Source organism: Streptomyces sp. NPDC058985, from assembly GCF_042740985.1.
Classification (GTDB): Bacteria; Actinomycetota; Actinomycetes; order Streptomycetales; family Streptomycetaceae; genus Streptomyces.
In genome coordinates, this window is sequence record NZ_JBHYJX010000005.1 from 171856 (window position 1) to 229394 (window position 57539).

A 57539-nucleotide genomic window follows, 5' to 3' on the forward strand; every position below is an offset into this window, starting at 1 on the left:
CCGGACTCCCGGTGCGCCGCGTCCTCATCCTCGTGTACGTGGCCTGCGCCCTGCTCGCGGCCGTCGCGGGCGTCCTGGCGACCGCCCGGCTCCAGGCGAGCGACCCCACGTCGCTCGGCAACCTGATGGAACTCTCGGCCATCACCGCGGTCGTGGTCGGCGGCACGCCCCTGACCGGCGGCCGGGTCAACATCGCCGGTACCGTGGCGGGCGCCGTCCTGATCCAGCTGCTCACCGCCACGCTGATCAAGCACGATCTGCCGCCCTCGTGGACCCAGATCGCCCAGGCCATAGTGATCGTGTGCGCCGTCTACGCGGCACGAGGACGGGGGAAGCGATGAGCGCGACGAAGACGGACGCGCCCGTGGTCACCGCGAGCAACGAACCGACGGACGCCACCGAGCCGGCCGGCTCAGCGCGCTCCGAGCGGCTGAGCGCCCTGGTCCAGCAGCACGGTGCCCTGGCCGTCCTGGTGATCGTCTCCCTGGTGGCGTCGTTCTCCTTCGACTCCTTCGCCACGGGCGACAACATCAGCAACATGGCGACCAGTTCGGCATTCCTGGCCATCGTCGCCCTCGGCATGACCTTCGTCATCATCACCGGCGGCATCGACCTCTCCGTCGGCTCCCTGTTCGCCCTCGGGGGAGTCCTCGCCGCCTGGGGATCACGCCACGGAACCCTCGTGGCCCTACTGCTCCCGCTCGCGGTCTGCGGACTGATCGGCGTCGTCAACGGACTGCTCGTGGCGCGCTCCCGCCTCGCCCCCTTCATCGTCACCCTGGCCGCCATGCTGGGCGCCCGCGGCCTCATGCTGGCCATCACCGACGAAGGCGCGAACACGTACCTCATCGCCAAGGGATCCTTCCTCGCCGAACTCGGCCAGGGCAGCACGCTGGGCCTCGGCAACCCGGTGTGGATCACGCTCGCCCTGTTCGGCGGGGGCGCCGTGGTACTGCGCCGCACCCGCTTCGGCCAGCACGTGTACGCGGTCGGCGGCAACGAGGACGCGGCCGCCCTGATGGGGGCGCCGGTCGCCCGGACCAAGATCCTCGTCTACACCCTGTCCGGGCTGCTGGCCGGACTGGCCGGCGCCCTGAACGCCGCCTGGCTCGCCTCCGGCGTGACCATCCTCGGCAACGGCATGGAACTGGACGCCATCTCCGCCGTCGTCATCGGCGGCACCCTGCTCACCGGCGGCCTCGGCTATGTCAGCGGCTCACTCGTCGGCGTCCTGCTGCTCAAGGTCATCCAGAACGTCATCAACCAGATCGGCTCCCTCGACTCCTCCTACCAACTCGTCGTCAGCGGAGCCTTCCTGGCCCTCGTCGTCATCGCCCAGACCTGGCTGGGGCGCAGACGCCGGCTGATGTGACAGAGCCCCGGACGCGGCAGCCGGGCCTCACTCGCCCCGGCTGCCGCGTCCGGCTTCCACGGCCGGTGCCACGTACACCCGCCGGCCGGTGCCCCCCCACCACCGACCGACAGGAGACGCCCAGCCATGACCACCGTCAAAGCGACCGGGCTCGTCGCCAAGTCCTGCGCATTGTTACTCTCCGCCGGACTGATCGCGATGCTCTCGCCCTCCGCCGCCGTCGCCGCACCCGAGTACTCGACCTCCGAGGCCGGCAACCCCTTCGTCGACGGCTGGTACGCCGACCCCGACACCGCCCGCTACGACGGGCGGTACTGGGTCTTCCCGACGACCTCCAAGAGCTACGCCGAGCAGACCTACCTCGACGCGTTCTCCTCCACGGACCTGGTCCACTGGACCAAGCACAGCGAGGTCCTGAAGACGGCCGACGTCTCCTGGGCGAAGTACGCGCTCTGGGCGCCGGCGCCGATCGAGCGCGACGGCAAGTACTACCTGTACTTCGCCGCCAACGACATCCAGAACGACTCCCAGACCGGCGGCATCGGAGTGGCCGTCGCGGACCGTCCCGAGGGACCGTACAAGGACGCCATTGGCAGCCCGCTCGTCTCCCGCTTCCACAACGGCGCCCAGCCCATCGACCAGGACGTCTTCATCGACGACGACGGGCAGGCCTACATGTACTACGGCGGCTGGGGACACGCCAACGTCGTCAAGCTCAACCGGGACATGACCAGCCTCGGCACCTTCGCCGACGGGTCCACGTACAAGGAGATCACCCCGGCGGACTACGTCGAGGGGCCCCAGATGTTCAAACGGGGCGGCAAGTACTACCTGATGTGGTCAGAGGGCGGCTGGACCGGCCCGGACTACTCGGTCTCCTACGCGATCTCCGACTCACCGACCGGCCCCTTCGAGAAGATCGACAGGGTGCTCGCCCAGGACCCCGCGGTCGCCAAGGGATCGGGGCACAACTCCGTGATCAACGTGCCGGGCACCGACATCTGGTACATCGTCTACCACCGCCGCCCGCTCAGCGAGACCGACGGAAACCACCGCCAACTCGCCTATGACCGAATGCACTTCAACGGCGATGGCACCATCCGTCGCATCCAGATGGGGGTGCGGGACAACTTCGCCGACGGCAACGCCCTCGGCTGGCGCACCTACGGCGGTTCCTGGTCGGCCGACGGCGGACGCTACCGGGCGGGCCACTCCCTGGGCGGCAAGACACTGCTCGACACCGACTTCGCCGACTTCACCTACGACGCCGACGTACGCCTCGGCGCGGGCAACGGGGACGCGGGCCTGACCTTCCGGGTGACCCGGCCGTCGGTCGGCGTGGACGCCTACACCGGGTACTACGCGGGAATCCGCCGGGACGGCGGGGTCGTGCTCGGCCGGGTCGCCGACTCCTGGACACCGCTGGCGACCGCGGACACGTCCCTCGACCCCGGGTCCACCCACCGGGTGAGGGTCACGGCCGTCGGCCCCTCCATCAAGGTGTACGTGGACGACATGACGACCCCGAGGATCTCCGTCACCGACGGCACGTACCGCAGCGGTGCCAACGGCGTCCGGGTCTTCGACACCGGTGCCTCCTTCGACAACGTGGCGGTCGGCCCGGCCCGCTGAGAACATCCGGCGGGAAGCGGGGCGAACCCGCTTCCCGCCGGGACCTCGGAGCGCCTGGAACCTACGGCTTCTCCTCGGTGTACAGAGCCCTCACCTCCTCGGCGGTGAGGGCCTTGTCGTAGGCGTGGACCTGGTCGACCGCCCCGTTCCAGAAGTCCGTCGGGTTGCCGTCCCACTGGGCGCGGCCCACGGTCAGCGGGCCGGTGCTCGGGTAGGCCGGTCCGGCGGCCGCCGTGGCGGCCGGCTCACCGTCGACGTACAGGCCGATCTGGTCGTCCGCGCCGTCACGTACACCGACGAGGTGGTACCAGCGGCCCGTCTCCGCGGTGGTCTCCATCCGGGCCCGCTGCTCGCCGGGCGTGCTGAAGGCGAAGGCGCCCTGACCGTACTGGAGGTAGAACGGGCTGGCCTGGCGCCGCGTGTCCTGGCTGACCGCGGTGGCGTAGTTGCCGGGCAGCGCGTCGAGCCGTACCCAGGCGGACACCGAGTAGCTGCCCGTGGTGTCGAGCACCGGCCCGTTCGTCTGCGCGGACTGGCCCTGACCGTCGAACTTCAGCGCGCTGCCGCTGACGCCCGGGGTCCAGGCCGTGCCCGCGGCGAGCGTCAGGTCCCGGCCGCCTGGCCCGCCGTCAGCGGCGGTGGTGCCGGAGCCCTCGTCGAGGGACCAGCTGCCGCCGCCCGTCAGCGGCTCCTGGTCGCCCGCGGCCGCGCCGGCCGCGATGACCTTGCGGTTGACCTCGCGGACCCGGTCCGGATCGACCTTGATCTCCCGGCGGTCGTAGGTGTACAGGCCGTTGAGCTCGTTCTCCAGGTCGGTGATCTGCGTGTACACCGAGCCCGACAGCTCCGCACCGGCCTGGGCCAGGTAGAACTCCTCCGTGTTCTCCACGTACTTGCGGGTCAGCGCCTCCTTGTCGGCGACACCGCTGTAGATCACGGTCGGCGCTCCCGGCCACATGTGCCCCGGTGTGCGCAGCGTGAAGCCACCGTGCTCGCCGTCCATGGCGGCCCTGGTCCCGTCGGGGAAGGGTGGATCCTCGTTGTTGTAGTCGTGGTGGTCGATGATGTCGCCCTTGCCCGAGTCACCCTTGGAGTTGCAGCAGTTGACACCGCTGTGGGCGTTGACGATCCGGGACGGGTCGGCGGCCTTCACGGACTCGGCGAGACGGCCGGTGGCCTCCCGGTTCCACTCTCCCCAGCCCTCGTTGAAGACGATCCACCCGATGATGGAGGGCGAGTTGTGATGCTGCCGCATCATCTCCGTGCCCTGCTCGACGAACGCCTGCTGCCCGGACTCGTCGGGGAAGTTCCCGGAGACGAAGTCCTGCCACACCAGCAGCCCGAGCCGGTCCGCGTGGTAGAACCAGCGCGGCGACTCCACCTTGATGTGCTTGCGTACGGCGTTGAAGCCCAGCTTCTTGTGGGCCTCGAGGTCGAAGGCGAGAGCGTCGTCGCTCGGTGCCGTGTACAGACCGTCCGGCCAGAAGCCCTGGTCGAGGGTGGCGAGCGAGAAGACGGGCTTCCCGTTCAGCACCAGCTTCGGGAACCCGCCGACCTTCTCGACGCTGATCTTCCGCATGCCGAAGTAGCCGCCGACCCGGTCGGTCGACCTGCCGTCGACGAGCTTCACGTCCAGGTCGTAGAGGTAAGGGTCGTCGGGGCTCCACAGGTGCTGCTTCGCGACCGGCAGCCGCAGCTTCTCGTTGGCCGGCCCGCTGACCCTGCCGACCACCTTGCCGCGCTTGTCACGCGCGACGGCCTCGACCCGCGCCTTGTCGGAGGCGTCACCGGACTCGACGGTCACCGCGAGGCTGCTGGTGTCGATGTCCGGAGTCGTGACTACGTTGTCAACCGACGCGCGGGCGACGGGCTCCATCCACACCGTCTGCCAGATGCCGGACGACTGGGTGTAGAAGATGCCGCCGGGGTTCCGGGACTGCTTGCCCATCGGCTGGTTGGCGCCGCCGGTGTCGGTCACCGCGACGACGACCTCCTGCGGTCCCTTGCCCTTCAGCGCGTCGGTGATGTCGGCACTGAAGGCGTTGTACCCGCCGGTGTGCTCCGCGACCTTCCTGCCGTTGACGAAGACGCGTGCCTGGTAGTCGACGGCGCCGAAGTTCAGCTTCAGGCGGTTGCCGGCCTTGTCGCTCTTGCCGACCTTCCAGCTCTTCGGCACCTCGACGAGCTTGCGGTAGAACATGTGGTCCTCGTGCCGCTCGAGACCGGAGAGCTGCGACTCGACCGGGAACGGCACGATGATCTTCTCGTCGAGGTTCTTGCCGAAGACCGGCTGCTCCCCGGCCTCCGCGGCGCTGAACTGCCACGGCCCGTTGAGGTTCTTCCACTTCGACCGCACCTGCTGGGGCCGCGGGTACTCGGGCAGCGGGTTCTTCTCGTCGAGCCGGTCGCCCCACGGCGTGGTGAGCCGGTGGGCGGACTCGTTCTGCGCGTACCGGACGACCTGGGGCACCTTGTCGCCGCCGTCGGTGAGGCCGCCCTCGCCGTCGTAGGAGAACTTGACCTGCTGGTTCCTCTGGATCGGCTCCGCGAGCGTGATGAGGAGCGCATTGCGGTCGCCGGGCGCCACCCGCACCGACTTGACCGGCATCGGGGTCGTGTCGGCCTCGACCTTCAGATGCTCCGCCAGTCCGGTGACGTCGCCGACCCCGCCCTCGAAGCGGGCCCGCACCTGCCGGCCGTCCTCGCCGACGTTCAGCTCCAGCGGGTAGACCTCGAAGTCGTCCGGCGGGGTGAACGCCGACATCGGCACGATCTGCTTGGCCGTCGTCGGCGTCGACCAGCGCAGGAACATGTTGGCGCCGCCGGTGTCCTGGAACATCTCCAGGCGGAAGTCGTGCTTCTCACCCGCCTTCAGGTGGACCGCGGCGCTCGTCTGCTCGTTGTCCCAGTCCGGCTCCCAGTGGTCGATGACCGGCTCGCCGTCGACGAAGAGCCGGAAGCCGTTGTCGCCGATGGCGTGGAAGGTGTAGTCGCCGGTGGCCGGCGCCGCGATCTGCCCGGTCCAGCGGGCGGTCGTGTGCTCCGTCCTGCCGGTCAGCTCCTGGAAGGTGCTGGTCAGGCCGGAGAAGTTGACCTGCGGGTCGAGCACGGTACCGCCGAGTTCGGCGAAGTCCCTCGCCCCCGGCGCGGACATGCTGAAGTACTCGCCCTTCAGTCCCTGCACCTCGACGGCGGCCGGACCGTCCTTCTCGGCCCGCACCGCGGACGCGCCGGTGGCCGACTCCGCGGCCGTGGCGGAGGCCGTGAGGCCGCTCGTGGGCAGCACCAGGGCCGCCGCTGTCAGGATGGCCCACACTCTGGCTCGTGGGCGGGTGTGTGGTCTCGTCATCGGACCCTTCCTCGGAAGCCCTCTTTGCAACGTTGGAAAGCTTGTGTCAGCGGAATGACAACACGCCCTTCCGCGCCTGTCCAGACCTCGCGCACCACTTCGCTGATCCGCCGTCAACCCAGGCGCGGCAAAAGCTCACTTCCGCCGTGTCACAGGAACTTCCAGAGGTGGTCGGCGGTCCCGTTGTCGTCGAACTGGACGACCTGCGCGCTGTTGCCGGTCGCCATGCCGTCGACGCCCAGGACCTTGCCGCTGTGCCGGTTCCGGATGCGGTACCAGCCGTCCCCGTCGTCCACCAGGGTCCACAGGTGGTCGGCGGTGCCGTTGTCCTCGTACTGGACGACGCGGGCGCTGTCGGCGGTGGACATCCCGTCGACGCCGAGGACCTTGCCGCTGTTGCCGTTACGGATCAGGTACCAGCCCTCACCCCGGTCCACGAGCTGCCAGGCGTGGTCGCTCGTGCCGGAGTTGTCGAACTGCACGACGCGCGCGCTGTTCTCCAGCGACATGCCGTCCACGGCGAGGACCTTGCCGCTGTGCTTGTTCTGGACGCGCCGGAACGGGGGTTCGGGCGTCCAGGCCCTGCCGTCCGGCGTGGCCGTGGGGAAGGAGGTGATGCGCAGCCTCGCGGCGCCCATGGGGACGAGCGTGACCGTCTCGACGGGGGAGTCGCTGCGCGCCGGCCCGGCCTGCAGGGGAGCGACCACGTTCTCGTCGTCCGCGATCCACTCCTCGACGCGACGGGCCTCGGCGCTGATGCGGACCGGGACCGTCTCGTGGGTGAAGGGATTGTCGGGCACGGGTCCGCGCGCCGGGGTGAACTCCAGGCGGGGCGACGCGACGAGACCGTAGTTCCACGGCGAGGTGGCGTGCACCGCGTACTCGGGGAAGGTGGCGTCGCCCCCGTACCGCTCGTACCGCTCGCCGATCCTCAGGGAGTAGGTGAGGGGGCCGTGCTGGACGCTGACGGCGTCGTGCCGGCCGGGCCAGTGGCGCAGCGTGGTCCGCTGGGGCAGACGCAGGGACACCGTGTCGCCGCTGCGCCAGGTCCGCCGCACGGTGACCCAGCCGGGCCCCGCCTGCGCGGCGACGGAACGGCCGTTGACGCGGACCTCCGGCCCGTCGCACCAGCCCGGCACCCGCAACCGCAGTGGGAAGGAGACCGGGCGGGGCGTGGACACGGTCAGCGCGACGGTCTCGGTGAAGGGATAGCCGGTTTCCTCGGTGACGGTGACCGTCGTACCCCCGGCGACCTGCGCGCGGACCTCGCTCGGGGCGTACATCGCCGCGGCCAGTCCGCCGTCCGGGGTGGCCAGCCACAGCTCCTCGGTGAAGTAGGGCCAGCCCATGCCGTAGTTGTGCGGACAGCAGCGGTACTGGTCGACGCCGGGCTGGAAGGACTGCATGGCGAAGCCGTTCTGGAACTGCCCCTGTGTCTTCGGCCGGTTGTCCAGGTCGACGCCATTGGCGCTGGTGACGTAGTGGATGGCCCTGCCTTGCGGGTCGAGGGAGGCAGGCAGCATGTTGAAGGCCAGGTCCTCGCACCGGTCGGCCCAGACCGGGTCGCCGGTGATCCTGGTGAGCAGTTCGTGGCTGGCCATGAACTCGACGATCCCGCAGGTCTCGAAGCCCTGCCGCGGGTCGGTGAACCCCGGCCGGTAGTTCTCGTCGCCCGCCATGCCGCCGCCGGGGAACCGCCCGTAGACGTCCATGACCCGGTCGTAGGCCCGGTAGGTGGCCCGGATCAGCTCCGGGTCACCGGCCACCTGCGCGTACTGTGCGGGCTCACGGAAGCCCTGGGCGATGTTGACGTTGTGCCGGGAGGGTGTGGGACCCGTCCAGTCGGCGCCCAGGGTGTGCATCTTGGTGGCCAGGTCGAGCAGGAACGCCTCGCCGGTGCGGCGGTGCAGCCACAGGGCGACGTCGAGGCCGTCGCCCCAGCGGTAGGAGACCCAGCTGGTGTTGAAGGCGCCGGGGCCCTGGGCGTTCATGAAGCGCAGGAACCGGGTCATGAAGGGGACGACGCGCTCGTCCCCCGTGTACTCCTCGTGCGTGCGCAGGGCCTGGAGGAGCGGCAGGAACGGCCAGAAGTCCGGACCGCCGTTCAGTGACGTGCGCAGCACGCGCGGCCCGAAGAAGCCGTCGCTCTGCTGGGTGGCCAGGATCGCCTCGATCCAAGTGCCCGCGCGCGCGAGCGCGTCCCGGTCCCCGGTGGCGACCGCCATGGGCACGTACCCGCGCAGCCAGTACGGCACTTCCTCCCAGGCTCCGCGCTCCGGGTGCACCCAGCCGGTCGCGGAGAAGTCGAGGAAGTGCGACTTGCTCTCGAACCGGCCGCAGAGGCCGTCGAGCTGGAGTCCGAGCTGACCGGCGAGCCAGCCCCGCGCGGTGACGCTGCCGGCGGGCAGCTTGCGGAAGGCGTCCGGCGCGAGCGCGCCGGACGCCCTCGCCGTGGCGGCGGCCGCGGAGGGGACGAGCGGGCCGCCCAGCGCCGCCGTGCCGAGGGCCAGAGCGCCGGTGCCTAGGAGGGCGCGTCTGCTGACGGACATGCGGGTCTCCTGACTGTGAACTCGAATCCTTCAGTGCCGCCGGTCCCGTGAAGGGCCGCACGGGGGCAGGGCTCCGTGCCGACGGGCGTACGAGGCCGCGGAGTTGTACATCGTTGGAAGACGGGAGCGCACTGAGGATCAGAGCACACCCCGTGACGACCGTCCAGGGGTGTGGCCCGCCCGATCCGGCCGGGCGCGCGCTTCCGGCCAAAGGGCCGGCGGCAGCGACTCAGGACCGCCCGGGACGGCCGGAGTCAGGCACGGAGACGGGCCGGAGCACCGTCAGGGGGCCCTCCTGACGAGCCACCATGGCGAAGGCGAACCTGTCGACCTCCAGGCAGAGGCCGACATCATCGGGGTGGTACCCGCTCCGCAGCCCTCCGGCGAGTTCCGCCGCGGCGCGTGAGGTGCGCGCACGGTGGACGTACGGGGCGGCGTCGACACCGCCACCGTCCACGCAACGGCCGATGTACTCGGCACAGGCCAGGTCCTCGTCGGCCCTGCCGTCCTCCCCGGTGACGACGAACGTGACCGGACCGGCCTCCTGGCTCCGCAGGAACCGCGCGGTGGGTCCGGCCACCACGAAGCTCGCGCACAGGACCAGCGGCGCGTCCGCGACGGCCAGCGCGCCCACGGTTCCCGCCGTCGTCTTCTGCACCAGTGTGCGACCGGCGAAATCGGCGGACCTGAGCAGGCCCGGCGAGTTCACCGCGTCGAACCCGGCCGCCGGAGCACCGTCCTTCAGGGCGAGCCAGCCCGGCCGGCTCTCCTTCAACTCGAGCGCCTCACGCTCCGTGGAGGCCAGGACGATCCTCTCCACACCACGTGAGAAGGCCCAGGCGGCCACGGTGAAGGCCCGCATGACGTCGATGACGACCGCGACACGGGGGACGTCGGTCAACTCCGGTATGCCAACGAAGTGATGATCCATCGTGCCATTGTGACGCCCGGTCAGCCATCGGGTGCTTCGGCCGTGGCGCCGTGGCCGACGTAGCACGGGCCGGGCTGCTTCTTGCCGCAACCGCAAGATTGCGTGCCAGGTCAGGGGAGAGCTGGCAAGACTGCGACCCATGACCCCAGCACCACGGCCGATGCGCCACACCTTCTGCCCTTCCGCGCGAACGGTGGCAAGCTTTTTCCTCCCCCTCCTGCTCACCGTCGCCACAGCGGCCTGTTCCGCACCGGCGGCAGAGGACGGCGCCCCCGCGTACGCTGCCGTCACCCGGGACGATCCCCGGTTCGAGAAGAGCTTCCGGCACGAGTTCGCCGACGTCGACGGTGTCCGTATGCACTACGTGAGAGGCGGCAGCGGCTCGCCGGTCGTGCTGATCCACGGTTGGCCGCAGACCTGGTACGGCTGGTGGCCGATCATGCCGGAACTCGCCGAGCACCACACCGTCTACGCCGTCGACCTGCCCGGCCTGGGCGACAGCACCGGGTCCCCCTCCGGCTACGACAAGGCCACGCTGGCGCGGTATATGCACAAGCTGATCGCCGATCGGCTCGGGGTGGACGACGCCCGTGTCATCGGGCACGACCTCGGTGCCGCGGTGGCCTTCCAGTACGCGAGTCAGTTCCCCGGCGACACCGCGCGCCTCGGCTACCTGGACCTGCCGCTGCCCGGGCCCGCGATCGACGCGCCCACCTACCGCTCACTGAGCTGGCACATCGCCTTTCACGCCCAGCGGCGCGTCCCCGAGACGGTCGTGGGCGACGACGTCAGGGAGTACCTGGCGCTGTTCTACCCCCAGGTCTCGTACGGTGGCACGGCGTTCGGCGGCACGTCCGACGACTCCCCGTTCACCCGCGCCGAGATCAACGAGTACGCACGTACCTACAGTCGGCCGGGGGCCCTCGCGGGCGGCTTCGAGCTCTACCGCGCCCTTGACCGGGACGTCCGCGACACCGTGGCCGCGGCACCGGTACGCGTCCCGACCCTGCTCATGACCGCGGAAGGACAACTCGACGCGATCCGTGGCACAGTGGTCCCGCGCATGACCAACATCGAGCGGGCGGTGGACGTCCCGCGAGCCGGACACTGGCTCGTCGAGGAGAACCCCCGCTACGTCACCGCCGAGCTCCTGAAGTTCCTCGACGGGTGACCGGGCCGGCTGCGCGAGCCGGCCGCCGTGGTCCAAGGTGAACAGCCTGGACGCGACACGGTCGGTCGCCCTCGCCCCTCTCTCTGTGCCTCGATCCGCCGTGCCGGGGTAGTCGTGGCAGAGGACGGGAACCGGAGCAGGAGGTGCCGACGTGAGCGGATCATCCCTACGGGCAGTGGGCTGGGCAAAGTCGTTGCCGCTCACCAGCGATGTGAGGACGGCACGGGACTGGGCCCGCGGCCACCTGCGGAAGATGCGGTGGACCGCCACGGCTCCGGAGACGGTGGACGCCGTGCTGCTGACCGTCTCGGAGCTTGTCACCAACGCGCAGGTACACGCCCGCAGCAGCGCACAGTTGATGATGATGTGGGACGAGCACTGTCTGCACATCGCCGTGCACGACTCTTCCGGCGATCTCCCCCTGGCCCGGGCGGCGAGCCCCGACCGCCTGGGCGGGCGCGGCATGTTCCTCGTCGAGGCACTGGCGGACGAGTGGGAGGCCCGGCCCTGCCCCGACGGCAAGACCGTGATCGCCTGTTTCCGTCCGCCCGCCGCGACCTCGTAACCCCCTCCGGCCCCTGCGTCGACTCACGTCTGATCGCCCGTCCCCGGGGAAACCTGCCGCTCGAAGAACGTCTCCAGCACGACCGTCGCACTGGTCCCGTTGACGCCGTCGATGGCGTGGATCCGGCGCAGCACGTCCTGCAGTTGCGCGGTGGTCGCGGTCCTGACCTTCACCAGCACCGAGGCGCTGCCGGCGATGACGTGCGCCTCCAGGATCTCGGGCAGCGCGGCGAAGTCCTGTGCGGATTCGCCCATCCACGCCGTCGAGTCGACCATCACGTAGGCGAGGACACCGCACCCGACCGCCGCCGGGTCCACTTCGGCCGTGGTCCGTCGGATGACCCCCCTCTCCCGCAGCTTGCGTACACGCTCGTGAGCAGCCCCGGCGGACAGGCCCACGGCTTGGCCGAGTACGGCGTAGGACTGCGTGGCGTCGTGCTGGAGTCGCGTCAGGAGGGCACGATCAATGTGATCCACAATTCTCCATTCGGCCTGCAGGATCGAGCACCATACGCCATTCTAGAGTAGGCATGCTTTGCCGAAGACTGTTCGGCCGATCTGTGGGAGGGGACCCATGACCGACGAGAGCCCTGCGCTGTACGAGATGCTCGACGACCGGTTCCGTACCGGGCGGTGCATGAACGGCGACGACGGCCTGGAGGTGCTGTACACCGGCTGCCGCTGGGCCGAAGGGCCCGTCTACCTGCCTGCCTGGCGGCAGGTGATCTGGAGCGACATCCCCAATGACCGGATGCTGCGCTGGGACGAGGAGACCGGCGCCGTCAGCGTCTTCCGCCGCGCCGCCGGGCACACCAACGGCAACACGCTCGACCGGCAGGGCCGGCTGATCACCTGCGAGCAGGGCAACCGCCGGGTGACACGGACCGAGCACGACGGCACGGTCACGGTGCTGGCCGACCGCTGGCAGGGCAAGCGCCTGAACAGCCCGAACGACGCTGCGGTGAAGTCGGACGGCTCCGTCTGGTTCTCCGATCCGGACTTCGGCATCACCAGCGACTACGAGGGCTACCGCGCCGAGAGCGAGATCGCGGCCAACAACGTCTACCGGATCGACCCGGACAGCGGTGAGGTGGCCTTGGTCGCCGACTGCTTCGCGGCGCCGAACGGGCTCGTCTTCTCTCCGGACGAGCGTCAGCTCTTCGTCTCCGACACCCGGGCCGGCTGCATCCGGGTCTTCGACGTACGGGACGACGGCACCCTCTCCGACGGCAAGATCTTCGCCGAGGCCGCCCCTCGCAAGAAGGCGCGCTTCGACAACCTCCGATTCGACGCCGACGGCCGGCTCTGGGCGGCCGCGATGGCCGACGGGGTGCACTGCTACGACCCCGACGGCACGCTGATCGGGCGGCTCGACATTCCTGAGACGGTGGCCAACATCTCCTGGGGCGGACCCAAGCGCAACCGCCTCTTCATCACCGCGGAGACCAGCCTCTACTCGGTCGTCATGGGGGTCACGGGCACGCACCCGACCGGCCCGGGGCGGCGGCCCTGGCTGGACCCGGAGCCCAGGTGACCGTGGGGCCGAGGTCCTGGTCGAGGGCGGTCCGGACTTGCGGGTCGCCGTGCGCGCGAGCACGGTGGAGACATGAGTGGTAAGGACGGTCCCACACTCATCTCGTCGGTGCAGCGAGCCTTCCGGCTGATGGAAGCGGTCGGCGCGCACGAGGGCGGCGTCCCGGCCAAGCAGCTGGCACGCGAGACGGGGCTGGCCCTGGCCACCACCTACCACCTCCTGCGCACGATGGTGCACGACGGCTACGTGCGCAAACTCGACGACGGCACGTTCGTCCTCGGTGAGAAGCTGGGCGCGCTGCACGGCGGAAGCCGCGAACAGGCGGCACTCAGCAGGGTCCGTCCGACGCTCGCCGAACTGCGCGACGGCCTGTCGGCCGCGGCCTACCTGACCTTCTACGAAGAGGGCGAGATCCGGGTCGCGGAGATCGTGGACGGCCCGAAAGCCCCCCGCGTCGACCTGTGGGTCGGCTTCGAGGACGCGGGCCACGCCACGGCGCTCGGCAAGTGCGTGCTGCGAGAACTGGACCAGGGGGCGCGCGCCGACTATCTCTCCCGTCACACACTGCACGACCTCACCCCGCGCACCATCACATACCGTCGTGAACTGCTACGACGCCTCGACGCCGCGGCTCAGGGACCCGCCGTGACCGACGTCGAGGAGTACGCCCTCGGCACCGCGTGCGTGGCGGTGCCCGTCCGCCAGGGCGACACCATTGGCGCGCTCGGGATCTCCGTGAACGTCAGCCGTTCCGCCTCGCTCGACGATGCCGTGGCGCGGCTGCTCGGCACCGCGGAACGGGTGTCCCGAGGACTCTCGCTCACCATCTGAAATCCGGGCTCTTGTGAGGGGGTGGCCGCGTCTCGTTTCCTGGATGAGACAGGGCAAATCGGACGCACATGTGAGGGATGGATAAGTGACTGACCAGAGCCTGGCAGGACCGCACGAGTACGGATCGGTCGCCCACCACGTGACGAACGGCTGGACCGTCGTCGGTGCCAGTGGTGAGATCGACATCGCGTTCGCGCCCGTCGTGCGAGCAGCGGTGGTCGAGCTCCTGGACGAGGGCCACCTGCACTTCGTCCTGGACCTGTGCGGTACTCCGTTCCTGGACTCGGCGGGCCTCGGCATGATCGTCGCGGTCACCAAGCGCATCCAGGCACGCCATGGCTCCCTGCGGATCGCCTGCGACGACGAGCGGCTGCTCCGCGTCTTCACCCTCGGCGGGCTGCGTCCCGTCTACTCCTTCCACGACACCGTGGATCAGGCCGTCGCACAGCCCGCGGGTGCCGAGGAACTCGCCGACTGGCCGCACATACGGCACTGACGTACGAGCCGAACGATCGTGGACTCTAGACTCGCCGCCATGAACCGATGGGAACAGCTGACCGGTGGCACGTCAGGTGAGCAGTACGCCGCTCGTTTCGCGGAGCTGGCGGAACACGGACAGGACGTACACGGTGAGGCGCGACTGTGCGCCACGCTGGTGCCCCGCGGGGCACGCGTGCTGGACGCGGGCTGCGGTACCGGCCGAGTCCTGATCCAGCTCGCCCGACTCGGGTACGACGGCGTCGGCGTCGACCGTGACGCCTCCATGCTGGCCGTGGCCCGGAGAAGCGCGCCGGGGCTGACCTGGCTGGAAGCCGACCTGTCGGACTTCGACCCGGCGGCCGCCGGTGTCACCCCCGGCTTCGACCTCGTCGTCGCCGCGGGCAACGTCTTTCCGCTCCTCGCTCCGGGCACCGAGGCGGACGTCGCGGCCGCGCTGGCCCGCGCGCTGCGCCCGGGCGGCCTGCTCGTCGCGGGCTTCGGCCTCGACCGGGACCATCTGCCCGTGGCGCCCAGCCTCACCCTGGAGCAGTACGACGCCCACTGCAGCGGAGCCGGCCTCACCCTCACCGACCGCTTCGCCACCTCGGACGCCGACCCGTATGACGGCGGCGGCTACGCGGTGAGCGTCCACCGCCGCTGACACCGCCCTGCCGTTCTGACCCCGCGGGGTCAGAACGGCATGTGGCCACGGGCCCGGCGACCGGCCGAACCGCTGCGACCGACGGCCTTGGAGCTGCTGCGGAAGGGCTTGCTGAGTGCGCGGCCCAGGATGCCGGGTGCCTTGCCGCCGGCCCGGGAGCCGGCGCCCAGCGTGCGCTGGGTGCCGCGCTGCGGATGATGGGACAGGCGCGGTACGAGGAACGCGAGCACGGCGAGAACGACGCACACGGCGACGATTCCGACGATCATCATGACAAGACTTCCTAACGTGAGTCGTAGCTGTCGGTTGCCCTGTGGACGGGGGCCCATGCGTGCCGGGCGGAGCGGTTCACAGGCCGGTGGACGGCCGAGGCGGCCACCCTCTGGACGCGGGTGGCCGCCTCGTCGCGGCAGCTGTTGAAGCAGGCGACGCGATGCGGGCACTCAGCCGGCTGCGGCGAAGCGGTCGGCCCAGTAGGCGGTGCGGTCGAGATATGCCGTCTGGGCTGCCGCGCCGGTGAGTCCGTAGGCGCCGTCGTAGGTCCGGTACCCAGGGTTCTGCGGCGGAACGGCGGCTGCCGGTTCGATCTGGCTGCCTTCGTGCCACTCGTTGAAGGACGTGACCGACACCCAGGTCGGCAAGGAGCCGATGGCGGGATCGAGGGCGTTGTTCCACTGCCGGTCGTATGCCGCGCCGTTGTTCCGCTCCACGGTGGGCGTCGTGTTGCCGGGCACGGCACGGTCGTCGAGGTAGCCGGGTGCGACGGAGGGAGCCCAGATCAGGTCGTGGGCCCGGGCGTAGTCACCGGCCTGCTTCCAGCCCGGAGCCGTGGCGCCCGCGATCCCGTCGTAGGTGTACATCCCGGAGAAGTGCGCGATCTTGGTGGTGTCGGTGGTCTGGGCGAGCACGCTGCTGGTGCCGGTGACCTGATCGAGCGGGGACCAGTCGGTGATGTCGAGGCTCTGGAAGACGTAGAAGGCGTTCTTGCCGCCGTGCTCGGGGGAGCGGTAGAACGCCGGGTGGCTGCCGTAGGTGTCGTTGATGTACTGGACGTCGGCCACCGTCGACGCGGCGGTTCGGCCCGCGTACGGCTCCAGGTGCCAGGCCACCTTGATGCCCTTCTTCTGGGCGGCGTCGAGGACACCCCGGGTGAGCCGGTCCTCGTAACTGCCCCGGCCCCACCAGCTGTAGACGAGCACGCCGGCGCCGGACCGGGCGATCCATTCCATGTGCTGGGCCACGGCGCCGGTGAAGTCACCGGAGTCGTAGGGGCCGAGAGCCGGGTAGAAGTCGGCTCCGATGGCGCCGGGCGGGGTCTGGCCGCCCTGTTGCCAGTGGCGCCAGCTGCCGTTCGTCGCCGGGTTGCCGTACCAGGGGTAGTAGAAGAGGTGCACGTTCGGGTTGAGTGCTTCGGCGGTGGGTTCGGTGGTGACGCTCAGGGTGTCGATGTCGAACAGTGCGCCGCTGCCGCCGGTGAACCGCAGGAACAGCGGACCGGACGCGGTGGCGCCGAGCGTGGTCGAGACGTCTGTGAAGGTCTCCCAGCCGCCGGTCACCGGAACCCGTACCGAGCCGAGCAGGGTGCCGGTGGCTGAGCCGGACCGGACCTCGATGGTGCCGCCCGCACCCGCCGACGACACCCTCGCCGAGAAGGAGCGGGCCCCCTCGGTGGAGACGGTGGCGTAGCCCACCCAGTCACCGTGGTCGATGTAGCCCAGGGTCCGCCCGCCGCTGGCACCGGTGTGCGAGGCCGCCTGTACACCGGAGCCTGCCGTGTACGACTCCGCCTCGATCCGGTCGGCGCCGCCCGGCGAGGAGCAGTCGGCCGGAGCTTGCCCGGCCGCGTAGCGGACGGCGCCCAGCAGCAGGGAGCGGAAGGCCGGATCGCTGTAGGACTGCGCGGTGTGACCGAGTCCCGTGTAGAAGGAGCGGCCGTCGCCCTGGCTGTGGCACCAGGTGATGGGATGGTCGGCACCCATGCTGCCGCCGCTGTAGGTGGTCTCGTCCAGGGTCTGGAGCACGTGGACGCCGGGGCGGGGATTGGCGCGGTAGTTGTACCACTCGTCAGTGCGTGTCCAGGTCGCACCCAAGTGGGCGGTCGCGGGATGGGTGCGGTCCTCGGTCGCCAGCGTTGCCTGCTGGATCGCGGGGTGGCTGTCGAAGTAGGCGCCGACGAGCCGGCCGTAGTACGGCCAGTCGTACTCGGTGTCGGCGGCGGCGTGCACCCCGACGAATCCGCCGCCGGAGTCGACGTACGTCTCGAAGGCGGCCTGCTGGGAGTCGTTCAGGACGTCTCCGGTGGTGTTGAGGAACACCACCGCCTCGTATCCGGTCAGGCCGGAGGGCGTGAAGGCGGCCGCGTCCTCGGTGGCGGTGACGGTGAAGTCACCCTGGCCGCCCAGCTCGCGCAGGGTGTCGATGCCGGCCGGGATGGCGTCGTGCCGGAAGCCGGACGTCTTGGTGAACACCAGGACGTCGAAGGCCGCCGCACTTCGCAGCGGGTCGGCGTGCGTCGCCGGGGCCGGTGCGGCGAGGGCGCATGCGACCGCCGTGGCGAGGGTCGCCGCTCCGCGACGCAGGCGTCTCGTGAGCGTGGACACGGTTCACCGCCCCTTTCGTGTCGACGCGGTGAGCGTCAGACTGTCGATGTCGAACAGGGACCCGCTGCCGCCGGTGAACGTCAGGAAGAGAGGGCCGGTCCCCGTCGTGGCCAGCGCCGTGCTGACGGTGGTGAACGTCTCCCAGCCGCCCGTCACCGGGACCGGCACCGAGCCGAGCAGCGGGCCGTTCTGCGAACCGGAGCGGAACTGCAGGGTTCCTCCCGCCCCGGCCGACGAGACCCTCGCGGAGATCGAGGTGGCGCCGGCCGTGGGTACGGAGTCGTATCCGGCCCAGTCCCCGTTGTCGATGTATCCGAGGGTCTGCCCGCCGCTCGCCGCGGCGTGCGCGGCCGGCTGCACTCCTGATGACGAGGTGTAGGACTCCGCTTCCCACGTCCTGGTGGCGGGTCCGTCCGCGGTGAAGGTGAAGGCGTCCACGTCGAAGAGGTTGCCCTGGCCGGTGGGTCCGCGGAAGACGAGGTACAGCTCGGTGCTGTCCGGCGGCACCTGGGACAGCGGTGCCGAGACGTCCGTGAAGTTCTCCCACCCGCCGGTCACCGGCACGGCCGCCCGGCCCAGCAGCGCTCCGGTCGCCGACCCCGCACGAACCTCCAGCGTGCCGCCCGCTCCGCCGGAGGAGACCCGGGCGGAGAAGCCGGAAGCGCCCGTGAGCGCGTAGGGCTTGAAGGAGATCCAGTCGCCGTCGTCGGTGAAGCCGACCGTGTTGCCGCCCTCCGCGTTGCCGTGGGCGGCGGCCTGGACGCCCGACTGGGCGGAGAAGTGCTCGGCCTGACGGTGACGGGGCTGCAGCGTGCGCAGCGCGTGGGTGGTCAGGCCCGCGGAGTCGGTGTACTCCGCGTCCAGGACGCCGTACAGGTTGGCGGCGCTGTCGTGCTCGCCGTCGACCGGGATCGTGAGAGAGCCACTGCACCCGTTCGTGGACGTGATGGCGTGGGTGTGGCTGTCGTGCCCGAGCAGATAGGTGACCTTGACCTTGGAGCAGTCGATGCTGCCGTCCTCCGGATCACTCACCTGTGTGCGGAAGGGGATGGTGTCGCCGAACGAGAACAACTGCCCGTTGAGGGGCTGCTGGAGTGTGACGGACGGGGCGGTGTTGCCGGCCGTCACGACGAGGCTGGCGGTGCCGGTGAGGCCCTCGGGGTCCTTGACGGTGAGGGTGGGACGGTAGGTGCCCTCGGTGGTGTAGGTGTGGCTGGGATCGGCCTGAGTGGACGTCGAGCCGTCGCCGAAGTCCCACGAGTAGGTGAGCGGCTTGCCTTCGGGGTCGGAGCTGCCCTGGGAGGAGAACTTCACCGTGAGGGGCAGGCCGCCCGAGGTCCGGTCGGCGGAGGCTTTGGCCACCGGGTTGCGGTTACTGCCGGCCAGGTACTCGATGCGGTACAGCGCCTGATTGTTGCTGCCCGTGCCGTAGTCCAGGACGTACAGCGCGCCGTCGGGGCCGAAGTCGGAGTCCATGACCTGCGTCCCGTTCCACGGGAAGTCCTCGATCGCACCGTAGCCGCCGTTGCCGGTGACCTCGACGGCCTTGATCCACTGACGTCCGAACTCCGTCGCGAAGTAGCGGCCGTCCAGTGCCTGCGGGAACTTCACGGAGGAGTCGAGGGCGGGGTCGTAGCGGTAGACCTCGCCGCCCATGGGGGACTCGGATCCGCCGCCGAACTCGGGCGGGGAGCCTTCGAGACCGTACTTGATCCAGCTCGGCTTCGCGGGGGGCAGCGTGGCCTGACCGTTGTTGCGGAAGGAGTTGTTGGCGGGCCCGCCGCCGCAGTCGTACTTGCTGCCGGAGGGGCCGTTCGGGAAGGTGTACTCGTTGTACGTCTCGGCCGCCGTGTTCGTGCCCGTGCAGTAGGGCCAGCCGTAGTTGCCCGGTCCGGTGATGCGGTTGAACTCCACCTGGCCGCCGGGGCCGCGGTCCGAAGCGGTGCCGCCGGCGTCGGGGCCGTAGTCGCCCAGGTAGACGATGCCCGTGGGCCGGTCGACGGACATCCGGAAGGGGTTGCGGAAGCCCATCGCGTAGATCTCGGGCCGTGTCCTCGGGGTGCCGGGTGCGAAGAGATTCCCCGCGGGCACGGTGTAGCCGCCGTCGGCGGTCGGCTTGATCCGCAGCAGCTTGCCGCGCAGATCGTTGGTGGAGCCGGAGGTGCGCTGGGCGTCGAACTGGGGGTTGCGGTCGGTGCGTTCGTCGATCGGGGCGTATCCGGCCGAGTCGAACGGGTTGGTGTCGTCACCCGTGGTCAGGTAGAGGTTGCCGGCCGCGTCGAAGTCGATGTCGCCGCCGACGTGGCAGCACTGGCCGCGGTCGTTGGGGACTTCCAGGATCACCTTCTCGGCAGCGGTGTCGAGGGTGCCGTCGGCCTTGAGCGTGAACCGCGAGAGGTTCAGGTGCCCCTTCCATGCCTCGAAGTCGGCGGCGCTGCCTGTGACCGGCGCGTCGCCCGCGGGGGTGTTGAGCCTGGGGGAGTAGTACACGTAGACGTGGCGGTTCACGGAGAAGTCCGGGTCCACGGCGATGCCCTGCAGACCCTCCTCGTCGTGCGTGTAGACGTCCAGTTTCCCCGCCTGCTTCGTGTTGCCGGCGGCGTCGGTGCGGCGGATCGTGCCGTCGCGGGAGGTATGCAGGACGGAGCGGTCGGGCAGCACGGTGAGCGACATGGGCTCACCCAACTCCGCTGCACCGGCGGCCAGTTGTACCTGCTGGTAGTCGGACGTGGGGATGTCGGCAGCCTGGGCCGCGGAGGCGGGCGGAGGGCCCACCGCGGCCGCAGCGGCCACCAGGAGGGCGAGCGCGGTGATCGTTCCGCGTCTCGGGCGAGGACGCTGGGACATGCGGGTGTTTCCTTCCTGACGTCATGGGGGTTGTCAGGCAAGGCGCGCGCCGGATGCGCGTATTGCCGTCCGAGCACTGCGTGCAATGTGCAGTGATTGCGGGTGGCACGTGAGAATTTTCGAGTAATTGCGATTCTTATGCAGGCTGGCAACGCGTGACGTATTTGTCAAGCGCCTGTCAAAAAGGGTCTCGGCCGTCCCGTCGGACCACTGGGCCGGCCGAGGCCCTGGCGCCCGGTGTCTCAGGGATGGCTCACCAGATTGGCCACGTTGGTGGACGAATTGGAGGGCCCGCCCCGGTCGTTGACGACATGCCGGATCGTTCCGGTGCCGCCGAGGGAGACGGTCACCATGTTCCGGAAGCGTACGTTCAGGTTGTTGGGGACCTCGAAGGCGTGCTCCGCGGTGACCTGCGGATTGACGTTGAAGAAGCAGTAGCTGCCGAGACCGTAGGCCTGATGGCTGGTGACGGAGTCGGCGACCTTGTAGGCGGCGTAGCCCCGGGTGGAGCCGTTCATCCAGGCGGCCCGGTTCGGCGGGTCGTAGGGCATCTCGTTCTGGTAGAAGTGCGTCCGCCCGCCGTTTCCGTTCCAGATGGTCTGGTGCTTCTGGTAGTGCTCGACGAACAGGCCGTACATGGTCACGTCGTCACCGCCCACGACGAGTCCGGTGTCGGCGGTGTTCGTGTTCCAGCCGATGCCGCTGCCGTGGTCGCCGCGCCAGATCCACATGTGGTCGCCGATGACGTCGTCGCTGTGGACGACGAGGCCGGTGGTCGCCTTGCCGACGGCCGCGCCGCCGACCCGGAAGTACACGTCGTGCAGGGAGGTGGGGTTCGCCGAGTGGTCGGCGGCGGAGCCGACCGCACCGACCTCCATCAGCATGCGCGAGTTGGTGGTTCCGGCGTCGAAGAGCACGCCCGCGATCTTCACGCCGTCGACGTCGGCGACGGTCATGGCGGTGACGCCGTTGTCCGGAATGAACACCGGCAACCCGGTTGCGACGCCCGCGAGTTCGCCGAGCGCCACCTCGCGCCACTCCAGGAACGGCGAGTAGCGCACGATTCCCTCGGCGCGGTCCACGTCGCCGGAGACGGCGAGGCCGAGTCCGAGCACCGGGACACCGAAGCCCTCGGCCTCGATGAGCAGTTCCCGCACGGGCTCCGAGATCGCGGCGAGGACCGCAGCCGGGGCGGGGCCCGTGAGCGGTAGGCGCCGGGCCACGCGATTCTGGCAGCACAGGTCGGTGAGGAGGCCGATGAGTTCGTCACCGGTCGCCTTGACCCCGACGAACAGCGCCCGGCCTGCGACGGCCCGCCCGGGCGCGGCCAACCGGGCGAACGAAGCCCTCGTCAAGGAAGACGGGCTCCTCGTGACGACGAGCTGCTCGCTCTCACTCCCCTCACGCAACAGCTATTGACGCTTGTTTGTGAGAGTTTTACTTTCCTTCGTGTGAGAGCGCTCTCAAGACGTCGCTTACGTCAAGACTTTGAGGTTTCCCCCATGTCAGTCTCCCGCTCGCGATCCGCCTCTCGAAGCAGACCCGTCGCCGCTCTGGTGCTGGTCACCGCGTTGGCCGCCGTGGGGCTCGGCCCCGCCGCCACTCCCGCGGCCGCGGCCGACGTGCCTGTGGGCTCCGGCAGCTACTCCGACACCCGTCCCGCCGGGACCTCCGGGCCAACCACCAACACCGGTGCTCCGGTGACCCCCAAGGTCACTCCGGGCGCCCAGGGCAAACCGGTCCCGACCAACGACTGGTGGTCGTCCCTCGCCTTCCAGAGGTACGGCGACAATCCCTACTCCACCCCCATGTACGGGCACCCGCTCACCTATCAGGCGACCGCCGGCGGGCTGGAGATCGGCTACCCCACCACCCCTGCCGTCGTCGGCGAGGGCCGCCAGTACGAGTACGCGCACAAGCGCGACCTGACCCTCGGCCTGACCGGCCTGAACTCCCCGGACACGAAGGCCGACGCCTGGTCCGACTGGACCGTCACGCCCTACTGGTCCGACGGCACCCGCACCCTGCGCACCACCATCGGCCACGGTCTTCCCTTCGTGTACGCCAAGGGATCCGGCGGCAACGCCCAGATCACCACCGCCTCCACGCCCACGGTCTTCGTCGACCAGGGCAACGTCCTCGGGATCACAGTCGGCGGTCACCACTACGCCCTCTTCGCCCCCAGCGGCAGCGACTGGAACCTCTCGGGCTCCACGGTCACCGCGGCGCTGGGCGCCAAGGACTATTTCTCGCTGGCCGTCCTGCCGTCGGCCGACGCGCTGGCCACCTACAAGAAGTACGCGTACAGCTTCGTCACCGGCTCCAAGGCGAGCTGGTCCTACGCGGCGGGCCAGGTCCGGACCGGCTACACGCTCACCACCCAGGCGCAGGAGGGCAGCGAGACGGGGACCCTCCAGGCGCTCTACCGCCACCAGTGGCTGCACACGACGGATCCGCTGACCTCTTACACCTACGTGTCGTCGCGCGGCACGATGAAGGTGCGCGAGGGGAAGACGTTCACGACCACGCAGAAGTCGTCGCCCGTCCTGCCCGCACTCCCGAAGTCATCGGGCGTCGACCGGGCGCGCCTGAAGACCCACCTCGACGAAGTGGCCAACGCGGCCGACCCCTTCTCCGGGGCGACCGACACGTACTGGACGGGCAAGGCGCTCGGCAGACTGGCCCAGCTGGTCCCCGTCGCCGACCAGATCGGGGAGACCGCCACCCGTGACAAGCTCCTGGGCCTGCTCAAGGGCCGGCTCCAGGAGTGGTTCACCGCCGGTGGCGCGAGCGAGTTCTCCTACGACAGGGACTGGAAGACCCTGACCGGCTATCCCGCGTCGTACGGCAGTGACACGGAACTCAACGACCACCACTTCCACTACAGTTACTACGTCTACGCGGCCGCGATCATCGCCCAGTACGACCGGGCCTGGGCAGCCGACTCGGCATGGGGCGGCATGGTGAAGACCCTCATCAAGGACGCGGCCAACCCGGCCCGCGACGACACGGCCTTCCCCTTCCTCCGCGGATTCGACGTCTACGCGGGCCACAGCTGGGCCTCGGGTCACCAGGGCTTCGCCGCGGGCAACAACCAGGAATCGTCGTCCGAGTCGACGAACCTCAGCGCGGCCCTCGTGCTCTGGGGGTCGGCCACCGGCAACAACGAACTCCGAGACCTGGGGGCCTATTTGCTCACCACCGAGTCGGAGGCGATCGCGCAGTACTGGTTCGACGCCGACGAACAGGTCTTCCCCTCCGGCTTCGGTCATGACACCGCGGGGATGGTGTGGGGGAGCGGAGCGGCCTACGCGACGTGGTGGACGGCGAACCCCGAGGAGATCCACGGCATCAACGTCCTCCCCGTCACCGGGGGCTCGCTGCACCTGTCCGGACACAAGGCCGCGATCCGGCGCAACCTCTCCGAACTGGTCCGGGAGAACGGCGGCCCAGCCGTCGAGTGGCGTGACATCCTCTGGGAATTCGAGTCGCTCGCCGACCCGGCCGCGGCCAGGGCCAAGTGGGACGCGGGCCAGGCCGCCTACACCCCCGAGCAGGGTGAGTCCAAGGCGCACACCTATCACTGGATCGGCACCCTGGACACGCTCGGAGCCCCGGACACCACGGTGACGGGCGACATCCCGACAGCGGCCGCCTTCAGCAAGGGGACCGTGCGTACCTACGCGGCGCACAACTTCGGCGCGTCCCCTCGCACGGTCACGTTCTCCGACGGGGCGACCCTCACGGTCCCGGCCCGCTCCACGGCGACGGGCACCGGAACGGGCGGCGGCGACCCGGATCCGGATCCGGATCCGCCCACGGGGAACGTCTTCCAGCTCCGTACGGGAGGCGCACTGACCACGGCGAACGGAACGACTGCCGGCAGCGACACCCTCCCGTCTGCGGGCGGCACGAACCACGACGGCACGCCCTACCAGCCGCTGGTCTACGAGGCGAAGAAGGTCAACGGCACGTACGCGGCCGGCGCGTCCACGGCCTTCCGCATCCAGGTGGACGCGGGGAACGCGGTCGGCCTCGGCCAGCAGGCGAGGATCAGCTACGACCTCACGGGCGACGGCTCCTTCGAACGCACGGAGACCTATCGGTACTTCGCGACTGATCCTGTGACCGGTTGGGAGACCTACAGCGAGAGCAGCGGCCTCAAGTCGGCGACGGGCACGCTGGGGAACCTGACGGGCGGCACGGTCCGCCTGGAGGTCTGGTCGGCGATCGGCAACGCCCCGGCGAAGCTGCGCAACGGGACCGCCGATTCGACACTGACGATCCCGTTCGGCTAAAGCCCGGCCGGACTACCCGGTTGCACGACACCGGCGGGGCCTTCCACTCGGGGACGAAGGACTGGGACCCCGCCGGAAGCGGGCATGGCGGCCCGTCGCCGCGGCCCGGTGCCCGTAGCCGCCCAGTTCCGGCGGCTACGGGCGCGATGGACCAGGGCCCACGCGTCACGCCCCGCCACGCCCCGCCGACGGTCGAGGTCTTCCCGGGAGCGGACCACCGCCTGCGACTGCCGGACACCGCCGAGCCTCCGTCGCAGTACTTCACCAGGCCGACCGGTCGGCTCCGAGGACGGTGACGTCGCCGCGTCGTTCCGGGCGGGACCTCGATGCACAGTCCGTGCGTCCCGGCCGCCCGAGCGCGTCCTGTCGGGTGAGCGGCCCCTTCGCCGGTTTTGCCCTCCCGGGAGCCGGGGCACTGGGCACGGCATGGGTGACTACGACAACGCGATCACGGTGAACGTCCCTCCCCGCAGGCTCTTCGCCTACCTCTCCGACGTGGAGAACCTGCCCGCCTACATGCCGCGCCTGACGGCCGCGCATCCCCACGACGGCGACCGGGTCACCGTCACCGCCCACATCGACCCTCCGGACGCCCCTGAGCAGGACGTGACCAGCGAGGCCTGGATCCACGTCCTGGAGGACGGGAAGACCCTGGAGTGGGGCGCGCCCGGGCCGCACGACTACCACGGCCGCCTCCACATCAGCGAAGGCCCCAGCGACGCCTCCTCCCGCCTCAAGGTCGAGCTGCACACGCAGCGGGCCGAGGGCGGACACATCAACGAGGGGCTCCAGGAAGCCCTGCAAGGCATCAGGGACGCGGTCGAGTCCGCCGAGCACTGACCCGGCGGCGGGGCCGACTCCCGTGCGGGTGCCCGGCGGCACCGGGAGCTAAGCCGACTTCAGGGGCTCCCTGAAGGACTTGCGGAACATCGGCCCCGCGAAGGGAATGACCGGCGAGAGCAGCTTCGCCTTGAGCGAGCTGGGATGCCGTTCCAGGCTGACGTCGATGCGGGTGCCGTCATCCGTCGGCGTCAGCCGGAAGTCCCACCCGCCCGGCCCGAAGGGCGTCGAGTCGTGTGTGGTGACCGTGACCCGGTTGTGCGAGGGATCCCACTCGTAGCGCGCGTTCTCCCAGGACTTGTCATTCCCCTCGGTGACCTCGGCCCAGGTGTCGCCCCTGTCGTGGACCTGGTAGTGCGCGGCGTCGATCGACGGCCACTGCTCTACGCGCGAGGGGGTGAAGTTGGTCAGCACCCCCATTACCTCGGCAGGTGTCATGGACGAGTCCATGTGGAAGTGCAGGGATGGCATGACCCGCTCCTTGGTTCGGAAAGGCGGAACCGTCAGGGCTCACCTCCCAGGATGCGCCCCGGGCGGCACGAACGCACGGTCACCGTCTGGGCCCGGTATCCGTTTCACGTGAAACGGTCGCGAACGTTTCGGTAGCTGTACGATGCCCTCATGGCCTCCCAAGCTTCCCGCCGCGACGCCGAGACGCGTGCCAGCGACCGCCCCGGCGACGCCTCTCCGTTCGCGCTCGGCCTGCTCCTGCGGCGTGCGCACTGGCGGGCGGCCGGCCTGATGTCGGAGGCGCTGCGCCCGCTCGGCATCGAGTTGCGGCACTTCGCCGTGCTGATCGTGCTGGTCGATCGCGGTCCCACGGTGCAACGTGACCTGGCCGAGGCGGCGGGGACGGACAAGGCGGGGATCATGCGGGTCGTCGACGACCTGGAGCGCCGGAACCTCGCCGTGCGCAAGGCCGTGCCCGGGGACCGCCGGGCACGGTCGGTGGAGATCACCCCCGAGGGGCTGGCGCTCTTCGACGCCGCACACGTCGCGGCCGAGCCGCTGGCCGAGCGGCTGGTCGCCGACCTGGGGCCCGACGGCTCGGAGCAGCTCACACGTCTGCTGACCGTGCTGGCCCACCCCGGCGAGCAGAAGCCGGCCCCGCCGGCTCACACCGGATGAACCGAGGACACGACACGCTCACCTGTCGGCATCGGCATCGGCATCGGCGGCGCGGCGTTCGGCCAGCGCCTTGGCCTTCGTGACCGCTTCGCGGTGCGCGCGCTCCTTTGAGGCCTGGAAGAGGGGGACGAGTTCCGCCATGGCGGGATTGCGCGGAGCCATGGTGAGTTCCGGGACGATGAAGTCGACGTCCAGGCCGAGAGTGCGCCCGAGGACGGCCTCCAGGTAGTTCCGCACGAACTCGAAGCCCTCGCGTGGCGTCCCGGGCGCGTAGGAGCCGCCGCGGCTCGCGACCACCACGGCCGGGGTCCCCTGGGCCGAGGGCGCCTCACCGGCCGTGCGACCGAGCAGCAGCACGCTGTCCAGCCACGCCTTCAGGGTTGACGGCACCGTGTAGTTGTACATGGGGGCGCCGATGACGACGGCATCCGCCCGCTCCAGTTCCTCGATGAGCTCCAGGCGGGCGGCGAAGGCGGCGGACTGGTCGGCCGTGCGCTCCGACGGATCGGCGTAACCGGCCGACCAGGCGTCGTGGGTGATGTGCGGGACGGGTTCGGCGGCGAGGTCGCGGTAGACCACCGTGCCGCCCGGGTGCTGCTCCTCCCAGCTCCGGCGGAAGGCGGCCGTGACCGACCGGGACGCGGACGCCCCGGAGGGGAAGACGGACGAATCGATGTGCAGAAGTGTGGCCATGAAGCGTCTCCGTGCAGAGGTGTCGGGGCCCGGACGATGGCCGGGCTGCTCACGCAATGAAGTTATACACGAGATGGTCGCGAATGATACTGTCGCATTCGAGCCCATGATCGTGAGCAACTAGGGAGATGCGTCTTCATGGACGTCTACGAGGCGGTCGCGAGCCGACGGTCCGTACGCCGATTCACCGACCGGCCCGTCCCGCGGGAAGTCCTCGAGCGCGTGCTGTCCGCCGCCGCGTGGGCGCCCTCCGGATCGAACCTCCAGCCCTGGCACGCCTTCGTCCTCACGGGTGGGCCGCTGGACTCGGTCAAGAAGCGGGCGGCTGCCCGGCTGGCCGCAGGCGGTCCCTGGGACGAACCCGAGTACGAGCAGTACCCGCCCGACCTCAAGTCCCCGTACCAGGAGCGCCGGAACGCCTTCGGGGAGCAGCGCTACGGTGCCCTCGGGATCCCGCGGGCCGACGTCGAGGCACGGCAGCGGGCCGCCTCGGCGAACTGGGACTGCTTCGGGGCGCCGGCCGCGATGTTCTGCTACATCGACCGCGATCTGGGCCGCCCGCAGTGGAGCGACGTGGGCATGTTCCTCCAGACGGTGATGCTGCTCCTGCGCGCGGAGGGGCTGCACAGCTGCACACAGATGGCGTGGGCCAAGTTCCACCGGACCGTCGCCGAGACCGTGATGCCCCCGCGGGACCTGACCCTCTTCTGCGGCATGTCGATCGGATACGAGTGCCCCGATGCCCGCATCCCCCGCACCGGCCGGGCTCCGGTGCGGGAGACGGTCACGTTCGTCGACGTCTGAGACTCATTCCTTCGGGCGCCTGAAGGAGCCTTCGCACCCGGCTCCCCACACAGTGGTCCGTGAGCCACACATCCCATGAGGAGAGGATTGCCATGAAGATCGCGGTCATCGGCGGTACGGGCCTGATCGGATCACAGGTCGTGGAGAAGCTGGACGCGGCCGGACACGAGGCGGTGCCGCACTCGCTGTCCACCGGCGTGGACGTCATCAGCGGGCAGGGCGTGGCCCAGGCCGTCGCGGGAGCCGACGTCGTCGTCAACCTGACGAACAGCCCGACCTTCGACGACGCCTCGCCGGCCTTCTTCCGGACCTCCATGGGCAACCTGCTGACCGCGGCCCGCGAGGGCGGGGTGGGTCACTTCGTCGTCCTCTCCATCGTCGGCGTCGACAAGGTGCCGGAGCTGGACTACTACCGTGCCAAGGCCCTCCAGGAGGAGCTTCTGCGGTCCGGGCCGGTGCCCTACTCCATCGTGCGCGCCACCCAGTTCATGGAGTTCATGGACGCGGTGCTGTCCTGGACGGCCGACGGCGACACCGTCCGTCTCCCGGCCACGCCCATCCAGCCGATCGCCGCCAAGGACGTGGCCGAGGCGGTCGCACAGGTCGCGCTCGGCGCCCCGCTGAACGGCATCCGCGACATCGGCGGACCCGAGGTCTTCGCCCTCGACGAACTGGGCCGGCTGACCCTCTCCCACAAGGGCGACGCCCGCTCGGTCGTCACCGACCCCACCGCCGGCATGTTCGCGGCCGTCAGGGGCGACGTCCTCACCGACACGAACGCCCACCTGGCACCGACCCGGTACGCCGACTGGCTCTCCTGAGGTGCGGGGGTCCGGCCCGCGCCGCTGCCGGCACCGCCACGAAGCGCACGCCGCCGGGTCAGGGTCGCTCGTCGGCCACGTCGTCCTCGCTCGGTGTCGGCCCCGTGTGGGCGCGGTCGTGGGCCCACAGCCGCCGCAGCCGGTCGAGGCGGGAGATCGCGGGCGTGGCGGTGACGCCGTGCAGGACGACGGAGGCGAGGACGGTGAAGGCCACGACGGCCCACAGCTCACCGGAGGGCACGTGAAAGCCTTCCGTTCCGAGTGCGTGTGCGAGGTAGAACAGCGACCCGATCCCGCGGACTCCGAAGAAGGCGGTGACCAGGCGTTCCCGGGGTCCTGCCGCCGTGCCGAACTGCGCGACCCAGCCGGTCAGGGGCCGGGCGACGAGCAGCAGGAGCAGACCGACGACGGCACCTCGCCATGTCAGGTCCTCCAGAGCGCCCTGCGCCACACAGACACCCAGCAGGAAGAGGAGACCGGCGGTGAGCAGCCGCTCGACCTGCTCCACGAAGTCGTGCAGCACCGTGTGGTAGCCGTGGTCGCGCTCGGCGGCGCGGATGCGGCACGCGGTGACGAAGACGGCGAGGAAGCCGTATCCGTGGGCGAGTTCGGTGACGCCGTAGGAGAGGAACGTGGCACCCAGGGCGACGAAGCCCTCCCGGTGCTCGGACAGCCGTACGGCCTGCCGGGCGGCACGGAAGAAGAGCCAGCCGAGCAGCTTGCCCACGGCCAGGCCGGCCAGCACGCCGACCACACAGGCGTACAGCACGTCGACCAGCAGCCAGTGACCCACCCAGCCGCCGGAAAGGCCGGTCCCGGCCGCCGCGGTCAGCGCGATCGCCGCCATGACGACGGGAAACGCCAAACCGTCGTTGAGGCCCGCCTCGCTGGTGAGGGCGAAACGGACCTCGTCCTCGTCGTGCTCGGAGTCGGTGGGCGCGCCCACCCGCACCTCGGAGGCGAGCACCGGGTCGGTGGGCGCGAGCACGGCGGCGAGCAGCAGCGCCGCGGCCGGCGGCCAGTCCAGCAGCCACCAGGCCAGGAGCCCCGTCGCCGCGATCGTGAGCGGCATGGTGACGCCGAGCAGCCGCCAGGTGGCACGCCACCGGCGCGCACCGAAAGGACGGTTGAGCGCGAGGCCCGCGCCCATCAGTGACACGATGACGCAGATCTCGGTCAGGTGCTCCACCCACACCCGGTCGCGCGCCAGGTCGATGTCCGGCAACGGGGTGGGCAGCAGTTGCAGCAGGATCCCGCAGGCCAGGAAGACCAGCGGCATGGACAGCGGCCGCCGGGCCACGAGCCGGGGGAGTACCGCCGCCGCCAGAGCACCCGCCCCGAGCACGGTGAAGAGGAAATCAGCCAAGGTCACCGCTGACGTGTGCCCGCCGACCCGAGACCGTACGCGCGCAACGCTCGCCCAGGGTGTCCCCGGATCCCTCCGCCCTCGCCCCGGAGGGTGCGCCGCCGGCCCAGGGCGGTCGGATTACCGAAGTCTGACGTCCTCCCGGAGCCCCTGGCCCAGTGACCCCCGGGGTGCTCCAATGACGAGGTGAACCCTGAACCACCCGATCGGAACGGCGCTCCCGTGGGCCGGCGCGTTTTCCTCGGCACCCTCGGCCTCGGAGCGCTCGGGGTCGTCGCCGCACCCACACTGCAACGCGGTTTGGAGGCGTTCCTGGGTGGCGCCGCCCAGCGGGACCCCACCGGCTTGACGGACCTCCTCCCCAACGGCGGCGGCTTCCGCTACTACTCGGTCACCTCCTCCGTACCGCACAAGGACGCCGCGAGCTACCGGCTCACTGTGGACGGCCTGGTCGAGCGGCCGACGACGTACTCGCTGGCCGATCTCAGGGCGCTGCCCCAGACCCGCATGGTGCGCGACGTCCAGTGCGTCACCGGGTGGCGGGTGCCGGGCACCGCCTTCGAGGGGGTGCGTCTGTCCGAGCTGCTGGAGGCCGCGGGGGTGCGCGGGACGGCGGGCGCGGTACGCTTCACCTGCTTCGACGGCGCGTACTCGGAGAGCCTCACCCTGGAGCAGGCCCGCCGGGCGGACGTCCTGGTCGCCCTGCGCATGCGGGACGAGGACCTCGGCCACGCGCACGGCGGCCCGGTACGCCTGTACGTGGCGCCCATGTACTTCTACAAGTCCGCCAAGTGGCTCTCCGGGATCAGGCTCACGGAGAACGTCCGGCCGGGCTACTGGGAGGAGCGCGGCTACGACGTCGACGCCTGGGTGGGCCGTTCGAACGGACGGGACGATGAGCCGACGACCTGACCGCCCTCCCGCCTCCGTCCGCGTGCCGCGGTTCAGCCTCACCGAACGCTGGGCCCACCGTGTGACGGCCGGGCTGATGGGCGTGTGCGTGCTGACCGCGGCCTGCCTGTACGTTCCACAGCTCGCCCAACTCGTGGGCCGCAGGGCTCTCTTGGTGACCGTGCACCAATGGGCCGGGGTGGCACTTCCGGTTCCGGTCCTGGCCGCGCTGGGTTCGCGCGCCCTGCGCACGGACCTCGGTCTGCTGAACCGCTTCGGCCCGCACGACCGGCGCTGGCTGCTCGCCGTATTGCGCAGGGACGGACGGCGGGCTTCCCGTCCCGCGCACAAGTTCAACGCGGGGCAGAAGATCTACGCGGCCTGGGTGGCGAGCGCGACGCTGGTGATGCTGGGCACCGGGCTGATGATGTGGTTCACCCACCTCACGCCCCTGGTGTGGCGCACCAGTGCCACGTTCGTCCACGACTGGCTGGCCCTGACCCTCGGCATCGTCCTGGCGGGCCACGTCGGGATGGCCCTCGCCGACCCCGAGGCCCGCCGGGGCATGCGAACGGGTTCGGTCACGCGGGCGTGGGCCGAGCGGGAGCATCCACTGTGGGCGGGCGAGTTCTCGTGCGTACCCGGGCCCTCCGGGACGCCGCCCCCGCCGACGGGACCGCGACCGACCACCACGGACCCGGCCCCTAGGGGCGACGCCCCCCGGGGCTGACGCGTCCGGGCGCTCGGCTCAGCCGCGGTCGTGCAGGGTCACCTGATAGCCGTCGGGGTCGGCGAAGGTGAAGGTGCGGCCGAACGGCCCGTCGACGGGGGTCGAGACGATCGTCGTACCGGCGGCGGCGAGGGCGTCGTGGATGTCCTGCGCGTCGGGGGCGTGCAGCCACAGGGCCATTCCCCGGCCGGGCTGCGCCATCGCGTCCAGGTCGACGCCCGCGACGGCATCGCGTACGGCGAACGCGATGGGCTTGGTGTCGAACACGACGGCGTGCGGCGGTCCCGCGTTGGAGCGCTTCAATCCGAGGTACCGCTCGTAGAAGGCGGCGGAGCGCTCCAGGTCGCGCACCTGCAGTGAGACGAAGTCGGGTCCGGTGACGGCCATGATCTGCGCCTTTCGTTGAATGTCAGTCTTCTGACATGCCTCACCGTATGTCAGACTGCTGACATGAGTCAAGGTGAGCCCGGCATCGAGCTGGACACGTCGTTGGGGTACATGCTGAAAGCGGCTTCGAGCGCCCTGCACTCCGCCATGGAGGCCGTGCTGAAGCCGATGGGCATGACGATCACCCACTACTCCTGCCTGGAGCTGCTCGCCCAGCGGCCGGGCCTGTCCAACTCCGAGCTGGCCCGCGGGACCTTCGTCACCCGGCAGTCGATGAACGTGCTCCTGCAGGCCCTCGAACGCCAGGGGCTGGTCGTCCGCGCCGCACAGGCACCCGTGGGCAGGGCCCTGCCCACGGAGCTGACCGCCGCCGGGCGTCGCCAGCTCCAGGCGGCCAGCGCCGCGGTCCGTCGCGTCGAGCAGGACATGCTGGCCAATCTGAACGCGGCCGATCAGGATCAGATGCGGCGCCTGCTCAGGGAATGCATCGCCTCGCTGAGTGCACCGCCCGCCTCGGCGGACTGACGGCGGGTGGGCCTTGCCGGCCGGCGGAGCGTGCGTTCGTGCTACAAATGCCTCCTCGGCCCCTCGTGGCCGGTGCGCAGGTCCGGCTGTTGGGAACGAGCAGTCCTCCTTCCGTGTGATCAAAGGGGTGGCCGTGTCCGACCGTACTGACCGGGACGAAGCGGGCTTCACGGCGCCCGCTTCCTTGTCGGTCCTGGAGCGGCTGGCGCTGCTCGCCGACACCACGGCCCAGCTGATCTCCAACATCGATGTCGACGAAGCACTTCATCGCGTAGTCGCCCTGATCGTGCCGCGTCTCGCGGACTGGGCCGTCATCGACCTGGTCACAGCGGCCGAAGAGGTCTCGCGGCACCTGGTGGTCCATGCCGAGCAGGGAAAGCTCGTGAGACGCGAGGACCTTCAAGGCCCTATGCCGCCGGTCTCCGAACACTCACCCATGCCGTTGTCTCGGGCCCTGCGCGGTGTCGCCTCGAACTTGGCCGGGCCGGAGACCTACCAGGGGCCTCCCGACAGCGGCATCGCGGTGGAGCAGCGCAGACTGTTCGAGGCCACCGGGATCAGGACCGCGGCCATCGCTCCCATCCGCGGTCCCCGGGAGGTCGTCGGCGCCCTCACGCTGGGGCGCTCGGACGCGAGCGACCAGGACTTCACCGCGGACGACCTCACCCTGCTCGAGGACATCGCCCGACGCGTCGGGCTGGCTCTGGAGAACGGACGTCACTACCAGCGCCAGGCCCAGGTCGCCGAGACCATGCAGCGATACCTGCTGCCCCAGCTCCCGCAGCTGCCGGGTATCGCGATGACCGCTCGCTACCTGGCCGCACCGGATGCGTCTCATATCGGCGGAGACTGGTACGACGCTTTCCCGCTGCCCTGCCGCGATACGGCACTGGTCATCGGAGACGTGGTCGGACACGACCTCGAGGCGGCGGCCGGCATGGCACAGCTGCGCAACATGCTGAGAGCGTTCGCCTGGTCCGAGGACCGGCCGCCGCAGGGCATCGTCGAGGAACTCGACCAGGCCCTGGCTCACATCACCGATGTCCGCATGGCCACCATGATCATGGCCCGCCTGAAGCCGGACCCCGCCGGGGTGTGGCATCTGCGATGGACCAACGCCGGACACCCGCCGCCTCTCCTCGTCGACCACAACGGCCTGACCCGGTATCTGGACGAGGCCCGCGGTCTGCTCCTGGGCACCGCGATGAAGCAGTCCCGGACCGACGCCCAGATCGACCTGCCCCCCGATTCCACCCTCGTCTTCTACACCGACGGCCTGATCGAGTCCCGCACCCACTCCCTGGACACCGGGATGGAGAACCTGCGCCGGCATGCGGCCTCCTTGGCCCACCGTCCGCTGGACAGCTTCGCCGACGAGCTACTGCGGCGTGCCCGTCCCGCCGACAACGATGACGACGTGGCGCTCCTCGTCCTCCGCATCCCGTCGCCCTGATCGCTCTGCCTCCCTATCGCCGTACCGGTGCGGTCCGCCGCTCGTGCTCCGGGACCAGCCGGATCTCGCGACCGCGCCAACGCCGGCGCAGCCAGCGGTCGTGGCCGGCGACCACGATCGCGCCCGGTCCGGTGGCCAGCGCGTCCTCCAGTTCGTCGCACAGCCTGGGGGAGAGGTGGTTGGTCGGCTCGTCCAGCAAGAGCAACTGGGGCGGACGGGCGACCAGCAGTGCCAGCGCCAGCCGACGACCCTGCCCCACCGAGAGCCGCCCGACCGGTTTGTCCAGGTCGGCCGCGTGCAGCAGGCCGAGCGACACCAGCGGCACCCGCTCCGCCCGGGCGGCGCCCAGCGCCGTCTCGTACGTGTGACGGACCGTGCGCTCGGGACGGTCGAAGACGCTGTCCTGGGCGAGCAGCGCCACCGACAGACCGCGCCGCCTGCGCACCTCGCCCTCGGTGACCGTCATCCGCCCCGAGACCACGGCCAGCAGCGTCGACTTTCCCGCTCCGTTGCCACCCGTGACCAGCAGCCGGTCGGTGGCGGCCACCTCCAGCCCGTCCAGCGCGAGCCGCCCCGGCACGCGCACGCCGCGCAGAGCGACCAGTGGCCGCGGGCCCTCGTCCACCCGGGCCGTCAGGTCGCCGGCCGCGAACCGCAGGGGCCGTGGCGGTTCGCCGACCTGGACGCGCTCCAGTTCCTCCAGCCGCCGGGTGGCGTTGCGCACTCGGCGGGAGATCGACGACTGGACCCGGCCCGCCCGGTGGCCGTAGCCCATCTTCTCGTTGTCGGTGCGGCCCCGGTCCGGAGCCACCCGGTGCGCGGTCACCCCCGCCGACGTGCGCAGTTCCTCCAGTTCATCCTGCTCCTCGGCGTACCGCCGCTCCCAGCGCTCCCGCTCCGCGCGCCTCTGGGACAGGTAGGCGCTGTAATCGCCGCCGTAGCGGACCGGGCCGTCCACGGCCGGGTCGAGGTCGATCAGGTCGGTGCAGACAGCGTCGAGGAACGCCCGGTCGTGGCTGGCGAACACGACGGCCCCGGGCATCGACCGGAGCTGTTCCTCCAGGAACGCGGCGGCACCGTCGTCCAGGTGGTTGGTCGGCTCGTCCAGGAGCAGCGCCGAGGGCCGCCGGACGAGCAGCGCGGCCAGGGCGAGCCGGCCGCGCTGCCCGCCCGACAGCGAGCCGAGCGTGCGGGCATGGTCCACGGCGCCGAGACCCAGCCCGTCCAGGACCAGGGCGGCGTGGCGGTCGGCGTCCCACGACTCCCGGTCCTGGACCTGCTCCAGGCGCTTGCCGTAGGCGTCGAGGACGTCCTGGTGGCCGGGGTCGTCCTCGGGAACCCGGGCGAGTTCCCCGCCCAGGCGGTCCAGCTCGGCGAGGTCCTCCCGGGCCTCGCGCAGCGCCCCGTCCAGGACGGCTGCGACGGTCGTACCGGCGTCGAAAGGCAACTCCTGGTGGAGGAAGCCGAGGTCGGCGGGGCGGGTGACGCTGCCCTCGTCGGGTGCGTCCACCCCGGCGAGGACCCGCAGCAGGGTCGACTTGCCGACACCGTTCTCCCCGATCAAACCGATGCGGTGGCCGGGGGAGGCCCTCAGTGAGACACCGTCGAGGACACGGCGTCCACCCAGGTTGAGGATCAGGTCGCGGGCGAGAAGTGCGGGCTGTGGCATGGATCGGTCGTGACGGCTCACACCGCCGGAGCCTCGGCTTCCTCCAGCGTCCCGCCGGCCAGCCGCAGCCGCCGGGTGATCCCGATCTCGGAGAGGAACCGCTCGTCGTGGCTGACCACCATGAAGGCTCCCCGATAGGAGTTGAGCGCGCTCTCCAACTGGCCCACGCCGACGAGGTCGAGGTTGTTCGTCGGCTCGTCGAGCAGCAGCAGATGGGGCGCCGGCTCCGCACACAGGACGCACGCCAGGGTGGCGCGCAGCCGCTCACCGCCGGAGAGCACACCGACCGGCAGATGCGCACGCGGGCCACGGAAGAGAAACCGGGCGAGCAGATTCATCCGCTCCCCCTCGGGCCGCTCCGGGGCGAACGCGGCGAAGTTCTCCGCCACCGTACGGCCCAGGTCCAGCAGGTCCAGCCGCTGCGAGAGGTGGGCGATCCGTCCGTCGTTGCGCTTGACCTCTCCGCTGTCCGGAAGGAGGTCGCCGGTGATCAGCCGCATCAGGGTGGTCTTTCCGGCGCCGTTGGGGCCGGTCAACGCGATGCGCTCCGGGCCCCGGACGGTGAGGTCGACGCCGTTCGCGGCGAACACGTCCGCGTCACCGAGCCGCACCCGCACGCCCTCGCCGAGGAACAGGTTGCGTCCGGCGGGCACCTGGGTGTCGGGCAGCTCCAGGCTGAGCTTGACCTCTTCGCGCAGGGCGCGGCCGGCCTCGTCGAGGCGGGCCTCGGCCTCGCTGACCCGGGCGGCGTGCATCGTGCCGGACCTGCCCGCGGCCTCCTGCGCACCACGCTTCATGTTCCCCGCGAAGATCCGCGGCAGACCTGCGTCCTTGAGGTTCCTCTGTGCGTTGCCGGCCCGGCGCTCGGCGCGTTCACGGGCCTGCCGCATCTCCCGCTTCTCGCGCTTGAGTTCCTGCTTGGCGCTGCGGACGTTCTTCTCGGCGACCTCCTGCCCGGCGAGTACGGCCGCTTCGTACTCGGTGAAGCGGCCGCCGTAGAGCCGCAGTTCGTCGCTGCCGAGTTCCGCGACGCGCTCCATGCGGTCCAGGAGCGCCCGGTCGTGGCTGACCAGGAGCAGGCAGCCGGTGAAGTCCGACAGGACGTCGTACAGCTTGTGCCGGGCTTCCGCGTCGAGATTGTTGGTGGGCTCGTCGAGGAGGAGGACGTCGGGCCGCTTGAGCAGTTGGGCGGCGAGGCCGAGGGAGACGACCTGGCCGCCGCGGAGCGTGGCGAGGCCGCGGTCCAGTGCGAGGCCGGTCAGGCCGAGACGGTCGAGCTGTGCGCGGGTGCGCTCCTCGACGTCCCAGTCGTCGCCGATGGTGGCGAAGTGCCCCTCGTCGACGTCCCCGGACTCCACGGCGTCCAGCGCGCGGATCACTTCGGCGACGCCGAGCACCTCGGCGACCGTGAGATCCACCGTCAGCGGCAGGCTCTGCGGGAGGTGTCCGAGGGTACCGCTGACCGACACCGAGCCGGTGCGCGGCCGGAGTTCACCGGCGATCAGCTTGAGCAGGGTGGACTTGCCGGAACCGTTGGGGGCGACGAGACCGGTGCGGCCCGGCGGCACGGTGAAGGACAGACCGTCGAAGACCTGCGTGTCGTCGGGCCAGGCGAAGGAGAGGTTCGAACAGACGATGGCGGCGTCGGACATGAAGAGGAGACCTCTGAGGAAACGAGGGCAGAGCGTTGTCCCCTGCCCTGGGCAGACGTGGGAAAAGAGGTACGACGGGACGGGCCACTTCGGCAGCGCTTCCGAGCGCCGGCCGGTGGCCGTCAGATCCGGATCTCACCCGGAGATGTCGTCGTCACCCACCACGTCTGAAACTCCTCCATAGACGGTCTACGCGGCTGCCGAGAATAGCAGGCACGGTCCGCCCCGCAGGAGACGCCGGCGCAGGCAGGCCGATCCCGCCTTCCCAGGGGCCTCACCCCTCGTGCCGGTACGTTCCGTCGGCGGGTCCCGGACGGCCTGCGCCGGTCGCGGTGGCGAGATCCGCGGCGAGGGCGTGCAGCCACACGTCCAGGTCGACCAGGAGGGACCGCGCCCCGGGCGCCGTCGCGGACCGGACGACCGGAGACAGCGGTGCGATCCGCAACGTGACCCCTCGCGACGGAAGATCGGCCGCCCGCAGTGCGGCGGCCGCAACCTGCCGCCCCGCCGTCTCCACCCACCGCCGCGCGCCCGGCGGGAGGTCGGGCGCGCCCTGCGGAGGCGGCAGCCAGTAGGCGCCGGTGAGCACGCGCGAACCGTAGTTGAGGGCGGCGAGCCAGTCCGGGCCGTCGTCGTCCGACCGGAGCGCGGGCTCCGTGCGGAACTGCGCGTACGCGGCCTCCGCGATGCGCAGCCGATGCAGGGCGGGCCACAGGGAGCCGGCCGTGGGCCGGCCGGCCGTGTGCCGCTCCGCGACCTCGGCACTCGGCGCGGCCCGGCGGCCGATCAAGGAGTCGGCGGTGTCCCGCACCACAGGCGCGGTGGCCCGCAGCAATGCCGCCACACTGCGCCGCATCTCGGTGCGCGCCCCGGCCGGCCAGGCGAGGAGCCCGCAGACCAGCCCGATGCCGCTGCCGGTCAGCACGTCGACCAAGCGCGCCTCCTCCAGCCGCCACGTCACCGGGGCGATCTGGGCGAACGCCGTCGACACCACCAGCGTGAACAGGCCCTGCGCCCACGCGGGTCCGCCGACGGGTCCCACCGAGAAGGCGATCACCATCATCGGCACCAGCAGGCCGGCGTAGACCGCCGTCGCGTCACCCGCCCCGATGATGAGCGCCCCCGCGACGACGGCACCGATGAGCGTGCCCGCGGCGGCCGACCGCACGGCAGACCAGGTGCCGACCGCCGTCGTCCGCGCCAGGGTGAGCACGCTCAACAGAACCCAGAAGCCGTGTGACAGATCGAGCGACCCGGCCACAAGACGGGCGAGGGCGAGCCCCAGCGCCGTACGGACCGCGTTCTGGAACACGACGGAGCGTGGCGTGAGATTGCCGCGGATCCGCACGAGCCAGAGGGGCACCACCGGCACCCTCGCGTACCAGAACTGCTCGTGGGGGAGTCCGGGCAGAGCCCGACCGCCGCCCGTCGCGAGGTCGGCGGCGGTGCGCACGGTGACCGCCGAGACCGCCACCGTCAGCAGCGTCGACCTGCGCCGCAGGAGCGCATAAGGAGGATCGCCGCGGCCCTCCGGCTCGCCGGCCCGCTCGTCCAGAAAGCGCGCCGTCATCTCCTCGACGAACTCGGCACCCCGGACGGAACGGCCACCACGCAACACAGCCGCGGCGTCGGAGCAGGTCACCGCGACACCGTGCAGCAGGGTCTGCGAGGCCGTGTCGGCGGGAGCAGGCGGCAGTTCCCCGAGGGTGGCCAGCTGGTCCAGCAACCGGCGGACCGCCGATCCGGCCTGGGCCAGCGCCCGGTCCCTCCGGCCGGCACCGGTCGGCCGGCTCCCGTGGGGTTGCCGGGAGAACCGCAGCTCCCGCCCGGTCGTCCGCAGCCGGCGTGCCCTCCCGTCGTCAACGGATTCGGCCCGGAGCAGCAGCCGGGCCGTGTGGGCGGCCAGGTCGAGGGCGTCCGCGACCCGCTCGGCGTAAGAGGGCCGTCGCGGTGACGGGAAGAGCAGCAGCTCGCCCACCAGCAGCGCTGTGGCGCCGAGGAACAGGCCCAGCAGCCGCTCGGGCAGCGTGGCGGGCGCGTAGGGCGGGAAGCAGGCCAGGATGTAGCAGAGCTGCAGCCCGGGTACGACGCTCGCGAGCCGCGGGGCGCAGGCCGCACCGAACGCCAGGGCGAGGGTGACGAGGAGCATGCCCACAGCCGCCGCCCACGTCGTCACCGCGAGGGCGGTCCCGAGCGCGACCAGCGCCGCGGCGGCGGGCGCAGCACGCTGCTCGCGCGGTGACGCCCCGAGCCCGGCAGCGAGGACAGGACGCCGAAGGCGATGGGGATGAAGAGGGCGTACAGAGCGACGACCGGCCGGTCCATGAGGTACGCCGCAGGGTAGAAACCGGCGGCCGCGGCGAGCGCCACCCGCACCGCGTGCACGCTTCCGCCGAACGACCGGGTGAGTGACGGCAGTCTCGGCATCCTCCCCCTTCCCGACGGTCCACCAGCACGGACTCCTCGACCACGGAGTCCCGCGCCCGCCACATCATGCCGAGCGCGCGCGGAAGGCGGCGGCCGCCGCACCCCGGAGGTCCGGCAGGCTCGCCCGACCGGCGCATCGGAGACGAGCGAGCGGCGCGGAGTTGCCGGATACGGCTCGTTTCAGCCGTCGGCGGTGGTCTTCAGGACGTCGCAGGTGTTCTGGAACTCCTCCATCAGCCGGGTGGCCTCGACGACGAGGACCCCGTACGGGCGGGAGGCGTCCGACAGGGGAAGCGAGTCGTCGTGCGCCGTTGTGAGCACGTTCTGCAGGGCGTCCTGGGCGAGCGTGGCCAGGTGGCACATCTCCGCGGCCTGCTCGGTGAGGCTGTCCGCATCGAGGGACGCCATGATGTGGGCGATGTCGCGCAGGCTGCTCGCGAAATGCGCATACGCGCGCAAGGTCGGGGCGTAGGTGTAGGTGTTCTCCGTCTCGCGCCAGCGCCCCAGGCTGCGGGTGAGGGAGCCCAGCTGATAGACGGCGCGTTCCAGGGCGTCGACACTCTGCTGATAGCGCCCGAACGTCAGGTAACGGCGGTGGGCGGGCAGCAGGCGGCGCGGGTTGAAGGGGAGGCTGTTCTCCGCGGTGGCAATACCCGCCCGGGCCTGCCCGACCGCGCGTTGCGCGCTTTCGCCGGCGGCACGCCACTGCTTGGCCCGTTCGGCGTCCACGTCGCCCGTGCACAGGCCGTCGGCCATGTCGTCCAGCAGGCTCTCGATCTCGGCGGCCAGGACCTGCAGACCGTGCTCGGCGCCGCGGTACCGCAGGGGCGGCGCGATGGTCAGGTTCACGAGGAGGCCGAGACCGCAGCCGACGAGCACCAGCAGGACGATCTGCCCGAGCTCGGTCACCCGCTCGCCGGTGCTGGTCGCGGCGGCGTAGGTGGAGAAGGCGAAGAAGGCAGCGGTGGCGACCTGCGAGCGTTGCTCACCCAGGGCGGGCCACTGTCCGATGGTGAGGGCGATCACGGCGACCAGAACGAACGCGACGAGATCCGGGCCGGCGACGAACCCCACGGCCGCCTGCACGGCCACCCCCACGGTGACCGCTGCGGTGTAACGCAACGCCTGCCAAACCGACTGGTAGATCGTCGCATTCATGATCAGTACGGCGGAGAACGGTGCGAACGCCGGCGAGGCAGCGTGCAGGAGGTCCTGCGCCGTCCACCACGCCAGTGTCGCCGCCAATGCGCTCTTCCCGATCAGAAGCGCCGTGTTCCGCTCGTGCCCGGGCGCATCCCACGCCCTGCGCAGCCATGCCCTGCAGCCTCGTACCCATTCCACTTTCGTGCCCCGAACTCCCACTCGCTGATCTCGTACGGCGGAGCAGGTACCCACCACAGGCCGGATATGTAAAAGGGCGAAGCAATGATTCCGGTGGTGTACACGCCACGGAGGGAGTGTGTCACTGGGAGGACGCGGTGGTGGTCGTGACATTCCGGGCCTGCTGCCACTGGGCTGGGAAGAGCACGTGCGAGGGCTTCTCGGCCGAGGAGCGGCCGCGAGCCGCGGCAAAGTTCGCGGCGGGACCAACGGTGGTGGGGTGCGTTCAGACGTCGTCTCATTTCGAGTGCCAGATAGTCTGCGAATACGAACTATGATCACCAGCAAGGCGGGGTCGTAGCACAGAGGTAGTGCGCCGCGACATCATCTCGGAGGACGTCGGTTCGAATCCGACCGCCCCGCCCCTTCAGTCCAGGACGTCGCCCGTTGGCCCGATGCTGTGGTCGGTGACGCGCCGATTCAGCGACGAGTGCCCCGCGTTGTCACCCTGGAGCCGCAGGACGACGGCCGCCGCTGGAGATCGTCTTCAAAGGTCAGATCCAGAGCAGGATTGAGGCGATGGTGACGGCCGCCTGGTAGGACTCGCCGGTTTTGTCGTAGCGGGTGGGTGCGCCACGGGGCGCCATGGAATCGAGTGAGGTGAGAGACCTTCACCGCCGGGTTGTCGTAGCAATCCGGTCGAAGCTGGAGGCGGTTCGGTTCGGGGGATGCCGAGTCGAACGGTAAGCAGCCCCGACAACGCCGGGACGGGTTGGTACTGCCTGACGCCCCGCAATTACGACACCGGCTCGAAGCTGGCGGATCTGGGCCGGACGCAGTGCACGATCACCAGCGCTCCTCGGTGGTCGCTCCGAGGCCGGGAAATCCGGTCACATGGGGAAGGTGGCCAGCAAGTCAGCAGTAGGGAGACTGGAATGCCAGGAGGCTGTCGCCGGTGCCCGACCACCACAGCCATAGCGGCTTGTTGACCCCACCGCTGGGCAGCTTCTCCACGACCAGGCGGATGACGGTGCCTTCCATGAGGGGGAGTGGTCCGTCGTGGTCGAGCCATGCGGCCCAGTGGGTCAGCCGCGGGTGCAGCCGGTCCCATGCCTGCGCGGTCGCCTTTCCATAAGCCGGGTGGCCGTGGCGGTCACGGCCTGCTCGGTGCCCCAGGTTGCGGCGTTACCGAAGACGAATTCGCCGCCGTGCTTGGGTGGCCGGCCGTCCTTGGGGTTGGCCGGGTGAAACTCTTCGCGCGAGGGTGCCGGACGCCGCATCACCCGATCCGAACGGAGCCGGCCGAGGACCTCGACGGGCAGGCCGCCCAGGAGATGGGTATCCAGCAGATCCCCCTGGACAACCGGCGCCTGAAGCAGTAACTCGAAGCCGCCACCGGTGTCACCCGCGTGGGAACCCACGGGCGCCGTCCGCAAGCCCGCCAGGTTTTCCTGAGCTTCGGAGTCAAGCGAAGACCGGGGTCTCAACGACGCTCTAATCCTGGCTTCAGGTTGATCGGGGACAATGAGCGGCAAACGCATCGACTGGAAGGGGGCGGGCCGGCGTGCGGATCATGATCGCGGATGATGAAGCGGCCATCCGTGAGTCGCTGGAGCGGGTGCTCCAGGTCGAGGGTTACGACACCAGCACTGTCGCCAACGGTCTCGCCGTGCTCGACGGGGTCGGTGGGGCCGGCGGTGACACACTGGATCTGCTGATCCTCGACGTGATGATGCCCCGCCTCGGTGGGTTGGAGACCTGCCGGCGTCTGCGGGCCGCTGGTCTGAATCTGCCGGTGCTGATGCTGACCGCCCGTGACCAGGTCTCCGACCGGGTCACGGGGCTGGACGCGGGCGCCGACGACTACCTGCCCAAGCCGTTCGCCACCGAGGAGTTGCTGGCCCGGGTGCGGGCCCTGCTGCGCCGGCGCACGCCGGCCGACGAGGAGTCGCAGATCCTGTCGTTCGCCGACGTCCGGCTCGATCCTGACCGGTTCGAGGCGTGGCGGGGCGAGCGGCCGCTGCGCTTGACCCGGACCGAGTTCTCCCTCCTGCAGGTCCTCGTGCGCAACGCGACCCGGGTCTTGACCCGCGACGCGCTGTTCGAGGCGATCTGGGGCTTCGACATGAGCGCCACCGCCAACAATTTGCAGGTATACGTGAGCTACCTGCGCCGCAAGATGGAGGCCGAGGGCGAGCCGCGAATGATCTACACGCTGCGTGGCCTGGGATACACGTTGCGGGAGACTCCTCCGTGAGCAGGCCCGCCGGCCGGGAACCGCACCGGCTGACCCGATGGTGGCGCCTGCGGTCCCTGCGGACCAGGCTGACGGTGATCGCGGCGACGGCCATCGCGGTCAGCGTGTTCGGGGCCTTCCAGGTGGCCAGCGAGCTACTGGACTGGGAGCTGCGGGACACCGCCGAGAATCAGTTGCGCGCCGACTCCCGTGTCCTGGCGACGAACGCCCAGCGCGCCGGTCTGGCGCAGGTCCAGCTACCGCCGTATGCCGGATCCGGTCGGCTGGTGCGGGTCATCCTGCCCGACGGCTCGACCCGGACGCCGGCCGGCCAACCCGCCCTGCCCCCCGTCAGCGAGCACGCCGGGCGCGTGGCGCAGGGAGCGTCGGCCGACCTGATGGAGTCGAACGACAGCGACGAGGACGGCTACCTCATCTACACGCTGCGGGCGGGCGACGGCGCGGTCCAGGTGGCCCGCGTCGCCGACGACACCCCGATCAACCGCTTCGGGTTCGGCATGCTGCTGATCGGACTGCTCTGCGTGGTCGGCGGCGCCCTTGTCGGGCGGACCGTGGCGCGGACCGGGCTGGCACCGATCGACCGGCTGACCGCCGCCGCGGTACGTGTCGCGCGCACCCGGGATCTCGACGCCGACATCCCGGATGAGGGCGGCGGGGAGATCCGGCGGCTGATCCAGTCGATCAACGACATGCTCGCCGCGCTCCGGGACTCCCGGCGGGCCCAGCGGCTGCTCGCCGAGGACGCCGCCCACGAGCTCAAGACCCCGCTCACCAGCCTGCGCCTCAACGTCGAGCTGCTGATCCGGCTCGATCGGCGCGGCACCCTGGACAGCGCACTGCCGGCGGAGAGCCGGACCCGGCTGCTCAACGATCTCGGCGCCCAGGTGGCCGAGTTGAGCACCCTTGCCGCCGAGCTGACCGACCTGGCGCGCGGTGACGTCAGCGACGAGAACACTGAGCTGCTCGACCTCGCCGACGTGGTGGTGGCCGCCGCGACCCGGGCGCGTTCCCGCGTGCCCGACATCGAGGTCGCGCTCGACGTGACCTCCGTGTGGGTGAGCGGGCGTCCCGCCGCGCTCCAGCGAGCGGTGCTCAACCTCATCGACAACGCCGGCAAGTGGTCCCCCGCGGACCAGCCGGTCCAGGTCCGGCTCCGTACCGAGGGCGCGTCGGCGGTGCTCGAGGTCGACGACGCCGGGCCGGGCATCGACGCCGTCGACGTACCGCGGGTGTTCGACCGGTTCTACCGTGCCGACAGCGCCCGGTCGTTGCCGGGCTCCGGCCTGGGGCTGTCGATCGTGCAGCGGGTCGTCGACGCCCACGGCGGCCGGGCCACCGTCGCCCGCTCCGCACGTGGTGGCGCGCTGCTTCTGGTCGACCTTCCGGCCGCGGCCCCGCCCGCCCCGAGCGCGCGACTCACCGCCGGGGAGGACACCGCGGTGCGCTGACCCGCCCCGGCGGCGCGGCGCGGGACCAAAGGGCGGCGACCGTCGGGCCCGTGAAGAGATCCGGGGCGGGCCTGGGTCCCCGTCCAGGATCTCGTCCGTGCCGCCGTGCTCACCGATGCAGCGCGGGCTCCTCGCCGTCGGCGAGCGGCTGATGACTGTCCGGCAGCTCCTCCGCTGAACGGGACAGCCGGCTCGGCCACCAGATCCGCCGGCCGACCAGCAGGGTGAGGGCGGGCACCAGGACCGACCGCACCAGCAGGGCGTCGAGCAGCACGCCGAAGGCCACCAGGAACCCGACCTCGATCAGCATCACCAGCGGAAGTGTGACGAGGACCGCGAACGTGGCCGCCAGGACCAGGCCTGCCGAGGTGATGACGCCACCGGTAGCGGAGAGGGCTTTGAGCATGCCCTCTCTGGTGCCGAGGCGCACCGTCTCCTCCCGGGCCCGGCTGGCCAGGAAGATGTTGTAGTCGACGCCGAGCGCCACCAGGAACAGGAATGCCAGCAGCGGCACCGAAGAGTCGACGCCCTTGAACCCGAGGATCGTGTCGAAGACGAACACGCTGCCGCCGAAGGCCGCGGCGAATGAGACGATCACGGTGGCCATCAGGACCAGAGGGGCCACGATCGCGCGCAGCAGCAGCCCGAGGACGATCAGCACGACGGCGAGCACCAGCGGGATCACCAGCTTCTCGTCGCGCTTGGTGGTCACCTCGGTGTCGAGGTTCTCCGCACTGGGCCCGCCGACGATCGCCTCCGCCCCGCTCACCGCGTGTACGGCGGTGCGCACCCGCTTGATCGTGTCGTACTCCGCGACGGTGTCCGGCGTGTCCTTCGGGAACACGGAGATGTTGGCCCAGCCACCGCTGGTCCGCTCCGGGACGGCCAGGGCCACACCCCGGGTGTCCTTGACGATGTCGAGCACCCGCTCCTGGTGCGCCGGCCGCGTGAAGATCGTCATCGGCTGGCCGCCGAGCTCCGGGAAGTGCTGGCGGAGGACGGTGAAGCCGGTGACCGACTCCGGCGCGGACAGGAACTGGTCCTGCTCCCGCAGGGCGCCGGTGTTGCCCGCCAGCCCGAGGGCGAGCACGCCGAGGACTCCGAGCGAGCCGAGCGTCGCCACCCACCGGCGGCGGCTGATGGCGGTACCGAGCCGTCCCCACAGCCCGGGCTTCTCCTCCAAGGCCGTGCTGACCCGCGGGATGGTCGGCCAGAAGATCCGCCTGCCGAGCACCACGAGCATCGCCGGGAACAGCGTCAGCATGGCCACCAGCGCGCACAGGATGCCGGCCGCACCGACCGGGCCCAACCCGCTGGTGCTGTTCAGGTCCGCGACGAGCAGGCAGAGCAGGCCGGCGACCACGGTGGCCGCGGACGCGACGACGGCCGGCGCCGCGCTGCGCAGCGCGCGGACCATTGCGACCCGGACGTTCTCATGGTGGTGCAGTGCCTCCCGATATCGAGCGATGAGCAACAGCGCGTAGTCCGTGCCGACGCCGAACACCAGGATCGTCAGCAGCGCCGAGTTCTGGTCGTTGACCACGATGCCGAAGCCCTTGACGAGCAGGTAGACGGTCCCCATCGAGGTCAGCGCGGCCGCGCCCACCACCACCAGCGGGATGATCCACAACACCGGGCTGCGGTAGGTGAGGATGAGCAGGAGCGTGACGACGACGATGGTGGTGAGCAGGACCTGCACGTCGATGCCGTCGAAGACGGCATCCATGTCGCCGTCGATCGCGCCCGGGCCGGTCACGTCGAGTTCCAGGCCGGCGGGGCGGTCCTTCGCGGCGTCACGCAACGGGCCGACGATGTCCTCCGGGGCGCCGTAGGCCGTGCTCACCTCAAGGGTGAACATCATCGCCTGGCCATCGGTGGAGGGGCTCGCCGGTGAGCCCTCGTCGTCCTCGCCGGCCGTCGCCTTCGGCGGGTACCGCTTGGCAAGGGTGTTGTAGTGGCGCTCGACCGTCGCGCGGTCGGCGCCGGTCATGCCGCCGGCGCGGTGGTACACGAAGAGGAACGTGTTGTCGTCACCCTCGGGAAGACTGTCCTCCAGCACCGCCACCTTGGTCGACTCGGCGCCGGCCGGCAGGGTGTCTACGGCGCTGTCGGTGGTGACCGAGCTCAACTTTCCGCTCAGCGGCACCATGCCTGCCGCCAGCACCAGCCACAAGCCAATCACCAACCACGGCACCCACCGGCCTGCCAACCGGCTGGCCGGCGCTTCCCCGGACGGCGCTGCGTTGACTGCCATCACTAGCCTCCTGCATACGGGTTGCATCGCTTGTTCGATGGCCTACTTCCTAACGAGCGAAGCTGAGACGACCGTTAGAGGAGGTGATGCCGCCGTGAGCCGACGAATAGAGGTACCGAGCAAGCAGGGGCGGCGGCTTCAGGAAGCCGGCGGTGCCGGTTCATTGCACCGCAGTCACGTCGGCCGCGGTCCGGCAAAACCAGATCGGCAACGTGGCTGCGCGCCGTGACACCCGTGCCTTGCCCCAGGTACGTCTTTCGTCCCCCACCGCACGACAGCAACTATCAGGAATTGGGAAACCAGGTCGAGAGGCGCTTGGCGATGACCGTTACATCGACCCTGTCCTGCTCGACGTCCCCGGCGAACGGACCGGCGGATTATCCGCGGAGTTACCGTACTTGTGGTCTCGCAAGAGACCGATACAACTGCGTCAACTGGGCCTTCCGGTGAGCAGTGGGGTGGACACCCTCTGTGCTACCGAGAGGCCCTGCCTTCATGCCTCGCGCATCCACAATCGCCCGAACAGCACACCGCTACGGAACCCCCGGCCCCACACCCGGTTTCGAGAATCGCCCTCACTTGACGCAGCGTCATCTTCAGGTGGTGCACAACTGACCAGGTTCCCAGCACGGATGACAAAGTCCGAAGGCCAAGATGACCCTAGGGTCCATGGGCGAGGCCAGAGAAGGGCAGCTGTCACGGCGAGTGGACGTCCCGCCCTCGTGCAGGCCCATCGCAGGCTCGCGGTCGTCCCGCCGTAGTGACTCGGCAGGCTGTGTTTCAGCAGGTCAGCGTCTGGGACGTCCCGGGATGAGGCCACTTCTGTGCCGACTGTGGCCGGGCATCGCGCCAGAGCCGCAGTCTCGTTGCGGGTCGACCGGTGTGGTCGGTTCCGTTCATCGCACGTCATCGGAGGAGGCAGCAGGGGCGCTCTCTCGAAGGCACTCGTCAGTGTCACCGCCGCGGTCGGGGTCGCTGTTGGCGCCCTGGCCGCCGCGGGCACGGCCGTGGCGGCTTCCGCGCCGTCCCATCGGCAGAGGGTGGGCGCGCGGAACCAGTGGTGTCACCTCCGGCAGGTTCGGTGTGCCGTTGCCGTCTGTTGGTCACGTAGTTCTGAGCAGTTCTCGGGAGAGATGAACCTCTGACCGGAACATGGAAAGGTGCACATCGGTGAGGCGGAAGTATTCGGCCACGTTCACGCTTACGGTTCTCTTCCTGCTCGCAGGTTGCGCTGATGAACCGCGACCGTGGGAGGACATCTCAGGCTCCAGGGTGCGGGATCTGACCAACGAGGAAGTCGTCGAGATCGAGCGGGCCGAACAGAAACTCATCAAGACGTGTATGAGGGGCAAGGGGTTCCCCTACTGGGAGTTCCCAGTGCCCAGCGTTGACGAGCGAAAGTCCGGAAACTACGTCATCGAGTCCGTGCGGTGGGCCGAGATGCACGGATACGGTCGAGAGTTCGAAGAACGTGGCGAAAAGATTCGAACCTCCCACCGGACCGTCATATACCAGAACAAACTGCCCAAGGAAGGGCGTGTCAGTTATACCCAGGCTCTCGACGGCGACTACAGGGAGAGGATGACAGTCAAACTCCCCGGACACCTTGGCAAGGTAGAAACCCCACGCGGGGGATGTACCAACGAAGCACGTGCCGAACTCTACGGCGATGCCACGATCTGGTACACCGCACGCCGGACCGTGGAGAGCGCCCTCCCCCTCTACGTGCAGGCCCTCAAGCAGGACGAACGCTTCACGAAAGCGCTCCGTCGGTGGGCCGACTGCATGACGAGAGCCGGACGGTCCTTCGACAGCCCCGACGATCTCCGGCAGAAGAGGGCGGCGGCCGTCGAGGAGATGCCGGATACCGAAGCTGACGCCTTCGACAGGAAGCTCGCCGTCACCGAGGCGACCTGCGCTGTCGAGTCCTCCCTGGGCAAGGTGCTCCGCGACCTGGAGACCGACTACCGGGCCTCGACGCTGGAGCCGTACAGCGAAGAGTGGTCCACCTACCGCAAGATGCGCCTGCACGCCCTGCGGCAGGCCCAGGGCGTCCCGTCCTGACCACGACTCCGGCAGACGTTCGACTGCCGGCAAGCAGACACCTGCAACAGAGGAGATCAGCATGCGCATGTCCACATTTGGCTCGGCTGCCGTCGTGGCGGCCCTGACGGGGGTCGCGGTCCTTGGCCTCGGCCCCAGTGCTTCAGCCGAAACCCCCGGGACCTGCTGGGACAACTACGAAAACGCCGTCAGCGGTTACATGTCCGCCTACTCGCAGGTCAACTGTGACGGCTTCATCGGCATGGCTGAGGGCAACGACCTGAACTGGGGCGACAGCTCCGGCTCTTTTCGGGGCAATGACGCCTACAGCGCCAGCTCCGTCGTCAACAAGGGCAACTACTCTGAGGTGAAGTTCTACCTGGGGACGGGAGGCAACAGCAATTTCCACATCTGCCTCACTCGCGCCGAGGGATTCGTCCGGGATCTCACCGACGACTACTGGCTCGGAGACAGAAACTTCGGCTCCGTCAACAACGCCATAGGTTCGCACCGTTGGGTCGCCAGGACTGCGTGCTCGGCCCTCGCGGTGTGACCCTCACCAACACAGCCTTGGACACAGTCGTGCATCTGGCCAGTAGGCGGGCCGTGGGGCTGTTTCAAAGGACCAGTGGTAGTGGGAAGTTGCGGGTCATGGTGGTGTGACGCCGGCTGCCGTCCCGTCTCGTACGCAACGAAGCTCCGGTTGGTGCGGTGGCCTCTCAAGACGCCCTGCCGAACCGGAGCTTCGATGTGCCGTCAGTCTGCCAGTGTCTGTCTGATCAAGTCGCCCTCGCGTCAGCAGCGCACCCTTGCGTGACTGCGCAGCGGCTGGCCACGCTGGCCGACCCGCGGCATCGGTGCGGGAAGCGTCACCCGTTCGTGAGCGTGCCGCTCATCGCCTGCTCGGCTGTGCTGGCCGGGGCACGCTCGTTCGCCGCGATCGGGCAGTGGGCCCGCAACGCCCCACAGGACGCCCTCGCTCGCCTCGGCGTCCGCACGACGACCGTGTTCAGCACCCGGATCGCGCCGCAAGGTGGCCATCCGGCCGCGTCCTGAACACCGTCTGCCCCGGCGGAGTCGCCGAGCTGCTCGGTGCCGACCCGGCCGGAGCAGACACCCTGGCCGTCGATGGCAAGAGCGCCCGCGGCTCATGCAACCCGGCCGCCCCATCTGCTGGCCGCGATGACCGGGACCGGGCAGACCATCAGCCAGTTGCGGGTGCCGGACAAGACCAACGAGATCACCTGCCTCGTCGCCCTGCTGGAGCCGTATGACCTGGCCGACGTGACGGTGACTGCCGACGCGCTGCACACCCAGCGCGAGCACTCCCGGTTCCTCATGGAGGACAAGGGCCCCACGACCTGCTCTGATCAAGGCCAACCAGCCCGGACGGTTCTGAAGTTGAGGTAGTTGTCCTGGACGCAGGCCACCGCGCGGCGCTACGACCGCGAAACGGTGCACGGCAGCAAGGAGACACGGAGACTTCGAACACCTCACCCAACGGCACGGAAGCCCTGTCCGTTTCGGACACCAAGGTCATCATCCGATCGGTGGCCACTCTGAAAGAGGCTCAGTAAGTTCTCGTCATAGCCTCAGCGGCATGTCGAACGTATCCAGTTACGCCACATCTCACCGGCTCCGCCGTGGGAGGGTGGTCTTTGCCCCTCGTCCCGGTGTCTGCTGGAACCGTCGAACAAGGAGTGGGGCACGGTAGGAGGCGTGAGTGAAGGGCCCTGACCTGTCCCGCGATGCTCGTCTGGCCGCCCACGGCGCCGTTTCCACATCGCTGGCGCTGCGCAGCGACCGCAGTCTGCGCGGGTTCGTGGACGCCGGCGCACGGCTGGGGTCGGGTATCGGCGGGAGAACGGTCCTGCTGGAGGTCGAAGGAACCCGGGTCTTCGTCAAGCAGGTACGGCTGACCGATCTGGAAAGACGGCCGGAGCATGTTCACTCCACCGCGAATCTGTTCGGGCTCCCGGCCTTCTGTCACTACGGCATCGGCACCATCGGCGGCCCGGGGTTCGGAGCCTGGCGGGAGTTGGCCGCACACACCATGACGACGAACTGGGTGGTCGCGGGGGACTACGAGGGCTTCCCTCTGCTGTACCACTGGCGGGTGATCCCGGACTCTGGCCAGCCGCTGCCCGAGGAACTGGCCGATGTGGACCGAACTGTCGCCTACTGGGGAGGCGGATCAGCGGTACGCCGGCGAATCGAAGCTCTCCAGCAGTCCACAGCAAGCCTTGTGCTGTTCCTGGAATACATCCCGCAGAACCTGCACGACTGGCTGGGCGTCCAGATCGGGGCCGGCGACGAGGCGGCCGAGCGGGCCTGCGCCATGGTGGACGCCGAGCTGAAAGCCGGCATCGCGTTCATGAACGCCCGCGGACTGCTGCACTTCGACGCCCACTTCGAGAACATCCTCACCAACGGCCAGCGGGTCTTCTTCACCGACTACGGCCTCGCGATCTCCTCACGCTTCGACCTCACACGAGACGAAGCCGACTTCTTTGACCAGCACCGCACCTACGACCAGTACTACGCCATCACCCACCTGGTGAACTGGCTGGCCGTCGCGCTCCATGGACATACACCGGAAGAACGCAGAACGTTCGTGAACGCGTGCGCCCAAGGGGTGCCCCCAGAGGGGGTTCCCACGTCGGTCGCCGCGCTCCTTGTCCGTTATGCACCCGTCGCCGCGGTGATGGGTAGCTTCTACCGTGAGTTTCAGCAGGAGAGCCGAGCAGCTCCCCATCCGCTGGCAAAGATCTGCCGGATGGGGCGAAGTACGTGATCAGCAGTCGCCGGTCACAGGCATGCGGTGAACCGGCCGCCGGGTGGCTTCCGCAGCCAGCCCCGGTCGACCAGTCGGACCAGTTTTCCGCGCAGCGGTTGAGGTCGGTGACCCACAGCTCGTCAGGACGCAACTGATGGAACTTGCGATTGACCAGATCTTCGGCGGTGACGATGCCACTCAGTCGCCTGATACGCACCGGTCCGGGCAGGCCGTTGATCCCGGCCTGAGTCATCAGCCTCTCGGATCAGCCCGGTCAGCCAGTCCCGCCGTAGCTGCCGTGGAGTGGTCGGCGTGCGCTTGTGCTTGTAGTAGCTCTGCGAGTGACGAGGCATGACTGCCGGCCTTCCGTGAGGAGCTGCCGGCTAGCGACCAGAACTGGAAGCCCAGAGGCGGGGCGGGTCAAGGCGTCACCGAACCCTGCAATAGTCCCTTCAGCGGCTTGCGGAGATGCTGGGAGACGGCACTCCTGCCGCCGTGCACGCGGACTGCGGCTCGTTCTCCACCGCCAGTTCTCTGAGGGTTACCTCGGGTCCCTGATGGCCGCGCTCCTTTGGTGTGACGGTGAAAGCGAAGCACCCCGTCACAAGTGTCTGGCTGGGTAGGAGGGCTCCCGGGCCGACGCCCAGTAGCTCTGCCGTCACTATGACGTCTTGACCGTGCCGCTCGATCCTGAGCAGGCCCTTAGCCGGCTTCCCACGAGGGAAAACCCGAGCGATCTCGCTGTCGTCCAGCTCACCGTCGGCCCCCGCCTCGACGAGCTTCTCCCTACGCGTCTCAGCGTCACTACGCAGATCAGCGCGGGCTTCTCCCTCGGCGCGGTCATCCGCCGTGGCCGCCCAGACCCACAGTCCGATGACGCACACGAGGAGCAGCACGAGCAGAGCCAGACAACCGGTGAACAGACATCCACCGGTCGTTCCACTCCGCACCCCGTCGCGTCTCCCCATGAGCCGAGCATGCCGGTGCCTGATCGGTCGGGAGGGGTACGAGTCCAAGCCGTTACTCACTCCGCCTCTGCCCGAAACCAGGGACCCGAGCCGGCTCGATCGAGACTTCTCCGAGGCACAACCTTCCGCTGTCCCCTGTTCAGGCAGTGGGCCTACGGTTGGTCCGGCAGGCGAAGTCCAGAGCGGGGAGCGCCCGGCCCTCCTTCAGGCTCTCTGCGTAGTGACGATGGCTGGTGCTGGTTGAGCAACTGCGGGCCACGACGGTGTCACTGGTCCCAGGCGTCAGGTGAAGCGCGCATCGGGTCGCCCTGTGAGTACCAGCTGGCCGTTGCACATGCCGGGTCGGGAGGGGACGAAGGCGCTGATCCCTTTTCCGCAAAGTCGCCTCGCCGCGGACCGTCCCTTCTACTCCCGGCAAGCACAAGAATCACGGGATGAACTTGCGGGTACTGGCCTATCCGTCCGGCCGGCGGCAAGCTGTCCGCCTGGTACAGCAAAGACCGCATCCTGGACGGCGATCCCTACGGCATCTTCGTCAATTGGCCTACCCTGAGCGGTGACACGCAGCGCGGGCCACCGCTCAGCCCATCCAGTTCGCAGGACGCTGCCCGGTCTCATCCACCGGCGGATGAGACCGGGACTGCGTGCGCGGGATGGTGGCATACGTCTGCGTCGAGCTGGTGGGTACGAATTCGATCAGATAGTCCTCGAGCCCCGTTTTCGGCGTGACACCACCCAGGTCGCCGTAGAAACGCTCCTGGGCACTCTCCCCGCCCTTGCGCCACACATGCATCGTGTACACGCTGTCCGGTGCAAGACGGAACTCGATACTGCCGGCCGCGTTGACCGTGTTGAGCACCAACGTTCCCAGGCAGCTGCTGAAAGGCCAGCTCCCAACAAGCACGAACCCCTCACCAACACTCTCCGACGTGAGGCTATTGACCTGGAGCGTGAGCGTGGCGTCGTGCTCCTGCGCGTTACTGATGAACAATGCAGTGCCGTCCGCGACATGCACTGCACCGGTCGGCCCCATCGGCAAGTCCGTCCACAGCACCGGGCTGCCCTCGGCGGTGAGCCCGAACAGGGACCGTTCGATGTGGACCGTCGTCATCATGCGAACCTCATCAGGCACGGCGGTCACACCAACGTCCGTCTCGCATGACGGTCAGCCGGCTGGCGGGTCCCGCTCGCGGCCGTGCACTACCGCACAGACCTCACCACGCGGCAGCTCGCCCCGCTGTTCGACGTCCCACCCGCGAGCGTGTGCCGAGTGATCCAGCGCCTGCGCCCGCTGTTCGTACTGGAGACAGCAGGGCGATCGTGGCGGAGTCGCCGTAGTACTCGGAGGCCGGGAAAGCCTCTCGTGGGTCGCTCCGCACCGCACTCTCACAACGATTCGGGCTCCGTATCCGTTGCCAGACGGGCATGGAGTTCGACGTCGAAGCGGACACCGTCATATTCGAGCTTCTGTCGTTGCTGCCCTTCCACCGCGAAGCCGGCAGCACGAGCCACACCGCATGACGCGGGATTGTTCACCCGGTGCCCAAGCTCCAGTCGGAAGAGTTGCGCATCATCGAAAGCCCAGCGGGCCACAGCGCGGCAGGCACGGGAAGCTATGCCTTGGCCACGAGCCGTTGCCGTCGTCCAATAGGACACCCATCCAACGGCATGACGCCGATCCACCGAGCCGACGCAAACCTGGCCGAGAACGAGGCCACCGCCATCGACGACCGCGAAGGAATAGGCAGAATCCGCTGCCCATTGGTCACCACGAGCCGTTATCCAGCGCTCGGCAGCCTGGTCAGAAGCGACCGGCTCGATCGACTGACCACGCATGAGCGGATCCGCGAACGCGGTCATCACCGCGCAGGCATCCTGGGTCGTCCACCTCCGCAACACCAGGCCAGAGGAAGCATCTACACGATCGCGCACGACGCGAGTCTTCCGCAGCAGGCATCGTCTGTCACGTCCGTTTCGCCAGCAGTGCCCCTCAGGGAGCCGGGCTCCTGTCAGGTTCTTGGATTCGGACATGGCCTGCGTCAGCTGAAGACGTGCTGGTAGGGGCGTCCCCCTTCGCTGTGCCGGTCACTCCCTGGTCTGACCCGTGCGGGGTGCATGCGACCGCAGGCGCACGGGCTCTGGCCGTGCGGGCTGATACAGGCCCTGCGTGCTCCGCCCGGCGGACGGATGCCGCCGCGGGGGAGTGCGTGACAGCCTCCCGGAGCTGCAACCAGTCACCCCAACATGGAGCCGCCCTCATGATCGCCAGCGCACTGCCGACCATCCCCGCACCTCTTGGGACCGCTGCGCCCGTCCCCCCCGTGGGCCCGGTGTGCGGCGCGCTGGGACTCGCCGAGTCCGAGTACGACGCGATGCTCGTCCCCGGCTGGGGATACCTCGTCGTTCCGCTGCTATCCGTCTTCCAGGAGGCGCTGGCTTTCCTGACACTGGGGCTGGTACGTCCGTGGGGCGAGGGATGACCGCGGTGGATCCCCGTACTGCGCGGGCGCCGCATCCCGTGCTCGCCGCCGCCGTCCCCGCCGCGCTTGGCGCCCTCGCCTGTACCGTCTACGGCGCGTATGGACGACGCTGCACGCCGACATGGCGATCACACCATGGGGAGAGTGGGTGATGACGGCCTGCTACGTACCGATCGTGGCCTGGGGGCCGTTGCTGGCCATCGTGACCGTGCACTACTACCGCCGTCGTGCACAGCCTTGACCGGACTGGGACGTGCACACCCGCGACGGGCTGGAACCTGAGAGGGACCGTGCCGCCGGGAACCTGCTCGGGCCCCTTCCCATCCATTACCTGGTGACGGACGGGAGATCAGAGGACGTCCGCGCGGATGTGGGAGGCTCGTGGGGTCATGGAGAGCGAGAAGCACGCCGATGTCGTCCTCAGCAGCGGCATCGAGATACCCGTCCCCGCCGGCGGAGAGCTGTGGACGGTGGGCGCGGTAATCCTGAACCAGAAGGGGCGGGCCTTCGCCCAGAAGCGCAGTCCCGAGCGTCGGCTCTTCCCCGACTGCTGGGACATCGTGGGCGGGCACGTGGAGCCCGGCGAGACCCTGCTGGACACGTTGGTGCGCGAAGCCCGCGAAGAGACGGGATGGCGTCTTCGCCAGGTCCGGCGCCTGCTCGGCATCACCACCTGGACCGGAGACGACGGCGACGGGCTGCGGCACGAGGCTGACTATCTCGTCGCCGTCGACGTCGACGGCGACTTGGACCATCCCGCCCTGGAATGGTCCAAGCACACGGCCTACGACTGGTTCGGCCCCGAAGACCTCTCCCGGCTCAAGGAGAACCGCGGACCGGGAGAATTCCTCATCCACGACCTGGTCGCTGCGGCGCTACAAGACCGCGGGGGACACCAACCAGCGCGTCCTGGCTGCACCTGGTCGAGCGGTGGTTCGCCGGGCTGACCGAGAAGAGACCCAAGCGCGGCATCCACCGCTCCGTCCAGGCCCTCGAACACGACATCAGGTGCTGGCTCGCCGACTGGAACGAACACCCCAGACCCTTCGTCTGGACGAAGACCGCCGACGAGATCCTCGACAAAGTCGCCGCCTACCGCCGACGAATGTCTGACTCAGATCACCAGGGCCGGGGGCGCGGTGCGTTCGCACTGGCCTGTCCGAACGCGGCGCACCGGCGGCGGAGCGTCTCACTGGAGACGACCGGGCCGCGCTGCAGCACCGGCGCCTTCACCGCACCGAAGCTCAGCGGGGAAGCGGAAGGATCGCCCCACGCAGGGGAGATCACCTCGCCCGGGTAGCGGTGCCCCTGCTACGACGGCGCGCTGTCCACGGACGACCCTGCCAGCCTGAATCAACCCGAAGATCGTCCCACCCGGTCGGCCAACGTGACAACGCCGTTGACCGACACCTGCCACGGCTGAACGAGACGGTGTGGCAGCCCACGCTCTCCGGTCAGGAGTTTTCGGACGGTCGCTTCAAGAGCGCAAGCGCCGCCGTGGTCATCGCACGGGTCGCCGAGGGCAGGGCGACAGGCAGGTGCGGTGCGAATTCGGGGGAGTGGTTCGGTGGCAGTGACGCGAGCCTCTCCATGACGTTCGCGCCGCTTGTGGCGGCCCACTGGCGTGGGCCCACCGTGCCGACCATCCAGTAGCCCAGAGCGATCCCGGCGCAGCCGTGGATCTCCTGGCCGGCGTCGCCGTAGAGGCCGAAGTCCTCCGTCGCCATCGACGGCGCCCACGGCACGACCCGCTCGGCGCCCAGTACTTCGCGATGAGCCTCGCGCGTC

The 57539-nt window shown here is 69.8% G+C and carries 47 protein-coding genes and 6 pseudogenes (2 of these 53 only partly in view); 29 read left to right on the forward strand and 24 right to left on the reverse strand.

The features are described 5' to 3' along the window. From ACFW01_RS06420 to ACFW01_RS06430, 3 genes are all read left to right on the forward strand, one after another. Positions 1-341: the 3' end of an ABC transporter permease gene (locus ACFW01_RS06420; RefSeq protein ID WP_384502521.1), read on the forward strand. Its footprint begins 622 nt before the window's first position; 341 of the gene's 963 nt are visible here — the last part of the coding sequence; its start codon lies beyond the left edge, outside the window; the stop codon is at positions 339-341. Then, complete coding sequence (locus tag ACFW01_RS06425; protein WP_234959052.1) at positions 338-1372, forward strand: ABC transporter permease; 1035 nt, start codon at positions 338-340, stop codon at positions 1370-1372. Before ACFW01_RS06420 ends, ACFW01_RS06425 begins: the two co-directional genes overlap by 4 nt. A gap of 126 nt (positions 1373-1498) precedes the next feature. After that, positions 1499-3004 (forward strand): glycoside hydrolase family 43 protein, encoded by a 1506-nt coding sequence (locus tag ACFW01_RS06430; protein ID WP_384502522.1) that lies wholly within the window; start codon positions 1499-1501, stop codon positions 3002-3004. Positions 3005-3065: 61 nt separating this feature from the next. On the opposite strand, the gene ACFW01_RS06435 is transcribed toward ACFW01_RS06430, so the two are convergent. The 3 genes from ACFW01_RS06435 to ACFW01_RS06445 all read right to left on the reverse strand — a co-directional run bounded on the left by ACFW01_RS06435 (position 3066) and on the right by ACFW01_RS06445 (position 9833). Continuing rightward, positions 3066-6353, reverse strand: a complete 3288-nt coding sequence (locus ACFW01_RS06435; RefSeq protein ID WP_384502523.1) for a LamG-like jellyroll fold domain-containing protein — start codon at positions 6351-6353, stop codon at positions 3066-3068. A gap of 149 nt (positions 6354-6502) precedes the next feature. Then, positions 6503-8902, reverse strand: a complete 2400-nt coding sequence (locus ACFW01_RS06440; protein ID WP_384502524.1) for a beta-L-arabinofuranosidase domain-containing protein — start codon at positions 8900-8902, stop codon at positions 6503-6505. Between the two features lie 229 nt (positions 8903-9131). Then, complete coding sequence (locus tag ACFW01_RS06445; protein WP_384502525.1) at positions 9132-9833, reverse strand: 2-phosphosulfolactate phosphatase; 702 nt, start codon at positions 9831-9833, stop codon at positions 9132-9134. A 193-nt stretch (positions 9834-10026) separates the two neighbouring features. Here ACFW01_RS06445 and ACFW01_RS06450 point away from each other — a divergent pair, with 193 nt between their 5' ends. Next, on the forward strand, positions 10027-11004 hold the full coding sequence (locus tag ACFW01_RS06450) for an alpha/beta fold hydrolase (protein ID WP_384502526.1): 978 nt from the start codon (positions 10027-10029) through the stop codon (positions 11002-11004). 151 nt (positions 11005-11155) lie between these two features. After that, positions 11156-11569 carry an ATP-binding protein gene (locus ACFW01_RS06455; protein ID WP_234959058.1) on the forward strand — a complete coding sequence of 138 codons (414 nt, stop codon included), beginning with the start codon at positions 11156-11158 and terminating at the stop codon, positions 11567-11569. Positions 11570-11592: 23 nt separating this feature from the next. On the opposite strand, the gene ACFW01_RS06460 is transcribed toward ACFW01_RS06455, so the two are convergent. Beyond that, entirely contained in the window at positions 11593-12045 is a 453-nt protein-coding gene (locus tag ACFW01_RS06460; RefSeq protein WP_234959059.1) for an Lrp/AsnC family transcriptional regulator, read from the reverse strand. A 97-nt stretch (positions 12046-12142) separates the two neighbouring features. Here ACFW01_RS06460 and ACFW01_RS06465 point away from each other — a divergent pair, with 97 nt between their 5' ends. From ACFW01_RS06465 to ACFW01_RS06480, 4 genes are all read left to right on the forward strand, one after another. Beyond that, positions 12143-13102, forward strand: coding sequence for an SMP-30/gluconolactonase/LRE family protein (locus tag ACFW01_RS06465; RefSeq protein ID WP_234959060.1), 960 nt, complete (start codon positions 12143-12145; stop codon positions 13100-13102). A 72-nt stretch (positions 13103-13174) separates the two neighbouring features. Next, a complete protein-coding gene (locus ACFW01_RS06470) occupies positions 13175-13933 on the forward strand; it encodes an IclR family transcriptional regulator (RefSeq protein ID WP_384502527.1) in 759 nt (252 codons plus the stop codon). A gap of 85 nt (positions 13934-14018) precedes the next feature. Beyond that, positions 14019-14429, forward strand: a complete 411-nt coding sequence (locus ACFW01_RS06475) for an STAS domain-containing protein (RefSeq protein ID WP_234959062.1) — start codon at positions 14019-14021, stop codon at positions 14427-14429. 39 nt (positions 14430-14468) lie between these two features. Then, the gene (locus ACFW01_RS06480) at positions 14469-15074 is read left to right on the forward strand and encodes a class I SAM-dependent methyltransferase (protein WP_384502528.1); all 606 of its coding nucleotides are present in this window, start codon (positions 14469-14471) and stop codon (positions 15072-15074) included. A 29-nt stretch (positions 15075-15103) separates the two neighbouring features. On the opposite strand, the gene ACFW01_RS06485 is transcribed toward ACFW01_RS06480, so the two are convergent. The 4 genes and pseudogenes from ACFW01_RS06485 to ACFW01_RS06500 form a co-directional block, all read right to left on the reverse strand. Continuing rightward, positions 15104-15346: a DUF6411 family protein gene (locus ACFW01_RS06485; RefSeq protein WP_234959064.1), complete on the reverse strand. Its 243-nt coding sequence runs from the start codon at positions 15344-15346 to the stop codon at positions 15104-15106. Between the two features lie 171 nt (positions 15347-15517). Then, positions 15518-17674: a ThuA domain-containing protein gene (locus ACFW01_RS06490; RefSeq protein ID WP_384502529.1), complete on the reverse strand. Its 2157-nt coding sequence runs from the start codon at positions 17672-17674 to the stop codon at positions 15518-15520. A gap of 3 nt (positions 17675-17677) precedes the next feature. After that, a complete protein-coding gene (locus ACFW01_RS06495; protein ID WP_384502530.1) occupies positions 17678-20521 on the reverse strand; it encodes a carbohydrate-binding protein in 2844 nt (947 codons plus the stop codon). Between the two features lie 242 nt (positions 20522-20763). Beyond that, positions 20764-21516, reverse strand: a pseudogene (locus tag ACFW01_RS06500) (coagulation factor 5/8 type domain-containing protein); the annotation flags it as partial. Between the two features lie 507 nt (positions 21517-22023). Between ACFW01_RS06500 and ACFW01_RS06505 the strand changes: the two are divergent. Together ACFW01_RS06505 and ACFW01_RS06510 are read left to right on the forward strand one after the other, a co-directional pair. Beyond that, positions 22024-24819, forward strand: a complete 2796-nt coding sequence (locus tag ACFW01_RS06505) for a glycosyl hydrolase (RefSeq protein WP_384502531.1) — start codon at positions 22024-22026, stop codon at positions 24817-24819. Positions 24820-25245: 426 nt separating this feature from the next. After that, positions 25246-25659 (forward strand): SRPBCC family protein, encoded by a 414-nt coding sequence (locus tag ACFW01_RS06510; RefSeq protein ID WP_234959068.1) that lies wholly within the window; start codon positions 25246-25248, stop codon positions 25657-25659. Between the two features lie 48 nt (positions 25660-25707). On the opposite strand, the gene ACFW01_RS06515 is transcribed toward ACFW01_RS06510, so the two are convergent. Continuing rightward, a complete protein-coding gene (locus ACFW01_RS06515; RefSeq protein WP_234959069.1) occupies positions 25708-26130 on the reverse strand; it encodes an SRPBCC family protein in 423 nt (140 codons plus the stop codon). 150 nt (positions 26131-26280) lie between these two features. Between ACFW01_RS06515 and ACFW01_RS06520 the strand changes: the two genes are divergently transcribed. Next, positions 26281-26787: a MarR family transcriptional regulator gene (locus ACFW01_RS06520; RefSeq protein ID WP_234959070.1), complete on the forward strand. Its 507-nt coding sequence runs from the start codon at positions 26281-26283 to the stop codon at positions 26785-26787. 18 nt (positions 26788-26805) lie between these two features. Here ACFW01_RS06520 and ACFW01_RS06525 read toward each other — a convergent pair whose 3' ends face one another. After that, positions 26806-27480 (reverse strand): FMN-dependent NADH-azoreductase, encoded by a 675-nt coding sequence (locus ACFW01_RS06525; protein WP_384502532.1) that lies wholly within the window; start codon positions 27478-27480, stop codon positions 26806-26808. Positions 27481-27618: 138 nt separating this feature from the next. On the opposite strand from ACFW01_RS06525, the gene ACFW01_RS06530 reads away from it, so the two are divergent. Continuing rightward, positions 27619-28284, forward strand: coding sequence for a nitroreductase (locus ACFW01_RS06530; RefSeq protein WP_384502533.1), 666 nt, complete (start codon positions 27619-27621; stop codon positions 28282-28284). 92 nt (positions 28285-28376) lie between these two features. After that, positions 28377-29105: an NAD(P)H-binding protein gene (locus ACFW01_RS06535; protein WP_234959073.1), complete on the forward strand. Its 729-nt coding sequence runs from the start codon at positions 28377-28379 to the stop codon at positions 29103-29105. 58 nt (positions 29106-29163) lie between these two features. Here the strand turns inward: ACFW01_RS06535 and ACFW01_RS06540 are convergent, their stop codons facing one another. Beyond that, positions 29164-30477, reverse strand: a complete 1314-nt coding sequence (locus ACFW01_RS06540; protein ID WP_384502534.1) for a cation:proton antiporter — start codon at positions 30475-30477, stop codon at positions 29164-29166. A 180-nt stretch (positions 30478-30657) separates the two neighbouring features. Here ACFW01_RS06540 and ACFW01_RS06545 point away from each other — a divergent pair, with 180 nt between their 5' ends. Together ACFW01_RS06545 and ACFW01_RS06550 are read left to right on the forward strand one after the other, a co-directional pair. Continuing rightward, positions 30658-31383 carry a molybdopterin-dependent oxidoreductase gene (locus ACFW01_RS06545; RefSeq protein WP_384502535.1) on the forward strand — a complete coding sequence of 242 codons (726 nt, stop codon included), beginning with the start codon at positions 30658-30660 and terminating at the stop codon, positions 31381-31383. After that, complete coding sequence (locus ACFW01_RS06550; RefSeq protein WP_384502536.1) at positions 31367-32092, forward strand: cytochrome b/b6 domain-containing protein; 726 nt, start codon at positions 31367-31369, stop codon at positions 32090-32092. The genes ACFW01_RS06545 and ACFW01_RS06550 overlap by 17 nt, the downstream gene beginning before the upstream one ends. Before the next feature lie 18 nt (positions 32093-32110). Here ACFW01_RS06550 and ACFW01_RS06555 read toward each other — a convergent pair whose 3' ends face one another. Then, positions 32111-32479, reverse strand: a complete 369-nt coding sequence (locus tag ACFW01_RS06555; RefSeq protein ID WP_384502537.1) for a VOC family protein — start codon at positions 32477-32479, stop codon at positions 32111-32113. 63 nt (positions 32480-32542) lie between these two features. Between ACFW01_RS06555 and ACFW01_RS06560 the strand changes: the two genes are divergently transcribed. After that, the gene (locus tag ACFW01_RS06560; RefSeq protein WP_234959078.1) at positions 32543-33004 is read left to right on the forward strand and encodes a MarR family transcriptional regulator; all 462 of its coding nucleotides are present in this window, start codon (positions 32543-32545) and stop codon (positions 33002-33004) included. 133 nt (positions 33005-33137) lie between these two features. Further along, positions 33138-34457, forward strand: coding sequence for a GAF domain-containing SpoIIE family protein phosphatase (locus ACFW01_RS06565; RefSeq protein ID WP_234959079.1), 1320 nt, complete (start codon positions 33138-33140; stop codon positions 34455-34457). Between the two features lie 13 nt (positions 34458-34470). Here ACFW01_RS06565 and ACFW01_RS06570 read toward each other — a convergent pair whose 3' ends face one another. The 6 genes and pseudogenes from ACFW01_RS06570 to ACFW01_RS06595 form a co-directional block, all read right to left on the reverse strand. Beyond that, complete coding sequence (locus tag ACFW01_RS06570; RefSeq protein ID WP_384502538.1) at positions 34471-36126, reverse strand: ABC-F family ATP-binding cassette domain-containing protein; 1656 nt, start codon at positions 36124-36126, stop codon at positions 34471-34473. Between the two features lie 17 nt (positions 36127-36143). Next, the gene (locus ACFW01_RS06575; protein WP_384502539.1) at positions 36144-37778 is read right to left on the reverse strand and encodes an ABC-F family ATP-binding cassette domain-containing protein; all 1635 of its coding nucleotides are present in this window, start codon (positions 37776-37778) and stop codon (positions 36144-36146) included. 274 nt (positions 37779-38052) lie between these two features. After that, positions 38053-39954, reverse strand: a complete 1902-nt coding sequence (locus ACFW01_RS06580; RefSeq protein ID WP_384502540.1) for an FUSC family protein — start codon at positions 39952-39954, stop codon at positions 38053-38055. After that, a complete protein-coding gene (locus ACFW01_RS06585; protein WP_384502541.1) occupies positions 39951-40205 on the reverse strand; it encodes a hypothetical protein in 255 nt (84 codons plus the stop codon). Before ACFW01_RS06585 ends, ACFW01_RS06580 begins: the two co-directional genes overlap by 4 nt. A 180-nt stretch (positions 40206-40385) precedes the next feature. Further along, entirely contained in the window at positions 40386-41567 is a 1182-nt protein-coding gene (locus ACFW01_RS06590) for an aromatic acid exporter family protein (protein ID WP_384502542.1), read from the reverse strand. Positions 41568-42479: 912 nt separating this feature from the next. Further along, positions 42480-42859 (reverse strand): annotated as a pseudogene (locus ACFW01_RS06595) (transposase); the annotation flags it as partial. Between the two features lie 230 nt (positions 42860-43089). On the opposite strand from ACFW01_RS06595, the gene ACFW01_RS06600 reads away from it, so the two are divergent. Together ACFW01_RS06600 and ACFW01_RS06605 are read left to right on the forward strand one after the other, a co-directional pair. Beyond that, positions 43090-43782, forward strand: coding sequence for a response regulator transcription factor (locus ACFW01_RS06600; protein ID WP_384502543.1), 693 nt, complete (start codon positions 43090-43092; stop codon positions 43780-43782). After that, positions 43779-45230: an ATP-binding protein gene (locus ACFW01_RS06605; protein ID WP_384502544.1), complete on the forward strand. Its 1452-nt coding sequence runs from the start codon at positions 43779-43781 to the stop codon at positions 45228-45230. The genes ACFW01_RS06600 and ACFW01_RS06605 overlap by 4 nt, the downstream gene beginning before the upstream one ends. A gap of 109 nt (positions 45231-45339) precedes the next feature. Here the strand turns inward: ACFW01_RS06605 and ACFW01_RS06610 are convergent, their stop codons facing one another. Then, complete coding sequence (locus tag ACFW01_RS06610) at positions 45340-47484, reverse strand: MMPL family transporter (protein ID WP_234959085.1); 2145 nt, start codon at positions 47482-47484, stop codon at positions 45340-45342. Between the two features lie 1170 nt (positions 47485-48654). Here ACFW01_RS06610 and ACFW01_RS06615 point away from each other — a divergent pair. The 5 genes from ACFW01_RS06615 (at position 48655) to ACFW01_RS06635 (ending at position 52321) form a co-directional block, all read left to right on the forward strand. After that, on the forward strand, positions 48655-49548 hold the full coding sequence (locus ACFW01_RS06615) for a hypothetical protein (protein ID WP_234959086.1): 894 nt from the start codon (positions 48655-48657) through the stop codon (positions 49546-49548). 61 nt (positions 49549-49609) lie between these two features. Then, positions 49610-50080, forward strand: a complete 471-nt coding sequence (locus ACFW01_RS06620) for a hypothetical protein (protein ID WP_234959087.1) — start codon at positions 49610-49612, stop codon at positions 50078-50080. 326 nt (positions 50081-50406) lie between these two features. Beyond that, positions 50407-50583 (forward strand): hypothetical protein, encoded by a 177-nt coding sequence (locus tag ACFW01_RS06625; protein WP_384502545.1) that lies wholly within the window; start codon positions 50407-50409, stop codon positions 50581-50583. Positions 50584-50655: 72 nt separating this feature from the next. Continuing rightward, entirely contained in the window at positions 50656-50937 is a 282-nt protein-coding gene (locus tag ACFW01_RS06630; protein ID WP_234959089.1) for a hypothetical protein, read from the forward strand. Positions 50938-51250: 313 nt separating this feature from the next. Then, the gene (locus tag ACFW01_RS06635) at positions 51251-52321 is read left to right on the forward strand and encodes a protein kinase family protein (RefSeq protein ID WP_234959090.1); all 1071 of its coding nucleotides are present in this window, start codon (positions 51251-51253) and stop codon (positions 52319-52321) included. A 100-nt stretch (positions 52322-52421) separates the two neighbouring features. Here ACFW01_RS06635 and ACFW01_RS06640 read toward each other — a convergent pair. From ACFW01_RS06640 to ACFW01_RS06650, 3 genes and pseudogenes are all read right to left on the reverse strand, one after another. After that, positions 52422-52641, reverse strand: a pseudogene (locus ACFW01_RS06640) (IS3 family transposase); the annotation flags it as partial. Between the two features lie 114 nt (positions 52642-52755). After that, positions 52756-53199 carry a hypothetical protein gene (locus ACFW01_RS06645; RefSeq protein WP_234959091.1) on the reverse strand — a complete coding sequence of 148 codons (444 nt, stop codon included), beginning with the start codon at positions 53197-53199 and terminating at the stop codon, positions 52756-52758. Between the two features lie 652 nt (positions 53200-53851). Further along, complete coding sequence (locus tag ACFW01_RS06650) at positions 53852-54385, reverse strand: hypothetical protein (RefSeq protein ID WP_384502546.1); 534 nt, start codon at positions 54383-54385, stop codon at positions 53852-53854. Positions 54386-54448: 63 nt separating this feature from the next. On the opposite strand from ACFW01_RS06650, the pseudogene ACFW01_RS06655 reads away from it, so the two are divergent. Continuing rightward, positions 54449-54589: pseudogene (locus tag ACFW01_RS06655) on the forward strand (transposase family protein); the annotation flags it as partial. A gap of 68 nt (positions 54590-54657) precedes the next feature. Here the strand turns inward: ACFW01_RS06655 and ACFW01_RS06660 are convergent. Further along, a complete protein-coding gene (locus ACFW01_RS06660) occupies positions 54658-55131 on the reverse strand; it encodes a GNAT family N-acetyltransferase (RefSeq protein WP_234959093.1) in 474 nt (157 codons plus the stop codon). 512 nt (positions 55132-55643) lie between these two features. Here ACFW01_RS06660 and ACFW01_RS06665 point away from each other — a divergent pair. The 3 genes and pseudogenes from ACFW01_RS06665 to ACFW01_RS06675 form a co-directional block, all read left to right on the forward strand. After that, positions 55644-55992, forward strand: a pseudogene (locus ACFW01_RS06665) (hypothetical protein). Between the two features lie 148 nt (positions 55993-56140). Continuing rightward, a complete protein-coding gene (locus ACFW01_RS06670; RefSeq protein ID WP_234959094.1) occupies positions 56141-56698 on the forward strand; it encodes an NUDIX domain-containing protein in 558 nt (185 codons plus the stop codon). Continuing rightward, positions 56644-56874: pseudogene (locus tag ACFW01_RS06675) on the forward strand (IS630 family transposase); the annotation flags it as partial. The gene ACFW01_RS06670 and the pseudogene ACFW01_RS06675, both read left to right, overlap by 55 nt. Before the next feature lie 331 nt (positions 56875-57205). On the opposite strand, the gene ACFW01_RS06680 reads toward ACFW01_RS06675, so the two are convergent. Continuing rightward, positions 57206-57539 carry the end of an amidohydrolase gene (locus ACFW01_RS06680; protein WP_384502547.1) on the reverse strand. Its footprint extends 962 nt past the window's final position, so the window shows 334 of its 1296 coding nt (coding positions 963-1296); its start codon lies beyond the right edge, outside the window; its stop codon occupies positions 57206-57208.

Coding starts and splice junctions, on each gene's coding strand:
- ACFW01_RS06425 (WP_234959052.1), top strand. CDS start 338: ATGAGCGCGACGAAGACGGACGCGCCCGTGGTCACCGCGAGCAACGAA.
- ACFW01_RS06430 (WP_384502522.1), top strand. CDS start 1,499: ATGACCACCGTCAAAGCGACCGGGCTCGTCGCCAAGTCCTGCGCATTG.
- ACFW01_RS06435 (WP_384502523.1), bottom strand. CDS start 6,353: ATGACGAGACCACACACCCGCCCACGAGCCAGAGTGTGGGCCATCCTG.
- ACFW01_RS06440 (WP_384502524.1), bottom strand. CDS start 8,902: ATGTCCGTCAGCAGACGCGCCCTCCTAGGCACCGGCGCTCTGGCCCTC.
- ACFW01_RS06445 (WP_384502525.1), bottom strand. CDS start 9,833: ATGGATCATCACTTCGTTGGCATACCGGAGTTGACCGACGTCCCCCGT.
- ACFW01_RS06465 (WP_234959060.1), top strand. CDS start 12,143: ATGACCGACGAGAGCCCTGCGCTGTACGAGATGCTCGACGACCGGTTC.
- ACFW01_RS06470 (WP_384502527.1), top strand. CDS start 13,175: ATGAGTGGTAAGGACGGTCCCACACTCATCTCGTCGGTGCAGCGAGCC.
- ACFW01_RS06480 (WP_384502528.1), top strand. CDS start 14,469: ATGAACCGATGGGAACAGCTGACCGGTGGCACGTCAGGTGAGCAGTAC.
- ACFW01_RS06485 (WP_234959064.1), bottom strand. CDS start 15,346: ATGATGATCGTCGGAATCGTCGCCGTGTGCGTCGTTCTCGCCGTGCTC.
- ACFW01_RS06495 (WP_384502530.1), bottom strand. CDS start 20,521: ATGTCCCAGCGTCCTCGCCCGAGACGCGGAACGATCACCGCGCTCGCC.
- ACFW01_RS06505 (WP_384502531.1), top strand. CDS start 22,024: ATGTCAGTCTCCCGCTCGCGATCCGCCTCTCGAAGCAGACCCGTCGCC.
- ACFW01_RS06510 (WP_234959068.1), top strand. CDS start 25,246: ATGGGTGACTACGACAACGCGATCACGGTGAACGTCCCTCCCCGCAGG.
- ACFW01_RS06515 (WP_234959069.1), bottom strand. CDS start 26,130: ATGCCATCCCTGCACTTCCACATGGACTCGTCCATGACACCTGCCGAG.
- ACFW01_RS06520 (WP_234959070.1), top strand. CDS start 26,281: ATGGCCTCCCAAGCTTCCCGCCGCGACGCCGAGACGCGTGCCAGCGAC.
- ACFW01_RS06525 (WP_384502532.1), bottom strand. CDS start 27,480: ATGGCCACACTTCTGCACATCGATTCGTCCGTCTTCCCCTCCGGGGCG.
- ACFW01_RS06530 (WP_384502533.1), top strand. CDS start 27,619: ATGGACGTCTACGAGGCGGTCGCGAGCCGACGGTCCGTACGCCGATTC.
- ACFW01_RS06535 (WP_234959073.1), top strand. CDS start 28,377: ATGAAGATCGCGGTCATCGGCGGTACGGGCCTGATCGGATCACAGGTC.
- ACFW01_RS06550 (WP_384502536.1), top strand. CDS start 31,367: ATGAGCCGACGACCTGACCGCCCTCCCGCCTCCGTCCGCGTGCCGCGG.
- ACFW01_RS06555 (WP_384502537.1), bottom strand. CDS start 32,479: ATGGCCGTCACCGGACCCGACTTCGTCTCACTGCAGGTGCGCGACCTG.
- ACFW01_RS06560 (WP_234959078.1), top strand. CDS start 32,543: ATGAGTCAAGGTGAGCCCGGCATCGAGCTGGACACGTCGTTGGGGTAC.
- ACFW01_RS06570 (WP_384502538.1), bottom strand. CDS start 36,126: ATGCCACAGCCCGCACTTCTCGCCCGCGACCTGATCCTCAACCTGGGT.
- ACFW01_RS06575 (WP_384502539.1), bottom strand. CDS start 37,778: ATGTCCGACGCCGCCATCGTCTGTTCGAACCTCTCCTTCGCCTGGCCC.
- ACFW01_RS06585 (WP_384502541.1), bottom strand. CDS start 40,205: ATGCCGAGACTGCCGTCACTCACCCGGTCGTTCGGCGGAAGCGTGCAC.
- ACFW01_RS06610 (WP_234959085.1), bottom strand. CDS start 47,484: ATGGCAGTCAACGCAGCGCCGTCCGGGGAAGCGCCGGCCAGCCGGTTG.
- ACFW01_RS06620 (WP_234959087.1), top strand. CDS start 49,610: ATGCGCATGTCCACATTTGGCTCGGCTGCCGTCGTGGCGGCCCTGACG.
- ACFW01_RS06630 (WP_234959089.1), top strand. CDS start 50,656: ATGGCAAGAGCGCCCGCGGCTCATGCAACCCGGCCGCCCCATCTGCTG.
- ACFW01_RS06650 (WP_384502546.1), bottom strand. CDS start 54,385: ATGATGACGACGGTCCACATCGAACGGTCCCTGTTCGGGCTCACCGCC.
- ACFW01_RS06660 (WP_234959093.1), bottom strand. CDS start 55,131: ATGACCGCGTTCGCGGATCCGCTCATGCGTGGTCAGTCGATCGAGCCG.
- ACFW01_RS06670 (WP_234959094.1), top strand. CDS start 56,141: ATGGAGAGCGAGAAGCACGCCGATGTCGTCCTCAGCAGCGGCATCGAG.